Source organism: Mycoplasma sp. 3398 (assembly GCF_053851555.1).
The window spans coordinates 1-53,971 of sequence record NZ_JBSQAW010000005.1; the positions used below are offsets into that span (position 1 = coordinate 1).

The 53,971-nt window shown below is 28.1% G+C and carries 37 protein-coding genes, 2 tRNA genes and 1 riboswitch; of the genes, 8 read left to right on the top strand and 31 right to left on the bottom strand.

Features of this window, described 5'->3' with window-relative positions:
- The 12 genes from secA to ACWXVK_RS02075 form a co-directional block, all read right to left on the bottom strand.
- Positions 1–2,473: preprotein translocase subunit SecA (secA, locus tag ACWXVK_RS02020; protein WP_456017087.1), on the bottom strand; the 2,473-nt coding region annotated here is incomplete at its 3' end.
- A 95-nt stretch (positions 2,474–2,568) separates the two neighbouring features.
- A complete protein-coding gene (locus ACWXVK_RS02025) occupies positions 2,569–2,760 on the bottom strand; it encodes a hypothetical protein (RefSeq protein ID WP_438340334.1) in 192 nt (63 codons plus the stop codon).
- Between the two features lie 3 nt (positions 2,761–2,763).
- The gene (locus ACWXVK_RS02030) at positions 2,764–3,798 is read right to left on the bottom strand and encodes a carbohydrate ABC transporter permease (RefSeq protein ID WP_455993653.1); all 1,035 of its coding nucleotides are present in this window, start codon (positions 3,796–3,798) and stop codon (positions 2,764–2,766) included.
- Positions 3,740–4,750 (bottom strand): carbohydrate ABC transporter permease, encoded by a 1,011-nt coding sequence (locus ACWXVK_RS02035; RefSeq protein WP_438340336.1) that lies wholly within the window; start codon positions 4,748–4,750, stop codon positions 3,740–3,742. The genes ACWXVK_RS02030 and ACWXVK_RS02035 overlap by 59 nt, the downstream gene beginning before the upstream one ends.
- Complete coding sequence (locus ACWXVK_RS02040) at positions 4,750–6,705, bottom strand: ATP-binding cassette domain-containing protein (protein WP_455966358.1); 1,956 nt, start codon at positions 6,703–6,705, stop codon at positions 4,750–4,752. The genes ACWXVK_RS02035 and ACWXVK_RS02040 overlap by 1 nt, the downstream gene beginning before the upstream one ends.
- Entirely contained in the window at positions 6,706–7,674 is a 969-nt protein-coding gene (locus tag ACWXVK_RS02045; protein WP_455994917.1) for a thermonuclease family protein, read from the bottom strand.
- Positions 7,675–7,727: 53 nt separating this feature from the next.
- Complete coding sequence (locus ACWXVK_RS02050) at positions 7,728–9,854, bottom strand: P68 family surface lipoprotein (RefSeq protein ID WP_456017088.1); 2,127 nt, start codon at positions 9,852–9,854, stop codon at positions 7,728–7,730.
- Between the two features lie 249 nt (positions 9,855–10,103).
- Positions 10,104–10,958 carry a DNA-binding protein WhiA gene (whiA, locus tag ACWXVK_RS02055; RefSeq protein WP_456017089.1) on the bottom strand — a complete coding sequence of 285 codons (855 nt, stop codon included), beginning with the start codon at positions 10,956–10,958 and terminating at the stop codon, positions 10,104–10,106.
- 83 nt (positions 10,959–11,041) lie between these two features.
- A complete protein-coding gene (gene lysS, locus ACWXVK_RS02060) occupies positions 11,042–12,508 on the bottom strand; it encodes a lysine--tRNA ligase (protein WP_438340341.1) in 1,467 nt (488 codons plus the stop codon).
- A gap of 29 nt (positions 12,509–12,537) precedes the next feature.
- Positions 12,538–12,861, bottom strand: coding sequence for a histidine triad protein HinT (gene hinT, locus ACWXVK_RS02065; protein WP_438340342.1), 324 nt, complete (start codon positions 12,859–12,861; stop codon positions 12,538–12,540).
- 12 nt (positions 12,862–12,873) lie between these two features.
- A complete protein-coding gene (locus ACWXVK_RS02070) occupies positions 12,874–14,604 on the bottom strand; it encodes a HinT-interacting membrane complex lipoprotein P60 (RefSeq protein WP_456017091.1) in 1,731 nt (576 codons plus the stop codon).
- A 27-nt stretch (positions 14,605–14,631) separates the two neighbouring features.
- Positions 14,632–16,785: a HinT-interacting membrane complex protein P80 gene (locus tag ACWXVK_RS02075; protein ID WP_456017092.1), complete on the bottom strand. Its 2,154-nt coding sequence runs from the start codon at positions 16,783–16,785 to the stop codon at positions 14,632–14,634.
- Positions 16,786–16,994: 209 nt separating this feature from the next.
- Between ACWXVK_RS02075 and ACWXVK_RS02080 the strand changes: the two genes are divergently transcribed.
- Positions 16,995–17,756, top strand: a complete 762-nt coding sequence (locus ACWXVK_RS02080) for a hypothetical protein (RefSeq protein ID WP_456017093.1) — start codon at positions 16,995–16,997, stop codon at positions 17,754–17,756.
- A 375-nt stretch (positions 17,757–18,131) separates the two neighbouring features.
- Here ACWXVK_RS02080 and ACWXVK_RS02085 read toward each other — a convergent pair whose 3' ends face one another.
- From ACWXVK_RS02085 to ACWXVK_RS02125, 9 genes are all read right to left on the bottom strand, one after another.
- Positions 18,132–19,046: an ABC transporter ATP-binding protein gene (locus ACWXVK_RS02085; protein ID WP_444704803.1), complete on the bottom strand. Its 915-nt coding sequence runs from the start codon at positions 19,044–19,046 to the stop codon at positions 18,132–18,134.
- Positions 19,046–27,412 carry an ABC transporter permease gene (locus ACWXVK_RS02090; RefSeq protein WP_456017094.1) on the bottom strand — a complete coding sequence of 2,789 codons (8,367 nt, stop codon included), beginning with the start codon at positions 27,410–27,412 and terminating at the stop codon, positions 19,046–19,048. Before ACWXVK_RS02090 ends, ACWXVK_RS02085 begins: the two co-directional genes overlap by 1 nt.
- A 124-nt stretch (positions 27,413–27,536) precedes the next feature.
- Entirely contained in the window at positions 27,537–28,241 is a 705-nt protein-coding gene (gene rsmG, locus ACWXVK_RS02095; protein ID WP_456017096.1) for a 16S rRNA (guanine(527)-N(7))-methyltransferase RsmG, read from the bottom strand.
- Complete coding sequence (locus tag ACWXVK_RS02100; protein ID WP_438340349.1) at positions 28,228–29,199, bottom strand: ribose-phosphate diphosphokinase; 972 nt, start codon at positions 29,197–29,199, stop codon at positions 28,228–28,230. Before ACWXVK_RS02100 ends, rsmG begins: the two co-directional genes overlap by 14 nt.
- A gap of 124 nt (positions 29,200–29,323) precedes the next feature.
- Positions 29,324–32,116: a magnesium-translocating P-type ATPase gene (gene mgtA, locus ACWXVK_RS02105; RefSeq protein ID WP_438340350.1), complete on the bottom strand. Its 2,793-nt coding sequence runs from the start codon at positions 32,114–32,116 to the stop codon at positions 29,324–29,326.
- A gap of 208 nt (positions 32,117–32,324) precedes the next feature.
- Entirely contained in the window at positions 32,325–33,068 is a 744-nt protein-coding gene (locus ACWXVK_RS02110) for a phosphonate ABC transporter ATP-binding protein (protein WP_456001918.1), read from the bottom strand.
- 190 nt (positions 33,069–33,258) lie between these two features.
- Entirely contained in the window at positions 33,259–34,227 is a 969-nt protein-coding gene (locus ACWXVK_RS02115; RefSeq protein ID WP_438340352.1) for a lactate/malate family dehydrogenase, read from the bottom strand.
- A complete protein-coding gene (locus tag ACWXVK_RS02120) occupies positions 34,220–35,563 on the bottom strand; it encodes a hypothetical protein (RefSeq protein ID WP_456017097.1) in 1,344 nt (447 codons plus the stop codon). The genes ACWXVK_RS02115 and ACWXVK_RS02120 overlap by 8 nt, the downstream gene beginning before the upstream one ends.
- Positions 35,553–35,888, bottom strand: coding sequence for a hypothetical protein (locus tag ACWXVK_RS02125; RefSeq protein ID WP_456017098.1), 336 nt, complete (start codon positions 35,886–35,888; stop codon positions 35,553–35,555). The genes ACWXVK_RS02120 and ACWXVK_RS02125 overlap by 11 nt, the downstream gene beginning before the upstream one ends.
- A 207-nt stretch (positions 35,889–36,095) precedes the next feature.
- Positions 36,096–36,186: riboswitch (TPP riboswitch) on the top strand.
- A 39-nt stretch (positions 36,187–36,225) separates the two neighbouring features.
- Between ACWXVK_RS02125 and cypl the strand changes: the two genes are divergently transcribed.
- A complete protein-coding gene (cypl, locus tag ACWXVK_RS02130) occupies positions 36,226–37,359 on the top strand; it encodes an ABC transporter thiamine pyrophosphate-binding lipoprotein p37/Cypl (protein ID WP_456017100.1) in 1,134 nt (377 codons plus the stop codon).
- Positions 37,360–37,669: 310 nt separating this feature from the next.
- Entirely contained in the window at positions 37,670–39,010 is a 1,341-nt protein-coding gene (locus ACWXVK_RS02135) for an ABC transporter permease subunit (RefSeq protein ID WP_456017101.1), read from the top strand.
- 51 nt (positions 39,011–39,061) lie between these two features.
- Here the strand turns inward: ACWXVK_RS02135 and ACWXVK_RS02140 are convergent.
- Positions 39,062–39,137: transfer RNA gene (locus tag ACWXVK_RS02140), tRNA-Lys, on the bottom strand.
- A gap of 3 nt (positions 39,138–39,140) precedes the next feature.
- Positions 39,141–39,227, bottom strand: a tRNA-Leu gene (locus tag ACWXVK_RS02145).
- Positions 39,228–39,565: 338 nt separating this feature from the next.
- Between ACWXVK_RS02145 and ACWXVK_RS02150 the strand changes: the two genes are divergently transcribed.
- The 4 genes from ACWXVK_RS02150 (at position 39,566) to ACWXVK_RS02165 (ending at position 45,614) form a co-directional block, all read left to right on the top strand.
- Complete coding sequence (locus ACWXVK_RS02150) at positions 39,566–39,808, top strand: hypothetical protein (protein ID WP_456017102.1); 243 nt, start codon at positions 39,566–39,568, stop codon at positions 39,806–39,808.
- A complete protein-coding gene (locus tag ACWXVK_RS02155; protein WP_456017103.1) occupies positions 39,778–40,284 on the top strand; it encodes a hypothetical protein in 507 nt (168 codons plus the stop codon). The genes ACWXVK_RS02150 and ACWXVK_RS02155 overlap by 31 nt, the downstream gene beginning before the upstream one ends.
- 86 nt (positions 40,285–40,370) lie before the next feature.
- Positions 40,371–40,544 carry a hypothetical protein gene (locus tag ACWXVK_RS02160; protein ID WP_456017105.1) on the top strand — a complete coding sequence of 58 codons (174 nt, stop codon included), beginning with the start codon at positions 40,371–40,373 and terminating at the stop codon, positions 40,542–40,544.
- Positions 40,545–40,919: 375 nt separating this feature from the next.
- Positions 40,920–45,614, top strand: coding sequence for a DUF4011 domain-containing protein (locus tag ACWXVK_RS02165; RefSeq protein ID WP_456017106.1), 4,695 nt, complete (start codon positions 40,920–40,922; stop codon positions 45,612–45,614).
- 299 nt (positions 45,615–45,913) lie between these two features.
- On the opposite strand, the gene ACWXVK_RS02170 is transcribed toward ACWXVK_RS02165, so the two are convergent.
- The 6 genes from ACWXVK_RS02170 to lepA all read right to left on the bottom strand — a co-directional run bounded on the left by ACWXVK_RS02170 (position 45,914) and on the right by lepA (position 51,690).
- Positions 45,914–46,099, bottom strand: coding sequence for a hypothetical protein (locus tag ACWXVK_RS02170; RefSeq protein ID WP_456017107.1), 186 nt, complete (start codon positions 46,097–46,099; stop codon positions 45,914–45,916).
- A 186-nt stretch (positions 46,100–46,285) separates the two neighbouring features.
- Entirely contained in the window at positions 46,286–46,582 is a 297-nt protein-coding gene (locus tag ACWXVK_RS02175) for a hypothetical protein (protein WP_456017108.1), read from the bottom strand.
- A gap of 867 nt (positions 46,583–47,449) precedes the next feature.
- The gene (gene adhP, locus ACWXVK_RS02180; RefSeq protein ID WP_456017109.1) at positions 47,450–48,502 is read right to left on the bottom strand and encodes an alcohol dehydrogenase AdhP; all 1,053 of its coding nucleotides are present in this window, start codon (positions 48,500–48,502) and stop codon (positions 47,450–47,452) included.
- A gap of 231 nt (positions 48,503–48,733) precedes the next feature.
- Positions 48,734–48,958 (bottom strand): YneF family protein, encoded by a 225-nt coding sequence (locus ACWXVK_RS02185; RefSeq protein WP_438340363.1) that lies wholly within the window; start codon positions 48,956–48,958, stop codon positions 48,734–48,736.
- A gap of 6 nt (positions 48,959–48,964) precedes the next feature.
- On the bottom strand, positions 48,965–49,870 hold the full coding sequence (locus tag ACWXVK_RS02190) for an MSC_0882 family membrane protein (protein WP_456013587.1): 906 nt from the start codon (positions 49,868–49,870) through the stop codon (positions 48,965–48,967).
- 23 nt (positions 49,871–49,893) lie between these two features.
- Positions 49,894–51,690, bottom strand: a complete 1,797-nt coding sequence (gene lepA, locus ACWXVK_RS02195; protein ID WP_438340365.1) for a translation elongation factor 4 — start codon at positions 51,688–51,690, stop codon at positions 49,894–49,896.
- Positions 51,691–51,761: 71 nt separating this feature from the next.
- Here lepA and ACWXVK_RS02200 point away from each other — a divergent pair, with 71 nt between their 5' ends.
- The gene (locus ACWXVK_RS02200) at positions 51,762–52,625 is read left to right on the top strand and encodes a diacylglycerol kinase family protein (RefSeq protein WP_456017111.1); all 864 of its coding nucleotides are present in this window, start codon (positions 51,762–51,764) and stop codon (positions 52,623–52,625) included.
- Between the two features lie 122 nt (positions 52,626–52,747).
- Here ACWXVK_RS02200 and ACWXVK_RS02205 read toward each other — a convergent pair whose 3' ends face one another.
- The gene (locus ACWXVK_RS02205; protein ID WP_444704818.1) at positions 52,748–53,095 is read right to left on the bottom strand and encodes a hypothetical protein; all 348 of its coding nucleotides are present in this window, start codon (positions 53,093–53,095) and stop codon (positions 52,748–52,750) included.
- Between the two features lie 311 nt (positions 53,096–53,406).
- Positions 53,407–53,971: hypothetical protein (locus ACWXVK_RS02210; RefSeq protein ID WP_456017112.1), on the bottom strand; the 565-nt coding region annotated here is incomplete at its 5' end.

Genomic DNA, 53,971 nt, shown 5'->3' on the forward strand with positions numbered 1-53,971 from the left:
CAGAAACTAGCCGTTTTCTTTCTGATTCAAGTAAAAAGTTAATAAATTCATTTGCGGCATTAATGCTTTCTTGAATATTGTTTGGATTAATATTATTTGCCAATCAAGGAAAATCAATTTGGCTATTTGAGGAAGGCAACGCCTCATAGTTATTCAATAAGTTAATACTACATTCCATTGCTATTCTATCAGTAAGTTCCTTAAATTTTTTTGAACCTAATTTAGTGTAAATTTGATATGGATTTTTTTGAGCATACTGAACTAAATGAGTGCTACGACGCAATTTGTCCATAACATTAATATGGTCTTGCCATCCTGAATCAAAAACATTTAGGATAATATTTCTTTCTGATTTTACTAATGAAGTTAAACCATATTTTTCAATTATGTTTTGTCTTAAACGGTCATATTCTTTTTTTCAGATATTTGTTATATAATTTTTTAACTCTTCACGATCCATTTTTATAATTTCACTTGGTTCAAATTGATGCTGAGTTAATAGCATAAAATTACGATTTAGATATTCGGCAAAATTGTCAAAATCCATTGTGTCATTTTTCTTAACAAAATAAGGATTATTGACAATTTGCTTAACAGCCACATTAAACATCTTGTATATAATTGAACCCAAATCGTCTCGTTCCAAAATTAAGTCGCGTTGTTCGTATATTAGGTCACGTTGTTGTCTAATAACGTCGTCAAAATTTAAAACACTTTTACGACTATCATAGTTAAAACCTTCAATTTTCTTTTGCGCTTTTAAAAATGCTGAACGAATTAATTCACCAGGAATAGGATTTGAACCATATTCCTTAAATATTTCCTTTCATCTATCTTGAACAGAAAATCTCAAAATTAATTGGTCATCTAACGATAAAAAGAATTTAGTATAACCTATATCCCCTTGACGACCAGAACGGCCCTTAAGTTGATTATCAATACGACGTGATTCGGCTTTTTCTGTTCCTAGAACGTATAAACCGCCATGTTCAATAGCTTCTTTTGTTGGCTTAATATCCGTTCCACGTCCTGCCATATTAGTAGCAATAGTTACAGCACTTGCTTGGCCAGCCTTTGAAATAATTTCAGCTTCGCTAGCATCCTGTTTTGCGTTTAAAACAGTATGCGGTATGCCTTCTTGCAATAAATATTCATGCAGAACCTCAGAATCTTCAACTTGTGCTGTTCCAATTAAAATAGGTTGTTTACGCTGAAAGGCTCTTTTTACTTCTTTAACAACGGCCATTCATTTAGAATGCATATCAACATAAATTTCATCTTTTTCATCTTTTCTAATAACTGGTTTATTTGTTGGAACAACATTAACACGCATATTATAGATATCAATAAATTCCTTTTCTTCCGTTTTGGCAGTACCAGTCATACCGCTAATTTTTTTAAATAATCTAAAGAAATTTTGATATGTAATAGTAGCAAGTGTCTTTGTTTCTGATTCAATCTCAACTCTTTCCTTCGCTTGAATTGCTTGCTGCAAACCTTCAGAATAGGCGCGACCTTCCATAATACGACCAGTAAACGAATCTACGAGTTCGATCTTATCATTTCTAACAATATATTCAACGTCAAGCTTCATAACTTTATGAGCTCTTAATGAATTTTGAATTCTATGAACAAGCTCCGAATTTTCAAGATCATATAGATTCCTTAAATTAAAATATTTATTTGCTTTTTCAATTCCTTCATCAGTAAGATAAACAGATTTTGTTTCTTCGTCAATAAAGTAATCATTTTGGTTTAATGTTCTTACAAATAAATCTGCAATAGTATACATTGTACTTTCTTCATGATCACCACCGGATATAATCAATGGTGTTTTAGCTTCATCAATTAGAATAGAATCAACCTCATCCAATAAAATATAATCAAGTCCTCTTTGAACTTTTTCTTCTTTTGACATAACCATATTATCTCTTAGATAGTCAAAACCTAATTCTGAATGAACCGAATAAACAACATCACATGCATAAGCTTCTCTTTTTAAATTAGTATGCATTTGTGCTTTATTAATACCAACACTTAAACCGAGAAATTTAAAAACTTGTCCCATTTCCTCAGCATCACGTTCTGCTAAATACTCATTAACTGTCGAAACAATAACACTATTGCCGCCAATAGCATTTAAATAAACGGGGGCGATAGATGTAATAGTTTTTCCCTCACCTGTTTTCATTTCTGCAACAGAACCTAAATCAAGAATAATACCACCTATCATTTGCACATCATAAGGTCTTTTGCCTAAAATTCTTTTTGTTGCTTCACGTGAAACAGCAAAAACTTCAGGTCTAATATCATCCTGACTCTCGCCTAACCTAATTCTTTCGCGAAATTCAATTGTTTTATTTTTCAGTTCCTCATCGCTTAATTTGGCAATACTTTCTTCTAATTGATTAATTTTTTTTAATGTTTGCTCTGCAATACGCATTTCAGTTGATTTGAATTTAAAAAATTTCATAATTTAATATTTTATATTAAATTTAGCAAAAAATAGACAAATTAAAACAGACCTATTATAAAGATCTGTTTTAATTAGATTTTGTATATTCTATTTTAACTCAATAATCTTAATGTGTCTTGAGTGAATATATTAGTTACACCAACAATTAAACCATAGATTATGAATCCTAGTATAACTAAACCAGCAACAACAACTGTTAAAATTCCTACAAAACTCAAAACTCTTTTTCCAACTTTTTTTGTTTTTTGTTGATCATTTATAATACTGTAATTTTTATAATCCATAGTTTATCCTTTTGTTGCATTTCCTTGTCTAGAAATAGCAGCCATAATTCTCTTTCTTAAAACAAAGTACACAATCATCATAGGCAAAATAGCTAAAATTGTAGCAGCCATTCTTACCGATAAAATTATTTGTGCTTCGCCACCATCTACTTCAACTCTACCGGTTGTAAATAATCATAAGTTAATTGGTGCATAATAACCAGCAGTTTTACCAGGTGCTGCATCTCACAATAATGCAGGTCATGTATATGAATTCCATGAAGCAAGAGCGGTCAAAATAATAACTGTTCATGTTGTGGCTTTAACCATAGGTAAAGCTACATTAAAAAAGTACTTAATTCCACTTGCCCCGTCAAGCATTGATGATTCCTTAACTGAATTTGGAATAGCTTCAAAAGCGTTTTTATACATATATGCATTAAAAATTGATGTAGCAAATGGGACAACCATTGAAATAATAATTAATGGATTTTTAGTACCGATTCAACCGGCTTTAGAAACTAACGTATATTGTAAAGACAATAAAGTAATTTCAGGAATAACTAACAATGATAATAGCATTCCGAAAAATGCATTTTTTCCTCTTCAATTTCTAAGAGATAATGCATAACCAAGTGTAGTTGCAAAGAATAATCTGACAACAACAGATAAAGCTGTAAATCCAGCTGTGAATACTAGTGCTTGTAGATAACCTTCCTGTAGTGATTGTAGGAAATTACTAAAGTAAAAACTAGTTCCCAAATTGCCGCCAAACTCTTTACCATTTGACAAGAATTTTTCATAATCAAATGGTCATCAAGCAATCTTTGAACCTGGTTGGCCATAAAATCTTGGGTCAACAAGCGATTGCTCAATCATAAAGTAAAACGGAAGAACAACTAAGAAACTAAAGAATGTTAATATAGCAATTTTAAATGATCAAGAGAATATTTTGCCTCATACATTTGTTGTTGAATAAGGCTTGGACATTAATTCTTGTTTAGATTTTAAAGCTGATTTTTCTCTTTTGTATCTCAGCTTTAAGCTTGTTGATAACATTTCTTTCTCCCAATTTAGTTTTTAGTTTAAAAATTGATGATACTGATTTCTTCAATGTAAATGAAACTAAGGTACCTAGTATAAATAAGAACACTGAAGCAGCAGCGGTTCTTCCGAATTCTCCAGATTTTGTTGCTTGAAAAATGTAAAGCAATAACGTACTACCATTTTCTGTAATAGAAGCTGAGGCATCGTTATTATATAAGGCCAACGGAAAGACCTTAATACCATTAATAATTCCTATCGTAAATAAGAATGAAATTGTTTTTTGAATTGAAGGTAGGGTAATTTTAAAGAATTGAGACCCACTACTTGCGCCATCAATTGCTGACGATTTATATAAGTCAGGATTAACTGATAACATTGATGTGGTTAGAATTAACACTTGAAAGGCCAATCCTCCTCAAATCCCACGGATCAAGATCACTATAAAGGGATTTCATCTATTACCTGAACCATACAACAGTGGAAAGATAGCACCTTCACTTGTTTTACCAAAAATAGCTGAGAATGTTAGCGAAACAGCTACAGCACCAGTCATGTATGGTAAGAAGAAAACAGTTTGTCAAAAACTACGTGCATATCTTCTAATTACCGTTGTAATAGCAGAACTTATTAATATTGATATTGAAAGCCCTATTGGTAGAGCTACAACGGCATATAGCAATGAATTAACAACTGCTACATCAAATTTAGGATCATTAAAAACCCCTGCTTTTCCTTTTGTTTGATAATAATTTGCTATTGATCATCCGAATCCTCTAAATGATGTTGGGGCACGGAATGATACAATAATAACAAGAATAAATGGAATAATAATCATAAACGCCAAGGCAATTAAGGAAGGTAACATCAATAAAAATGGTTTTCAAAATGGTGTTTTAGTATTTAATATACTTAGAGCTTCCCCTGTCTTTTTGATACGATATTTTTTTCAAAAGTAAGTGTTCATTAAACTCTTTCCTTTGTATCAACATCAAACAAATGGTACAATTCTTTTCTTTTAATACTTAATCTAACGTTTTCACCAATTTCATATTTTGTTTTAGCTGAAAGGAAAACATTAGCAATCTTATCAATTGATTTTATATAAATTTGGGCTTGGATTTCTTTTCCTAGATATTCAACTAATTTAATATCACCAGTAATAATTCCGTTTTCGTCTTCAACCAACGATTCACCGCGAAATCCTAAGTCAATAGTTGCTTTTTTGTAATTTTCAGGGGCTTTAATTAATTTTTGTCCTTCGTAATATACATATCCATCTTTAATTGGTGTTTCAAAAATAGTCATTTCAGGAACACCAAGGAATTTAGCAACAAATTCATTTTTAGGCGTTAAATAAAGTTCCATTGGAGCGCCAATTTGTTGAACTTTGGCAGTAGACATGCAAATAATTTTGTCACTAATAGACATAGCTTCTTCCTGATCGTGGGTAACAAAGACTGTTGTAATTCCAAGTTCTTGTTGAATAGAACGTATCCATTTTCTTGTAGAAACACGTAGCTTAGCATCAAGGTTTGATAATGGTTCATCCAATAGAAGAATCTTTGGTTTCTTAACAATAGCTCTAGCAATAGCAACACGTTGTTGTTGCCCACCTGATAACTGCGTTGGTCTCTTACGCAAATTTTTAGTAATTTCAACTCTTTGAGCAACATCTAAAACATCTCTAATAATTGCTTCTTCTATTGTTAAAACATCTTTGCCTAAAATTCTAATTTCTTTTTGTAAATCATCTGGCAATAAAGCAATTAATTCATTTAATGACTTCTTTAAATTTCTCGTTTTTATATTATTGCTTTCTAAAATTGGAATAATTAAAGAACGAATAGCTTCTTTGTATACTGTTTCCGTCTCAATCTTCGTATGTTTTAAACGTTCCTTAATTTGCTTAATTTGCATTCCGATAGGATCGATCTTTTGAACAACAATTTTTTCTCTCAAAATTTGTTTTGCTTCATTGACCTTTTGAGTATATTCAAGTCTGCTTTCATTATATCTTTTAACATACTCATTTTTAAGATTCTTAATTTTTTCTTTAAGATGTTGTTTAATTTCTTTTCTTTTGTTAGAAAATTCAACTATAATACTCTTTTGCTTTTCAAATAAATCACCACACCCTGACTTATCTCTAACCATCATAATTTCAATTTGTTCTTTAATTTCACTTATTCTTGCAGCGCGTTCAATTTCTAAGTCATTAAGTAACTTATTTGTTTCTTCCCTAACATCTTTAATATCTTTTAAAACTTTTTTAGTTAAATTAGATAAGATAGCTGTTTTTTTAGTAACAATGAAATTATAGTTGTTTACTTCATTATCAATAATATTGTTATATTGTGTTTTTAACTCAGTTAAATAATTTCTTGTTTCGCGCGGATTATCAATAGTGTGGTATAGTTTTGTTCTTGTTTCAGAAATAAGTTCTTCAGAAACACCATAGAACTTAAATATTAGTTCAAATATTTTTTGTTGAGCTAATTTTGATTTTTCAATAATTTCTTCTTTTCAGTGTTTATCATTCAATAGTGGAAATGCTATATTATCATAAACAGTCATATGAGGGTATAAAGCGTAATTTTGGAACACTAACCCCAATTCTCTTTGCTGAGGTGAAAACTTTGTAACATCTACACCAGAGAAAAATAACTTTCCACTTGTAGGACGCAATAATCCAGAAATGGCATTCAGAGTAGTAGTTTTACCTGAACCTGAAGGGCCCAGTAATGTAACTAACTCTCCTTTTTCAATCGCAAAAGAAGCATTATCAACAGCTAGTGATTCACCAAAGTCAATGACTAAATCCTTGACTTCGATCGCAGGAACTAATTTTTTAGCCTGATAACGTTCTTGTGAAAAACCGTGAATATGGCTTTGCGTTATTTTTTTATTTTCCTTTTTCATTTATTTTACTTCTTTCTTTGATTGTTTAGTTCCTAAAAATTCAAAAATATTATTTTGTGGATTAACAAATTTTTGTTTATTTTTTTTCTCAATATTAAATGGATACATAAATTGATATGCATCATTAATCAAATCAGAGCCATGGGCTTGATATTCTTTTGACAAATCAACTGGCAATTTAAATTTTAGATTAAGGTCTTGACCGCCGACAGAAATATTAACACCTTCTTTAGCATAAAATCCTTTATTGTTGAAATATCCGTCATTAAAAGCCCTTGCAGCATAAGGTAATAAATAAGACAATACTGCGCTCTTTTCAGTTTTTTCATAATCATTAACAAATGTTTTAAAATCTAAAGCGTCAATTCTTGGTAATGTCCAACCATTAGCCAACATTTCAATACTAAAGTTTTTTTCAAATGAATCGCCAAAGAATACATACGCAACGTATCTACTATATGAATTATTAGACCAATTATCAGATACTAGTCTTACATTTTTACCTTGAAGAATACCCTCAACATAAGCACTATCAAGATTTGATAATTTTCTTTCACGCTCTGTTGTATCCTTAGTATTTTGCTCTAAAGTATCAATTAATGGAATTCTAATCTTAATTTTTTGTCCATTCTCAAAGGTTGTTTTTGAGGTCAGATTTTTTTTGATTGTAACTTCGATAGTATCACCATCAAATACTTGAGTTACTTGCCCCTCAACAGCCCCAAAGTTTTCTCATAATGATAAAGCGATTTTTTTAGTTGTTCCTTTTTCCACATCATCAATAATTTCAGTTTCAATAACATTATCTAATGTTTTCCCAACACTGTGATAATTGCTAGGTTCAAATAAAAAAGTAGCATTTAATTTTAAATTATCATAGTATTCTTTTGTTTTTTCATTTTGACAAGAAACGGACAATAGTGGAAAGGTAAAAATTGGTGCTAATAAAAATAATTTTATTTTTTTCATTTCTTCCCTTTTGTTAAAAAAACACAAAAATTTTGTATTTTTTTATTTTGATATTATGCAAATAATTTAAGAATTTCATTAATAAAATCTTCAAATTTAACTGGTTTTTTATTTAAAACCTTGTTAACAATAGCTCTACCAGCGGCACCAATTGATTCTCTTAGTTTATCAGAAGATGTTGAATAAACGTCTTCTGCTGGTTGATATTCTTTGCTGTTTGTTTGGATTTTTTTGAAGTTTTCAAATGCAATTTTTGATGCTCTATTTGAACCTTTAATTTCATTTACATCTTGATTAATGTAATCTGCAGTTGGCGAAATATAGCTACCTAAGTAATTAAATGCATCAATTGGCATAACATCTTTGTATTCAGTAGTTTTACCTTTATTTGTAAAACTTATTGATGCTATTTTTTCCTTAAACAATCATTGTACAAATAATTGAGTTGCCTTATCTTCTTTTTCATTAGCATGAATCAAAACAAGTGAAGGCCCTTGAATAAATACTGATTTCTTATCTTTAGAAGCATCTTTAACCAATGGAGTACTGATTCAGTCAGCATCTTCAAAATTCAATAATTTATCAGCGCTCAATAGTAATTGTGAAATTAAAGTCTTATCAACTAATACATATGAACTTCCATCATTAACAAATGTTGTACCTAATGAAACTACTTTCTTTATTTCTTCAGGACTAAGTGCAATTTTTAGTGTACTTGATAAAACTAGGTTATTGTTTTCAACGCTTCCGGCTAATAAGCGATAATTCTTATTTTTATTAAATTCATCAGCTAATTTTGTCCCGACTTCTTTAGATACTAATTGTTTATCATATTGGCCAACAGTAGTACCTTGAGATAAATTATATGCATAGATATTATTTGTATGGCTTCCTGATTTAAATTTTAGTACAACATCATTGCCATCTTTTGCACCTTTATTTTTAAGTTCATATAATTTTTCAACTGTATTTTTTTGATCCTTAATATAATTTATTGTTTGTGTTTTACCACTTATATATGTATGTGAGTACCCGGCTGTTGAACCAATACTTATTGCCATATTATGTTTAGTTAATAAGCTTGAACCAAAAGCTCCACCACCACCAATTCAAACTGCCCCGGATTTAATGCCATCAAAAATAGTTTTTGTTATTTTTTTAAATAATTCATTTTGGAATGTGCCATTTTGTTTAAACGATTCATAATCATATCCACCAGTAAGATCATGACCTGATGAAGGATTAATATATTGTGCGCTTGCATTGCCCTTAGTGATAGCAACATTCATAACATTAACAGCTGATGCTAATGAGTCAATGCCTAAAATAGGTTTATTTAAATCACTTGGATATAATTTTTTGGCAGCAATAGCAAAATTAATTAACTTATCATATTCTTGAAAAATTGAGTCATCAAGTGTTAAATTTAGTTCTAAGATACTTTTTTTAGCAGCTTGCATATCAGTAGCTTTGCTCTTTGCTCACTCAGTGTCTACATATTTAGCATCACTCTGCGATGTGTTTTTGTAATAATTAATGTATTCTTTAACTTTTTTGGTTGAAGCATCTTCGCCCATTTTTACACCAGCTTCTTCTAATAATTCTTTTAATAATTTACCTAAAAGAACCTTATTAACTGATTGCATTTCAGAAGATCTTGAAAATGGAACTACTCATTTTTCTTTTGATTCTAGATTACCACCAATTTCATCATTAACATGCTTAAATGCTTCGGCAATATTCAAATTTTCATAAACATCATTTGGTAAAGCCAAATTCATGTCCAACTTTGCCAATATAGATGCAGCAGTTGGGTAGTTAATCATTATATTTCAAAATTCTTTTGTTTCTTTTGCACTTAATTTAGTTTCTAAGGCATTTGTTGAATAACCATTTGGTGTAAAAACGATTTCAACAGGTAAATAACCATTTTCAGTCTTTTTAGCTTGTTCTTCAGCTGAACCAGATTTTAATCATTTGTTAAATTCACTAACAATAGTTTTTAATCCAATACCTTGAACATTATTTTCAGAAAAACCAGTAGCAATTTTTAATTTGCCATCATAAACTTGGTCATATCTAGCACTAGAATGTGAAGGACCACATGATGCTAAAAACATAGGGACTGCAAAAAGTGATAAACCACTTAATGAGAATAAAATTTTATTACTTCTTTTCATTATTTATCCTTTCATTTTTTTACTTAAAAACAAAAAACAATAACGATCAGAAAACTAATCGTTATTGTTCAGTTGTGAAATGTGAGTTTTGATTTGTGTAATTCACAATATAAATTTTACTACTTTTTAAATTTTATTAATTTAATAAAAGCGACGGATTTTTATCAATTCATTCGATTTTAGACCCAAAAATAGCATTTAAATTGCTAAGAAACTTATGCAAATTAATTTTAAAATATATTATTTTTTCTAGGTTTTGGCTAGTTTAACATTTTTTGAACTATATTTCTTTACAAATGTTCTTAATTTTATTAACGAATGATTTAATGATGATCTTGACTTATAAATTTTTTTACTAGCCAATAGTTCCACCAGGTTAGATAGACTACTATCAAGATTATTTTTTTTAATTTTAAAAAAAGCTAATTCCTGCTTAGTAAAAAGAAATGTTAGGTTATTTTTTTGTACAAAATCATAGTTTTCTAAAAACTGGATATTAGCATTAGCAATTCGTTGTTGATTATATATATCAAAGTTTGTAATGCGATTTATATTATTAAAATAATCTCGTTCAATTTTATATTCTTCAAGTTGATAATATGAATTAACCGCTTCAATGGCTTTTAAAAAATCACAAATATGTTCAATTTTTTTTAAATAAATTAAAAATTTATTTTCTCTTTTTAATAATTTAAATTCAAGATTATATTTATTTAGTATAGTCAAACATTGTAAAGCATTATCAAAATTATAAAACTTCAATTCAAGATGATTTGAAGAACTCTCAAAATTTGAGACTGAGCCCGATGCCAAAAAGATGCCAGAAAAATATTCACGTTCATATTTTAATTTTCCGTTATAAAAATCTGCAATTTCAATAACAAATTCATTTTTTCTCTCTAAAAAATAAGGAATTGATTGTTCTACTAAAAGCTGCTTAATAAATTCAAATATTATTTTATTATTAATAATTAATTTAAAAGCATTTTCTTCTATTTTTGACGTAGCAAAAACACCACTTAACAAGTTTAATTTATCTTGTTTTTTTAATGGTCTATTTATAATTTCTTCTTTGATTGTTTGAGTAAACGTTTTATTTCCCATAAGTTTATTTTAGTTATATTATATTAACACATTTTTAAATAAATAAAATATGTCCTTTATTATGGAACATATTTTATTTAAAATTATTTTATTTCTTTTAATTGTGGAAATAAGAGAATATCTCTAATTGAATCATTTTGAGTTAGAAGCATTACCAAACGGTCGATCCCAATTCCGCAGCCACCTGTTGGCGGAAGACCATATTCTAAAGCGTTAACAAAATCTCAATCAATTTCGTTTGCTTCTTCATTACCGTTTTCTCTTTCCTCAAGTTGGGACTCAAATCTTTCTAGCTGATCGATAGGATCTGAAAGCTCAGTAAACATATTAGCAAATTCTTTGGTTCCAATAAATAATTCTGCTCTTTGTGTAAAACGGTCATCATCTAATTCTTTAAATGCTAAGGGGCTAATCTCAATGGGATGGCCATAAACAAATGTAGGTTGTATTAATGTTTCTTCGATATATTTCTCAAATAGTTCATTAATAACGTGACCTAACTTATAATATTTTTGCGTCTTGATTCCATGTTGTTTAGCTAATTCAAGGGCCTGAGCATCACTTAAATTACGGACATTAATTCCTATTTTTTGTGAAACGGCATCAACCATATTAATCTTTGCAAAAGGGTATTTAAATTCTATTTCATAGCCGTTAAATTTAACATTTTTAATATTTAACTTTGTGGTTAAGTGTTTAAATACGCCTTCCGTTCTTTCCATCATTCCCCACATATCTGAATATGCTTCATAAAATTCAATTGAGGTAAATTCAGGATTGTGTGTACTATCAACTCCTTCGTTACGGAAAATACGTCCAATTTCATAAACTCTTTCCAGACCACCAACAATACATTTTTTTAATGGCAATTCTGTGGCTATTCTTAAATAGAATTCACGGTTTAAAGCATTATAAAATGTTTTAAAAGGTCTAGCTGCAGCTCCACCTAATATTGGTTGCAATACAGGAGTGTCAACTTCGAGATAATCTAAATTATCAAAAAATTCACGTACACCTTTAATAATTTTGGTTCTTAAGATAAAAGTATTTTTTGATTCTTCATTAACTATTGTATCAACATAACGATGTCTACGTCTTTCCTCTGCATCAACTAAACCATGGTATTTATCAGGTAATGGTTTTAATGACTTTGTTAATAAAACAAGTTTTGAGGCCTTGATCATTAATGCTTCAGTATGGGTTTTAGAGATAAATCCCTCAACACTAATAATGTCACCTAGATCTAATTGTTTTAAAACTTCTTGAGAAAATTCATCTAATATTTTTTTATCAATATAAATTTGCATTTTACCATTGCGGTCCTGTAATACTAAAAAAGGACCACGTTGAGCAACAACCCTACCATTGAAAACAACAAATTTATTTTCAGCATCAATTGCTTCTCTTGTTTTGCTTTCATACAATTTCATTATTTCTTGCGATGAAATTGTTGGTCTAATAGTTGAATTAAATGCTCTAATATTTTTTTGCGCTAAGATTGAAATTTTGTTTCTTCTTATTTGTTCTTGTTCTGAATATTTTCTTTCCATAAATTTATATAATCTTTCAAAATAATATCCTAATCGTAATAAGGAATGATGTGAATATGTGTTCTAAAAATTGCTTGTCCAGCAGCTTCATTATTATTTATAACTAATTTGAAACCAGAAGCATTAAGCTTATCTGTTTGTAATAAAGCTAATTTTCTAGCTTTTTTGACCAATTTAACCAAGTCTTCTTCTTCGATATCATATAAGTTTTGTGAAAACTCTTTTGGTACAACCAAGAAATGGCCTTTTTCTACTGGATCAATATCTAGAAAAGCAATAACATCAGCGTCCTCATAAATAATTGTTGCGGGTATTTCTCTATCAATAATTCTCTGGAATGTATCTTTTTCCATAATTTTCTTTTTTTAAATTAATCCTTCCACTTTAAATAATTCTAAAACAATTGGGTTTAGCTCTGTTAACTTAAATCCTAGATTGTCTATTATATATTTATTAGCCTCTCTAAACAAAGTGTTTCCTTTTGAGACAACAATATAGTTAGCAATAATACTTTGTTGCGTTGCATCATTTCATGGGGTATTTTCAAAAGTAAAAATTTTCTTATCAACAATTTCATTTTTTAGATTTTTTACTTTTTTAGATAAATATAATGGTGCTAATTTAATTACATATGAAGCATCAATTTTTTTATCATTAATAACATCAATAAATGTTGGATACTTATCTAGGTTATAATCATTTGCATTAGTTTGGTCTATAAATTTCTTATCCTTATATTCTAATTCAGCACTAAAATCATAATAATGTCTCGATCCAAGTTCCTTAATACTTAATCTCATTGGTGCTCTTAGAATTTGACCACTAAAAGTTATCGAGTCTTTTAATTCAAACATAAGGGTATATTTTTTGTTTTCTAAAGTTATTTCTTTAGTAAATACTTTTTCATTATCATTTTGTCTTGTAAGGCCTTCAAATTCAATATCCTTAGCATTAAATACTTTTAAATTTTCTTCCTTATCTTGTTTAGATTTAAGTGATGCTGTGGCCTTAATTTTTGGTAACTTCTTTTCTTGAGCAAGAATTTTTGCTAATTTAAAATAGTCCTGGTCTAATACTTTTTTAGTTTTTGGATCTACAAAACCAAAAACAGGTGAAGTAAACTTTTTGGCTGTGTAAAATGAGTTTGATAAATCGCCTGTTGTTTCTGAATTAGCAACAATTCCGTTAAATGCTCTTAATGTTTTAAGTTCAAATCCTTCTGAAGCACCAGTTTTTAAAATATATTCGGGATATTTGGCAACCGGATTGTAATCATACTGTTGAGTTTTTTTAGGATTATATGATGCTAGATTGTTAAAATCGTTAAAAGTTGAAATATTTGCCTTACCAATTCTTAAATTCATATCTTTTGTATCAGTAAATGATCATCTTTGGATAAGTGGGTTTTCAAGAAGATACTTAATTAAATAAAGATTATTACTTGAAAAATCAAGGGCATCATAAATATCTTTTTTTAACAATGTAGTTGAATCTTTCTTTATTTCCTCTTCGAGACTTACTTGATATTTATCTAGGCCATTTTGATTAACGGATAGTTTTTTAAACTCATCTCTTGATTTTAATAGATAAATTTTAGAAACTAGCATTTTTTCTAACTCTAATCTAAGATTTTCCTGCAAGAACTTAGAATTCTTCATTAAAAATATAAATTCATCTTCGCTAGGAATATTTTCGGGGGCTGGATTATAGGTGCTAGTATCAATATTTAATCGAATAAAATCATGTTTTAAATTTCAAAACTTTTGAGCATCAGTATTTAGTGAAACAGAAGCATAATATTTAAATAAGTCATATAAATCTTTATGAAGCTGATTATTTTTATTTTCAATCGCAGAAGCAATTTTGTCTTTTTGATTAATATTTTTTAAATCATTAACATAAAATTTTTCAAGATATGTATCAACAACTGATAAAATCATTTGATTCTTTGATGTTTGCTGTTTTAAAAAACCTGATTGATAACCCGGGGTTTCAGCATTATTTTGTGATTTATTATTTGCACATGATACTAGTAATGGAACACCAGAAAATATTAGAGGTGATAAACTAAGCAATACTTTTGAAAGTTTTTTCATTTTTTTCCTTTCCTTATAAAAATTTTTCTATTCTAAAACATATTTAACTATGATGTCAAATAAATAAGAAATAATATCTTTATTATCATGTGGTTTAATTATAAATTTATTTGTATTTGTATCATATTCGAAGTCAGCTACAAGATTATCATTAATTTGTTTCTTAATAAAATCTTTTATTTGACCATATTTTTTATTTACAATAGTTGCCTTATTTGTTTGTTCTAGTGTTGAAATATAGTTTAAAGCTCCTTTAATATCTGCATCATCAAAGTTTTTTTCTTTATCCGAATCAATAGGAGTAAATTTTTGTTGTTTTAAATATTCTTTGAATGTATCTTGTGAAAGAAGATCGTTAATTTGATATGTAGTATCCAATATATCGGCAAAAATAGTATTTAAATTGAATAATTCACTAGTAAATGTATTTTTGTAATTTGCTTTTGATTTAATTGCTAAATCTTTAACAATTAATTTTTGAACAGCTTCCACTGTATCAAACTTGTGTAAATTTTGAATTAATATCCCTTTTGGAGATACTGAAACAAAATTTTCCCCGACCTTGTAAATAGCGTTAATTTTATTGTCCTTATTACCATTCACAAATACATCTTTAAATGCATTACCAAATAATTTGTTAAATTCTTTATCTTCAAGGTTATTAATTATTTTCTCAACTTCGTTATTATATTTAGCATATTCCTCAACGTAATCAGCATTTTTTTCTTTTAAAGTAGGATCTGCATTCAATGCACTCTCAAGTTTTTTCTTAAAATCTGTTTCAAGATTATTATAACCACTAAGCGATTTTAAAACCTCAATTAGTTTTTTCTTTAAATCCTTAAACAAATTATTCTTTTCAGTATATTTATAAATACCTTTATCAGTTTGTGCGTCACCTAGTAAAATTGATAGTAGTCCAAAGTATGAAGATGGTTCACTTGAAGAAATTGCTTGTTTTAAATTAACAAAACCCTTTGATCCAAATTTTGAAGCATTTGCCTTATCGGCTGATAAATATTCAATTAATGTCTGGTCATTTTTTGCATGTCTTTCATCATCTGAAGTAATGTTATCGTTTTTTATTAATGTGCTAAATCCTCTAAAATCATTTAATGCATCAATTGCAAGTTTTAATTTATTGTGAGTATCATTTTCCGGATATGCTGAAAACTTAAGAAGATTAATTATTTCAGCCTTTGTTACAATCCATGGTTTTTCAGCACCAGTTGTATCTTGATGAGCAGATAATGAAAATTCTGATAAAATGGCTTGTTTTCTGTCGATTCATGGCTTGATAAATCTTTCAGGATTTCTAAATTCCTTAACAAATGATGTTGTAACAAACATCGGAATTTTAATTGAAGCTTGTGAATTTGTTTGTGACTCAATTGAATCCTCTGCTGGTAATACATAATTTTTGTTTTCATGAGCAAAAGGCAAAAATATTTTTTGGCCTTTTTTAGCTATTTCAACTTTTTTGCCATTGTATTCATAAAAAACATCTTTATTGGCTAGGATACCATTTTTTAATTCATTATATGTTCAATCAGTATTAACTTCGGTTTTATATCTACGATAAGCATTTTTGTTGATTTCTAAATTAACTCGGTATTCCAAAGCTTGTTTCTCATTTTTTGATGATCCTCATGATGGCTTCGAAATCTCTTCTAAGAATTTTTCTTCTCATTTTTGTTCAAGGCCATATTGCTTTTGATACTGTCTTTTTAAATCATCAATTTCTTTTTGCACTTTTTCTTTAATTTTATCAATCGAATCTAGGGCAAAAGATTTTTCATCTGTTTTTGCTTTGTCGGCATTATAAACTGCTTGATATCATAAAGAAGCCTCATACTCTTTCTCATAAAGATATTTGGCAATGTTTTTTTCAATAGAATCAAAAATATTTTTGTTTTTATTTGTTAGAGTAGGATTTTTGTCTAGCTCGCCATATGTTAAAGTTTTAATAGAACCATCTGGTTGAATGATTTTAATAATTGAGCTTTTTTCATCCAATATCGGAGTTGGAGCAGGTAGGGCCTTCGAAGCTTGAACAAGTGGAATAGAAATACCAGCTGCTAAAACAGCTGAAATGGCGGTTGCTCAAAAAGTTCCTCAAATGACCTTTTTTCTCTTAGCTTTTTGTTCAGTGGTTATTTGTTTTTTAAATTTTTCTGACATATTTGCCTTTCATTCTGAATATAGTAATGTACAAATAAAAATATTCATATTTAATTAATTAAATAAGATAACAAAATTTTACCACTTTTTACATATATTTTGCTAACAACAAAACCAAGTTAACACAGGCAGCTTAAGCAATATTTAGTAGAGAATTAGCAAATTAAATAAATTAAGGTAAAAATAAATTTAAATTATAATTTTAAAATATGACTAAAATTTTTAACCATAAACTTGACATCTTGAAAGAATTTATTAATATTTGTAGTAAGCATGAGCTCTGATATAGTCTTGATTTTAATAGTCTTTTAGCAGTGGTTAATAACCTGGAATATTGAAATGAAACTGATCATTATGAAGTAATGATGACTTTTGAATCATATGAAAAACTAAGACAATTATATCCACACAAGGTAATTGATTCGGTCAAACACTCTGACTATTATTCGTTACAAAATAAATTTGTTGAAGATAGTGAAAATATATACAATGATTGCCCTTTTGTTGATATTAATTTAATCATTCCCACAACGATTAAAAAAATAAAAAAGATGTATAAATTTTCTAATAAAAGTAAAAGCTTTATACAATATTATGCTACTATGAATTATTCAAATATTCCTAAAATTAAAAACAAAATTATTATTTCTAAATTCCTAAAGGCTTTAAAAAAATCGATAAACTATAAGGATTTAGTAAATGATCTAAACGATGATATGTATGAAGGTTTTGTTATAACATCACCAATAATTAATCATTTTTTTCTAACAAAATGATTAACAAATACTAACTATAACATTCGCATTTTTGAAAAAGATGGGCTAAAACTTCATGTTATAAATGAATATCAAAATTATTTAAGAAACATCTTTGGAAGCGATTGAAAAAACATTAAAGAAATTGCAGTTCCATATCACTTTGGCTCATGTATCGACATTATAAAAAGTGTTTCTAACAACGATGATAAATAATTAAGATTTTCTTAAATTAAAATAAAAAACCAGTTTATTACTGGCTTTTTTTCTTCAACTAATTACGCTCTTTTTTCAGCTATTCTTCTTTTTTTGGTTTGAGTAGCAACTTTTATTCTAGCAATACCAAATACAATTGCTGAAACAATTATTAATATTAGTGTAATACATATGAATACAAGTAATACTATTTTCGTCAATGTGAATGCAGAGATAAATAAAGCGATCCATATTGGTAAGCAAGATGATAACATGCAATATGAGGATACTATGTAAGATTTTTTAATTTTCTTTGATAGCAAAAATGCTGATAGAGTAATAATAGCAGTTGATAGTATTAACCCAAATATAATAAATAATATAGTTATAATCATTTTAATTTTCTTTTTCCTTTTTTATTAATCATTTTCGTTCTTGATGTTTTATATCCTTAATATGTCCTAATTCAAGATAAATAACTTTATCCGCAATTTGTGCAACATCAGCATCATGTGAAACAATAATTATCGTAGTTCCATAATCGCGGTTGATTTCTTGAAGAATTTTTAAAACAATTCATCCCGTTTTTTCATCAAGAGCACCGGTTGGCTCATCAGCAACAAGAATATCAGAATTTTTAGCTATTGCTCTTAGGATAGAAACACGTTGTTGTTGACCACCCGACATTTGTGAAGGGTATTTAAACATACATTCTTCAAGGTCGAAATCCTTAAATAATTTCTTAATATCCAAATGTTTTGACTTGTCCTTCTGTAAATAAGCGCCGGTCTCAACATTATCATAGCTATTTAAATTTTGCAATAAATTATAGTTTTGAAAAATAAATGAAATATTATCGCGTCTAAATAGCGTTTGTCTGGATTCATTTAGATAAGGCAAATTTATATTATTAACAATAACCTTACCACTAGTTGGTCTATCTAGTGCACTTATTATATTTAAAAGCGTCGATTTTCCTGACCCTGATTTACCATACAATATTGCAATTTCGCCCTTTTTTATGGTTAAAGAAACACCTTTTAGAACATCGGTTGCAACGTTTCCTGATAAATAAGTTTTCTTAACATCAAAGACTTCGACAATATTGCCATCGCTATTCTTTTCCTTTTCTAATCCATCTTTTTTTCGAGGTTTATTATTTGCTAATTTATATTTTTTTAGCGTTGCACTATCTAATGGATGCCCTGATATTCCGTCAGCATTCGAAGCTATTGATGTCTCTTTTTTATTATTCATGGAAACATTTAAATCTTCATTTTTAGATTCAACTTTTTTATTTCTTCTTCACATTATTTTCCTTTCAAGGTGTCAATGGCCTTAATTTTATTTAAACTCTTTCAAGTAGCCATCGAGGTCAGAATAAACACTGTTAAGCAAATTGCTGCTGAGATAATAATTGTTGAATAGTGTAAAACAAGTGGCAAGACAATTTGAGATGTAGCCATCATAAATGCATTAAATACCGAAATCAATAGTAATGTTGCAGGTATCATTAATAAACAAGCAAATATTATAGTCGGAACAAAGTTAGCAAAGAATAGTGAAATCTTTTCGCGATTAGTATAACCTAAAACTGAAAACGTAGCTATTGCTCTTTGATTTGAGGCAATCATAATATTAGTAATAACAATTAATATTATAATGGAAATCAATAGCGACATAACAATAAAGGCTATTAGAATAACATTTACAGTTTCAGAAATATCAGCTATAAAACCTGCTTCAATATCTTTACTATTAACGTTAAATGAAGCACCATACATAATATTTTTACCATAAATAGTATCGGGTTGTATTCCATAAAATTTCGTAAGAATACTGCGTGCTAAACCTTTAAATTCTTCATTTGAATTAGCTTGTTTTACAATCTTTTCATATTGAGATTCATTTATATTAAGAAGTCTAAATAATACGTCTTTATATCTTAATTTAGCTCCAGGGTGTGCTTCATTATAGGAATCAATATTGTGTTCATAAACAGATATATAATTGAGATCTTTATTAGATATAAATATGCGTTTAAAGAATTCTCAAACAGTTTGATCGCTTGCACCTTCAACTTCAAATGAAGAGGTCGCACCTCAAAAACCGGTTGATGAATAAGTAGTTAAGGTATCGATCGTTTGGACTGGTGTTGTATCACTAGATAAAATACCATTAAATGCTTCATATTTTCGTCTAAAGTCTCTAGTAATTTTTTGTTTATTTTGTGGGTTTAAGAATATAGCATTTTCTAGTTCTTGTTTACGTGCGTTTTGCAAACGAGTAGTCAATGTGTCATAACCCAAAATTTTGTCTAAGATGTCCTTTCTTGTAATAAATTCACTATTAATGTATGTTTCGGATATATCAATAACTTCAAAGGTATATTTAGTTCTTGGTGGCTTTTGATTTAACGCACGATAACTAAAGCGATCAACATGGTTTAATAAATCAAATTCAATTTTCGAACCAATAGAAAGATTGTATCTTTTTTGGGCAACAGTATTGACAATCAAGGGGATTGTAGTATTTTCATTATATTGATAATTAGCTAATTTTTGTTGTAAATCTTCATTATTAGAATTGTGCATTGAAATGAATCTACTATCACCATAATATCCATAAATCTTTATTTCTTTATTATTATATAGTGTTTTAGCATAAGTATATTTTTCATTAGTTACATCATTTCAATAAATACCACCAAATGATACAAAGAAATCAAGACCCTCAATACGACGGTAGGCATTAACCAAGAAATTACGATATTCCTGTCTATATCTCGATGTTGAAACAGATTTTGGTTTAAAGTATGTTTCATTAATGGGATCTCATTCAATAAATTTAAACTGTTCGCTAATTCTTCCGTTGGATTGATTGTTTTGATATAAAGACGACGAAGTGAAATAAAAGAAGCTCGTACGATTTTTTATATCTTCTGGCTTATTGTTGGCGAGATCTTTTTGAAATTTTTCCAAATCAGTAACGGCAATAATATTTGATATGTCACTATCTTCAACATTTAAATAATCCTTACCAGTTTTTAACTTAGAAATATCAATTAAATATTGGGTAGCTTGCATTTCTTTTGATACACGCTTAAATATTTGCGCGACTCTAGCTCTTTGCGTTTCAGGCAAACTAGCATAAGTAATATCTCAAGGGCTTAATTCAACAGATAAATCAATCAAGATATCAAGTGATGATTTAGTCAACACTGTTGGTGCATACGGAATATGTGGGACATCAGTATTAAATGAACTGCCTGGTCTTAAGAAATTCGGGTTGGCATAATCAAGTTGACTACCATTTGATGAAGATGATCCAGCTAAATCATTAGGAACATATAATAATGAATTTATATCAGATTTATTATAAGTAACATAAGGCCCACCTTCAGTTGTCGGGCTTTCAAGATCAAGCTTAAATTTATAGAGTCTATCTTTATACGTTTTTGTTATAGCCTTATTAAAAATGTTGTTTGACGATAAAAAGAACATAGAAATCAACGATGTGGTTGAAAATGCTAAGAATAGCGAGAACATTTTTCAGAAATTATTTAGTGCCATAGAGGCGATAAATCTTGCTTTAACTGGCAGTTTTCTAAACATTGCTGAAATTCTTTGAGCAAAATTCCCAACCTTAACCTCAACAAGACCACTCATTAACTCAATAGGTTTTTTTCTAACAGAAATTGCTGTTATTATAAAAATTAAGAAACTAACGAATAACAACGGTGCAATTATCGTGCCAAGGATGGCGGAGGTGTGAATAGGAATTATATTATTTTCAAGTGTCCAGTATGAAGATAAAACATTCATTGCTGTTCCCTGCAAGGCAAAACCAACAATATAGCCAAGTAAACCACCAACAAAAGCAGGGATTCAACCAAAAGCACAAAATGCAAATGCTATTTTTGAGGTTTTATAACCCTGAGCACGCAATATTCCAACAACTTTATTTCTCGCTTCAATATATCTCTTCATAATAAAGTATATGATGAATGCAACTAAGATAGTTAAAACGGAAATTAAATAGAATGTGGCATTTTTGATTGAATTAACAATAGTTCTAATGGTTACAATTCTTATCTTTCTTTCAGGATTTATATTGTCTAATTCATCTTTTAAATAAACCTTTTTGTTAAATGAATTAGGATTAATAAGATTAATATCATTATTAAATTGCTCCTGCAATTCCTTCGGCGATTTATTATGTAAATATTTTCCATTCTCATCAACAGGTGCTTTAACTAATGCATAAGTCTTAACAGCAAAAGTTGGATATGCTGAATTTATACGGTCAAAACCCTTTGAATTAACATAAATAATTGCTTGGGTATTAGTATCTACTTGAATATTTTCTTCATTAATAACAGGATATAAATAATCAACAGTTGAATCAATGCCAATGATTAAATACTCCTGCGTATTAACTTTAACCTTGTACTTTTCATCTAATGAAGAAATAAATAATTGCATAGCATAAGGGTTCGATAGATATTTGCTTATATCACCTTTATAGACTTCCTTACCGTTTTTAGATGCATAACCATAATTAACTTTAGCAACATATGAGCCTGAATCTGAATAAGAAATTAAATTTGATATTTTAATAGGTTCTATGATTTTATATACTGATTTTTCTAAAGATGAGGTAATATTAATACCAAATAAATCAAGTCCCTTACCATTACTATTTCTTAATTTTTGATTAAAAATATAATTAAATCTAGATAGGTCTAAATCAATAGAAGTATCGTTTTTCGATTCAACATAATAAGCAGAATTTTCAAAATTTTGTGTAATTGCTTCGATTTGATAAAATATATCCTTAACATTCGAAGACTTAAGATTATTTAAAACTTTTTTAACAATATAAGCAATATTACCTTCGTTTGGATTTGGACTTAAAATATAATATAAAGGAATTTGAGGAAAGCTTAGTAGTGTCAAAGGATTTAATAGATTATTAGGAATATTTAATAATGATAAATGATTATTAAGTCTTGAATTTTCAATAACCTTTTTGAATGCCAAATCTAGTTCATAATCATCTTTAATTAACGGTTTTATAGGAGTTTTGTCATTAGTTTCAAGGAATGAATCAAGAAACATTTTTAACGAATTATTGTAATAAGTTGGAATTTGCGAGGCTGTTGCAATGTAACCAAAGTTATAAGTAAGTTCATTTGAATTCTTAATTAAAAGGTCAATTATTTTATCAATAGTTTTGGTGTCAATTCTAGCATTAATTAAATTAGATTTAAATAAATTGATACCCTGCGATTTTTTCAATAAAGAAATAAGTTCACGATTTGCTAAATTAGTATGTGCATGAGCATAAGGAATTTTTAAAAGTGTTGCTTGATACTTATTATCGCTTCCTAATATTCCTAAACTAGGAATTGGATTAATAACTTTATCGAAGTTTTGCATTGCCTTAACAAATTCAGGATTTAGCGCTAGTTTATAGATTTCATTTAGAACAAGTTTAATTTGTGCATAAGAAAGTTTTTTAGCATATTGCTTTTCAATAATCTTTTGTCCAGTATTTTGATCAATAGATATTTTATCCTCAATACGCTCAATTCTATTCAAAAAATAAGCCATCTTAATTCATATGCTATATAAAACAAACATATTTTTAATAATTGATTCCTCACCATTTGCAAGAAATGATGAACCTAGATATTTAGCAAGAAAATTATGCAAGGTTTTTAGGATTTCTATTTGTGATTTTTTATCTTTAGCATTTGAATCAATAATTGCTGATAAATAGGCTAAATCAGCATATGATTCGGGCTTTTGATTTTTGCCTTCTAATATAAAGTCGAACTTATTATCCCTTGGTTTAAGAGATTTAAGTTTTAAAAGAGATACAAAATTAAAATATTTTTCAAGTTTAGCAAGTAATTTTGATAGATTATTTAGCTCAATATCATTAACAAGTGCTTGTTGTTTAACAAAATCAAACTCAGATTTAGTCAATTTTAATAAAGTTTTAGAATTTATTGCTTGTTTTACCTTTGCAATAATCTTTTTGATATCAACTAAATCAAATTCATTAATAGGAACATTATATGATGAAGGAATAGAAAAACTGCTAGACAAATTATTTGGCAATGCTAATTTAGGCAAAATAGCCAAATCTAGTAATGAAATTTTTCCTTCTTCTTTGGTTGGAATAGAAATATTTAATTCTTTAACCAAACTTTCTGTTTTGTTTGAAAAGTTAAAAATTTTAATAATCGCATTTTGAATTTGAATAATTTTGCTTGCTGAAATTTCATTTTCGCCAACAAGGTTTAGAGAGGACATAAATGCTGCCAAATAATCAGATTGATTTAAATATTCAGTATTGTAATCGTTATAAATTTTATTATTAGCTGTAATTGGATATTTATTAATCTTAATTAATTTATTAAGTGAATTAGTGAATTGTTCAATATTTATATTTGAAAAAATACTAAATAGTCCTTCGTTAATATTCTTATATGAGCCATCTTTATTAGCGTCTAAGGCTTTGAAGAATTTTTTAGCCTCATCCTTCGTATTTTTATCTAAGTCTTGATTTATATTTTTGTATGCTTGAACTCATTTTTGGTAGTAGCTGCTTTTTTGCTCTGGATCAAGTATTTTGCTAAAATCTACTAAATTAAAAAGGTTCTTAATGGATTTTTTGAATTTTTCTTCATTCAACGAACCTAATAAAGAAATAATCATCCGTTCATGAGACATTGTTCAATATGTATCATTTACCGCAGTAAACGGTTTATATGGATGGCGATCGTATCAATCGTTTATTATTGCTGAAAATTTAACAAAATCAATTGATGAAAATATTTCGGTTAAAATATCGAAAATTTTTTCTTTATCTCTTATATAAACAAATAGATCTTTTAATGAAATCTTGAGTTGTGGAATAATGTATAAATTAGAAAAATTTAAAATTCCGCTTAGATTATTTATTTGTGAAACAAGATAGTTTTCCCTTTCTTCATTAGTTTTAGCCGATAGTAAATATTGTTTTTTAAAATATAAAAATATCTTTGCAAAGAAATTATGAATGAAAGCATTTGCATTTATATTTATGTATTCAAGATTTTGGTTATTATCTTGCGGCAGAGGTTTAACTAAAAATTTAATAATATCTAAAATTGTTTTTTCTAAAATAAAACGGTTAGTTTTTCCGATGGCAAGCAATGTATGTAACCCATTGCTTTCAACAGAATCGGTGACAGCTTTGAAAATACGATATACATCACGGCGATCAAATAATTTTCCAAAATCTGTATCTAAAAGAACTGAACGTAATCTATCAACTAAGGTTTTAATTGTATTTTTTTGTGTAATTTCAAGAGTTAAATCTGGTGAAATTGATCCGAATGATATTGGTAAACTTATTGCGTTTCTAAATTGAGGATTAACAACGGCTCAACCGTTTGCACCTATTTCACCACGAACAGTATAATCTTGTTGAACAAGGTAATTATAAACTTCATCCAAGCTTAAATATTCCTTGCCATTAACTAAAACCTTATTTCACACGATATCGTCTGTAAAACCATCAATATTGCTTTGAACTAAAAATATATATTTATTTGGTCTAGGCATTGCAATTGCCCCAACGACAGTAGATCCTCCGGGGCGCTTTATTTCTGGCGTAGCAGTAGTTAAAACCAATATTTTTCCATCAACTAGGGTTGGAATTTTTGTGTTTTCAAGAAAATCATAGTACTTTTCAAATCTTATATCCGCATTAAAATATTCATTATTTGGCGTAAAATTACGAAAAATAGTTTCAACTAACGACCTAGTATAAACAGCAGGAATTTTAGTTATAAGATTGCTATTTTTATCTGGCTTTAATAAGAATTTATCAACATTTTCATTTGAAATACTTGAATGCAAAATAGATGGATTAAGACTTTCGTTATATAACTTACCAACATTATTTTCAAATCCTAGTATTTTTTTATCCTTATCACCAATATTAACAAAATGAAATACATTCTTTTTTGCATTGCCTTCATTAACTGTTTCAACAGTGATGGTTTTTCTAATACCTAAATTATCTTTACCAACAGTTTTTTTAATATCTTCCAGTATTGAAGAACGAGCAAAACTTAAAGCATTATTACGAATAAAATTTTGAGCTACATTAAGCTTGCTAACATTTGATACATCTTGAAATTCTTCATCACTTAATGGCTGCGATCCTAATTTATTAAATTCTACTTGCTTAATATTTCATAAATTAAAGGCATCAAGGTTTTGCTTATTTTTAGGAATTCGTGTATTTTCTTTCCCTCCACTTCACGGCTGTTTAAAGGTAACATCAATATCATTTTTATCAATTGGAACCGTTTGCACAAAGGTTTGTTTATATTTATTTCCAATACTATAGGTAGTGGTTATGGTCTTATCTCAATAAGAGAAATATAAATGTTGCTCATATTCTTTAGGTTGATTTTTGCTAAATTGCTCAATAAATTTAAAGTACGATCCTTTTCAATTGGACTTATCTTCTTGATTGCTTTCATTTCAATTTAAAATGTAACGATATCAATTATATGAAACCATTCGCTCAGCTCTTCTTATTCATCCTTCCGGAATTTTATAAGTACTATTAGAAGCTAGTTCGATATATAGAGGAGAATTAGAAACTATTTTATTTACATTTGCAAATGTCCCGAGTTTAAAATCATCAACAAGGATATCATCATTAATAATATTTCATTGTGTTGTTTTTTGATTGCCAGCGATTTTAATTTTTGCATTTTTAGCTTTTTCTTCATTAAAATATCACTTTTGATCATTTGATTTTTTTTCAAATCCCATTAATTCAAGGACTTTATTAGATTCAATAACATATAAAACACCTTCTGCTTTTCATTCATCATAATCTTGGGTCAAAAATGATGCTTGTTTAGTTACGGTATTGATATAAAGAGGCGAGGATTCTACAACGCTATCCTTAATTGTTTGTTGATTAAAAGGTCCTTTAGGACCATATGATATAGTTAAAATATCACCTAATTTTACTTTTGTTTTAAATCTTATTAAGTCATCAGTATTAACTCTGTTTACTTTAGTTACCAAAGAATATTTATTTCCCTCTTTTTGATAAACTTTAAATTTTCTATTTTCACCTGAAAAAGTAAATTCTCTAATCTTTTTGGGATTAGGGTTTTCTTTATTAATCTCGAATCTAACACTTGAAACTTGACCTGAAAGTTGTTCATAATATAATTTTAAAAAGTCTTCAGTCTTCAAATAATATTTAGGATTGGTGTTTCAATTTTCGATAGTATCTTTTATGTTAATAAAATTGTGCTCGCTTCCCGGCAAATTAATCGTATAAGAAACATCCGAACCATTTTTAGATGATTCGAATTTTATTGGCGAAGTAATAACGCTATGATTATCCTTATCAATTTGATTATATCCATGGCTAGGGATGACTCCTGAAGGATTAATATCTAAATCAACAGTTAAATCATGCAATTTAGAAACCTTATCATATGCATTTATTGTTCGTGAATATGAAGTCTTAACATCATTTAACAAAGTAAATAAAAATGTTGTTAAGAAAATTAAGATTGTTAAACAAATTAATGTAACTTTGTTTTTAGCAAGTGACCTAAAAACTTCTTTAAATAATCTCTTCATCTCTCACCCCTTCCCAAACTTTGTAATGTTAATTATATAGTTTATTAAATTATTATTTAATAAATTTTTTTAAATATGCAACAAAAAATTCTGCTCATGTACATAATGAACAGAAAATTTAAATTTATTTTTTGGAATTTTCTTTAATAATTATCGACCATTTTCTTGGGATAAAATTAGGGGTAGGAATTTTTTTTTCATAATAAACCAAGACATTATCGATAGTAAAAAATTTATTTAAACATAAAGTATTAAATTTAATTTTTAATATATTCTTAATATTTCTAGAATTATCAATTTCCTTTTGAAAATTAGTTGATTTTAAAAAACAAAAAATTGAGCCTATTTTTCCAACATGATGAGATATTTCAACAAGATTCTTTAATTCTGAAACTGCTCTTGCACTTATAAAATCAAATCTTTCCTTTTCTAATGATTCTTCTGATCTTATTTTAAGAATCCTTACATTTTTTAAATTACATTTTTTGACTACAAGCCATAAAAAATTTACCCTTTTTTGCATCGGCTCATAAATTGTAAGATTAAAATTTTGACTATATATTAAATAAGGGATAATAGGAAAACCTGCTCCTGAACCAATGTCAAGAACCTCCTTATTACATAGATTTGCAATATTTTTATTTATATTTTTAAAAATAAGAATTGATTCTATAATGGCCTCTTTAATTAATTTTTCACCGTAGAAACCAGTTAAATTATACTTCTTATTTTCTTCTTCAATTAACTGATAATATAAATAAAGTTTAGCAATTATGTCTTCATCTTCAATGCAAAGATATTGAGTTATAATTCTTCTAAATTCTTCCATTACTATATTCTTTATAAATTTCACTTATTGATGTGCTATTAGTATTAGCCTCAATAACTAAACCAAGAAATTCGGCCATTGATAATTCTTTTAGCTTCTTAAAATGTGATAAATGCGAGTGATCTACTGAATTAGTTATTATAACTTCATCAATGATAGGATTGCTTTCGAACATTTCAAAACCTCTTGAAAATAACCCGTGTGTTGCAGCGATAATAACTTTGTTAGCACCTTGCGCCTTTAGTGTTTCTGCTGCATGTATAATAGTTCCACCAGTATCAATAATATCATCGTAGATGATTACATTCTTACCATTAACATTACCTAAAACGCCCATAATTTCAGATACATTTGGGCCAGTTCTTCTTTTATCAATAATTGCAATTGGTTCATCGGAATTTAGGCATTCTGATAATTGACGTGCTCTAACTGCGCCGCCATGATCAGGAGAGACAATAACAAATTTATCTTTTCTTTTTCTTAATTCCTTAGCAAAAATAAATTGACCTCTTAGATCATCAACAGGAATATTAAAAAAGCCTTGAATTGATGCATTGTGCAAATCAACAACAATAATTTTATCAGCACCAGCAGTTTCTAATAAATCAGCAACAAGTTTGGCTGAAATTGGATGTCTGCCGCTTGTTTTTCTATCTTGTCTTGCATAACCATAATAAGTAGTAACACAAATAATTCTTTTTGCGCTAGCACGCTTCAGTGCATCAATAAATATCAAAAGACTCATCAAATTATCATTGACTGGTTTTCCTGTATTGTTGATAACAAAAACAGTTTTATTTCGAACAGTTTCGTCGGGATAAACTAAATTCTCGCCGTCAGCAAAAACAACTTTATTAACCTTTTTAACATCAGTGTCTAAATATTTAGCAATTTCATTAGCTAGTTTTTCAGAATTATCCATCCCAAAAATAATTACATTTTCATCTAATTTTTTCATTTTTTTTAGCTTAAATTTTCCTTCCCTAATTTTTAATATTAATTTTAATATATTAATGTGTTAATATTTAACTTTTTCTTAGATTATTACAAAATTAAAAAAATAAGCCAAGTTGACTTATTAATTATAAGAAATGCTTATAGATCTTACGATAAATAATTTTGGTTATTATCACAAGAAATGTATAGGTAGAAAGCAACAGTGCAAGCCAAGCATAAAATATCGAGGGTAGCGGTGCTAGTTGCAAGGAAGTATTTAGCTTTGGAATATAAGGAAGAGCAGTTACCAATGCAACTCCGGTCAAGGTTGAAATAATCACCGGAGTAGAAGCGTTAGATTTAATTAGTGGCACTTTATCAGTTCTTAATAGATGAATAACAAAAGTTTGTGTTCACATTGAGATAACTAATCACCCAGCTCAAAACATCAATCTAAATTCTTTTTGTTGTTCAAGAGATAAATTACTATAATCACTAATTTTGGTAAATGTTGTTTGTTTAATTGCTTGTGGAATGATAACAAAAAATAATAAACAAAACGACATAACATCAACAATTGAACTAGCAGGGCCAAATCATAGCATAAATCGCCAAATAGACTTATGTCCCCATTGCCGCGGAGATTGAATAAATTCTTTATCTACATTATCTCACGGAATTGTTCCACAACAAAAATCATAAATTAAATTTAAAAAAATAATTTGCACAGGTGCTAAAGGAATAAATGGAAGCATAATTGAGGCTATAACTACGCTAAAAATGTTTCCAAAGTTTGATGACACAGTCATTTTTATATATTTATTAATATTGGCATGAGTTTTTCTTCCCTCAACTATCCCTGTAGCCAAAACATTTAAATCTTTTTCAAGAAGAATGATATTAGCTGACTCTTTTGCAATATCAACTGCTGTATCTACAGATATTGATACGTCAGCAACCTTCATTGCTGGTGCATCATTAATACCATCACCCATGTAGCCGACAACATGACCATTATTACGCAAAATGGTAATTATTCTAGCTTTTTGATCGGGGCTAAGTTTAGCAAAAATTTGTGTCTTTTCAACTTCGATTGCTAGCTCGACATCACTAAGTTTAGTAATGTCTTTTCCTAGCAATATTTTTTCATAAGGAATGCCGACTTTTGAACAAACTGCCTTTGTAACCAGTGGATTATCACCAGTTAGTATTTTTACTTCTACGCCCAAATTATGTAACTTCTTAATAGCATCTTCAGCAGAATCTTTCGGTGGGTCTAAAAATGTTAGATAGCCTATTAAAGTCATATCTTTTTCATCGTTTACACTCAGCTTTCCGACAGCATCAATATTAGACTTTTTGGAAGCGACAGCAACAACTCTCATTCCTTCTTCACTAAATTCCTCAACCTTATTCAAAACTTTACGGATTACCTTTTTATCAAGAGGAATTACTTTTCCATCTAAATAAATTGTGCTACATACATTAATAATTTCTTCAACAGCTCCTTTAGTAATCAACGTAACCTTATTATTTTTAAGAGACTTTACAAGCACTGACATACGCTTTCTATTGAAATCGAAAGGAACCTCATCAATTTTCAAATAATGCAATTCAAGATTATCTAATGATTTTTGTTCATCAGCTAAATCAAGGGTACGATTAATAATCGATTTATCTAGTAGGTTTTTTAATCCTGTTTGATAATAAGAATTTAAAAAAGCATACTTTAAAACATGATAATCCTCTTTCCCATTAACATCAAGGTGCCTTTCAAGAATAATTTCATCTTGAGTTATTGTTCCAGTCTTATCAGTACATAAAATATCCATAGCACCAAAATTTTGGATGGAGTTAATATTTTTAACGATAGTTTTTGCCTTCCCCATTGCGATTGAACCTTTTGATAAACAAGCAGTTACAATCATTGGCAACATTTCAGGGATTAATCCGATAGCAATAGATATACCAAATAATAAAGCATTAAATCATGCATTGTTTCCTTCAATCTTTTGATGGGTTAATCCAACAATTAAAAAAATGATAGGAATAACAAAAGCAATGATGCAGGTTAACATTACAGAAATTTTTTTAATACCTTTTTCAAAGTTAGTAGGAACTTGTTTTTCATTTAATTTTGAAGCCACCTTACCAATGACAGTATCATTTCCGACTACTAGCACCAATGCCTTTGCTGAACCAGAAATAATGTTTGAACCCATAAAAGCAAGATTGGGTCTATCTGTCAGATTATCATAATTAGTTTGCGCATCAATAATACTATATTTTTCAATTGCATCGCTTTCGCCAGATAACGAGGATTGCGAAACAAATAAGTCTTTTGCCGCAATAATTCTAACATCACCAGGAATAATATCGCCAGCTGCTAAATGAACAATATCACCAACAACTATTTCGTCCATCGGTATTTCCTTTAGAACCCCATCACGCTCAACCAAACAAGTTGTCTCAATAATTTCAATAAGTTTATTGGCACTAGAAGCAGATTTTTGTTCTTGAATAAAGTGAATAATACTGCTGGCAAAAACTATTACCAGAATAATAATGACAGTTATATAATTAACTTCATTATACTTACCACTGCTTATTGGCAATATAATATCGACTACAGCAGTAATAATTGTAAGTATAAAAAGAATAATATTAAACAAATTAAAGAAAGAGCGGATTAATCTTTTTCCAGCAGTGTCAGCCCCTTTTTTGGAAATTTTATTTACACCATATTCATCGCGGTTTTGCTCAACTTGTTTTTCAATCTTGATGCCATTTTTAGAAGATTTATATTTTTCAAATAAAAGTTCTACATCACTAATAGATGCTTCAACTAGTCGCTTATTTATCGGATTATTTTTTGCCAAATCTTGCTTAGATAATTTAATATTTTGACTCTCAATATTATTAACCTTTGCTTTCTTCATTATTCACCTCCTTTATATTTAAAATATGTTTAAGGAAGCAGTAATTCTACATAATTAACAAAATGTGCTTAGTGAAAACACAATATTTGCACTACTTCGATCACTACTTTGTACTTCCATTAAGTCACCTTTCCATTTTATATTTACTTAATTTTACATTAAACAACAATTTAAAAAATAAAAAAGTAATAAACATACCTCTTAATATCTAACTTTCATATAACTGTTCTAATTCTTTTTCAGAAAGATTATAAAGGTCTCCGTTTTTAACTATTTGACCATTATTAATAAAAATATATTTAGAAAAATTATTTCTAAGGACATTTAAATCATGAATATTAACTAAAACTGTTGTGTTATATTTCGTGTTGATATTTTTTAAAATTGACATTATATCCTTTGATGTTTTAATATCTAGTGAACTAGTTGGTTCATCAGCTAAAATAATATCAACGTCTCTTAGCAAAATTTTTGCTATTTCAACACGTTGTTTTTGGCCGCCTGATAAATCAGAAATTTTTGTAAAGATCTTATCTAAAATTCCTAAGGAGTCGAGAACATTATAAATTTCTTGTTTTTGTGATTTAGTTATTATTTTTAACAAGGAAAATAACACATTTTTATATTTTGAATAAAAATGCAAAATATTTTCATACACATTTAACGACTCAATAAGATTTGTTTCTTGCGAAAGATAACCAACTCTCTTTACTATTTTTTTTCATTGTCGTTTTGAAATGTTCTCTATATCATATTCATTAATAAAAAGTTTGCCTTGACTAGTTTTTAGTTGTTTTAGAATGGCATTAAACAATGTAGTTTTTCCTGAACCAGATCTTCCTATAATAGCAATCATTTCACCTTGATTAATTAACAAATTTATATCATTTAATATATTCATCTTTGATCTTGGATATGCGGCATAGTAATGCTCAAATTGAATTTTCTTCATATTTTAATATTATATTGTAATTTTTAACATATTAATGTAACGCAATTATGCAAAAAATAAATTTACATCATATTAATATTAACAAATAGGCCTGACATTATAAATTCTCAATAAATTAAACTTAAAAGAAATAAATAAAAAAACTCCCAATTAAAGAGAGATTTCCATGTTTAAACAATAGCTTTAATCATTACTTAAAATCTGGTTCTATACCTAAATTTTTAAGAATTTCAACAACAGTTTCCTTCATTTCCTTTGAAAATGAATCAAATATGGATTGTTCATCGTCTGTTAATCTAATTTTTGGTAAATGACGATAACCATTTCTTCCTAAAATTACAGGTAATCCAAAATAAACACCACTATTTTCATACTCTTGTGGAAGTTTAACTCCTAATGAATAAATTGCTTGACGATCTGTTAAAATTGATTGCGTAATTTCGGCTAGGTTTTCACCAATTCCAAAATTTGTAATTCCTTTTCCAGTAATAATTTCAAATGCTTCATCCTTAACTTTTTGATTTAATTTTTGTAATCATTCTTCAGAAATTGTATTATTTGCTAATCAATCCTTTAATGAACCAAGTCCTATTCTTATTTTTGAAAACGGAATTAAGCATCTTGCTCCGTGTTCTCCAATAACGAATCCAGTGATCGATCCTGCCTTAACATTAATTTTTTCAGACAGGAATTTTTTCATTCTAGCGGTTTCAAGAATTGTTCCAGATGATATAACTCTTTCAGGAGCAAATTTTGTGATTTGTTGATATATTGAAGCCATAATATCAACCGGGTTTGAAGCAATAATAGTAATACCATTGAAACCTGATTGCTTTATTTTTGTTCCTATTTCAGCAATTAATTTAGCATTATCTGTTAATAATTCAAGTCGATCTTTTAAAACTCCATCCTTCGGTTTTACCGATGCAGTAATAACAATGATCTCAGCATCTGCTAAATCTTGATAAGTTCCAGCCACAAATGTTGAACCGCTTTGTAACATCGAACATGCAGCATCATTCAGATCTTTAGCTTGTGCTTTTGCATATTCAACAAAGGCATCAACCAATACATAATCAGCCTCAATCGATTTATTCAATGAAGCATATAAATAGGCCGAACCAACGGCCCCAACGCCAATAATTCCTATTTTAGTCATTTTTTTGTCCCCCCATTAATTCGTTAATTTTTTTAGCCATAACGATATTAAACGTTTTTAATCCGGTTTCTTCAAATGGATCTATCTTCATAAGATGTGCACTCATTATTGATGCACGATGAATAAAGGAAACAATTCAACCCAATGTTTTGTCCTCTAAATCACTAATAACTATATCTATAAAAGGTATTTGAATACCTAGATAATAATACTTAGTTGCTTGCAATAATGCCTTATTTACATTGTTAAATGTTTTCTTCATTAAAAAATTAAGTTCATCGCCATCATTGTCATTAACAATAGCTATATTGAAGTCAAACATGGGATTTTGAACCAAAATATGAGTATTAAACATTCTTCTTTGCTTATTATAAAACAAATTAGCAAACGTTTTAGTATCAGAAGGATGAATAAATGTGTTAACTTGTATCCCTTTATAACTTCGATATGAAGACGAAACCAGATACATAGCAAATAAATCATTTAAACATTTATAAATTTTAGATCCCGAAACAATATTCTCAATTGCAAAAATGTCTTTCTCTTCATGATTGCGATCTTGTTTATTAAATATATATCTAACTAGAGCGTAACGATATGCACTATTATTTTCTAAATTTGTGTTACTAAAATATTCATTTGCTTCCTTTGCTCCTTCAATATAATCATCAATGTCAATATTAGCACAAGCAAGAGGTAATAAAACTGCTGCTGAATAGTTTAAATATCTTTCAGGGGTATTATCTAATAAAACTAAATGATTATAATTTTTTGTTTGAACAAGATTGAATAATTTTCCATAGTTGTTATTAGTTGTTATAAAAATATAATTGGTTGCATTATTTCTGCCAACCTGTATATTAAGTAATGTAACCAATTCTCTAAAAACAATTAAGCTCTCAATATCCTCTCCATTTTTTGATATAACATTAATTGCAAATGACCTATTTTCTAAATATTGAATTAGGTTTAAGATATCTATTCCTTCATAACTTTCATCAACATACATAATCTCAATTCCACAATTGTTTCTTAAGCGGGAATTCGCTAGGCCTATTATACTCTTTGATTGAATACATATATGTTGTGGAGCAATGACAACAAAGGTTTGAATTTTTTCATCATTAAAAAATTTGACAATTTTTTTTATCTTTGAATAATCACTCCTTTGGATATTTCTATCAATTTCAAAAAAACCAAAATTTTTATATCCTTCAATTTCTTTGGATTTTATTTTATCATTAATATCGTTAATAATATCCTTATATTTACCACTAAATAATTTAGAGTCAATAACCTGGTCAGATAAAAAATCTATCTTACTTCTAATCGCCATAATGTATTCCTTTATTTGTAAAATCAAGCAATTTATCAAACTTAGCGCCATTTTTATCAAGTTTAAAACTAAAAGGATTTCTTAATTCCTTTGGATGAATTTGCTTAAATGAAAAAATAAGTTCACCATTTGCCGCTATATCAATAATTATTAGTTCTTTAATGTCATTAATCTTAAAAAATGAATTCAAATTACTTATATAATAATCACTAACTTCAGAAACGCCTAAATAACCAACATGGTTGGTTTTGGTTATAAGAGTTATAAATTTGCTTGAAATTTTGTAAACTTTTGCCTTTATTATTTGACCGACTGAATAACTCATCTTTTTCCCTTTTAAATGTACTTAGTAGCATATAAATTATATGCTAAATAACAAAAAATAATTATGATATCCAAAGTATATTTTATATTTTCAAAGCAAAATAGCATATCTATAAAACTTACTCTTAAATCCAATATTAATTACAACATAAGTAAAAAGAGATTTTTTCCTTTTTGCAAACTAAAAAGTACTATAATTGAATCATAAATTTATGAACAGGGGTGCCCATTAAGGCTGAGAAATACCCTCGTTAGCTGATCCAGATAATACTGGCGTAGTGAGTTCTTATTTTTTGGTCATCATCCCTTTTTAATTAAATTGAAGGGATTTTTGTTTTATGAAAAATAAAAAAATAGCGTTTATACTAAGCCTAAGCACTCTAATGTCCACATTTGCCTTTATTTCTATTGCGTGCAGCGCAAAGCAGGATGCTAATTTAACATTAAAATTTGTTATAAATGAGCCTTTTTTTGGTAATAAAAAACATCTATTTTTTAGCAAAATTTTATCTGAATTTAAAAAGAAAATAAATAAGGATGCAACAATTAAAGTAAGATACGTTTCAGCAAATAATGATATAGCTGGTATTGTTAGAAAAAAAACAAGCAACATTGCTATCATTACGACTCCTTTATTCATCAGAAACAATGACCAAAATATTATTCCTATCTTACAAACTATGACTAGGGCATTTAAATTTGATAAAAATTTTAATGATAGCTACTCAGATGGATCAAATACTGACAAATTAAGAATTATTGCTGCTAAATTACAAAAATTGTTTAATAAAAAATCATATACCGCATGAACCGATGAGGAATATAGTTGGAATGGAAATATATACGAATATTTCTATGCAAAAAATAATGAATTAGTTGAATACTATCGTGGCATTATAATGATTCAAGGCACAAATGAAGAAAGAGAACAAATTAAAAAAGCATGAGACAATAAAGATTGAAATACTTTTAGAAATTTTGGTATTGTGACCGGTAAGGAAAGCAGCGGTTCAAAATATATTCTACAAGAAGCATTATTCAAAAAGCATTTTAATCTAGAAAACAATAAATTTAATTCTTTTGCTGAAGATAAAATAAAAAATATCGAAAAATATACACAAGGAGAAGCAAAAAATATAGCGAATGGTTCACTTAAAAAATATCATATTGTTTTCGATGAAATGGCCTCGTTTGCCTATCGCAATAATAAAAGGGGCAAGTTCTACACCCCTGATGATGAGAATGTTAAAATTGAATTTTTAACGGCCACTGATCCACTAAAGTATAATGTTGTAGTGGTTAATAAAGATGATTTCAATATGGAACAAATAAACTATTTAAAAAATATAATAATAGACTTATGAAGAAATAACGAAGATGATTATGGTCCTACCGTAGGATTTAATGGCTACAAAATAATTAATGATGTTGATAAGGAAGCAATACAACCTTATAATAAAATATTTAGTTAATATGTGATTAAAAAGAAACATTTTTAAAGAACAGTTAAAATTAGGCAATACTATTTTAAAAAACGGACCATATCGGCTAGTTTGAAAAATAGCATTTTTTGTTTTTATTATTTTACTAATTATAGCTTCAATCTATATTGTTAATTTTAGTTTTGCACCATCAGGTATTAATCTCTTTATTAAAAATTTAAGGGATTTTTTTTCTCCAAGTAGTTTTAGTAATATATATAAACAAAATCTCTTTTATATTTCTTTTTTGTTTTTATGAAATAGTATAAAAATAATTTTCCTAAGTACAATTATTGGATTCATGCTCGCATTTCTCACTTCGTATTTTTCTAATATTAAAACCAATAGCAAATATATAGCTATTCCATCTAAAGTTATAGTAATTGCTTTAAGAATTTTTCCAGAATTGTTTTTTGTATATTTATTTAAAATTTCTTTTGATAAAAAACTAGCGATAGCATTAATTTTTTGTTGATTTACATGGCTTTGATTGCATGAGTATTTTTCACAAATAATTGAGAATGCTAATTTTAGTATTTTTTATCATTTGGTAAAATCACAGCACTCAAGACAAAAGGCTTTTTGAACAGAAATATGACCTCAACTTAGAAAAAAATTCATAAGTTACTTCATCTATGCATTTGAAACAAATTTACGTTGGTCAGCAATACTAGCTAATATTGGTTTTTTAGGGATAGGAATTTTAATAAATCCTCAAATTCAGCCAATAAATTATACAGAACTAATAATACCTTTGTTAATACTAGTTTCCTTCTTGTTTTTAGTGGAAATTATTAGTGAAAATATAAACAAATTTCTATTTGAATCTCGAAAACAAGATAATATCAATTTTAAGAAATATCAAACTAATAATATAATCAAAAAAACTTTTATTTCACTATTTATTTTACTTACCTTTGCGCTAATTTGCGTAGCTATAAAAGATTTAGCTCATGAAAAATTTTATGAGACCGAAGCTACTGGCTTTTTAAATAATATGTTTAAGGGGAGTTGAAAAGATATAATTTTTAGCTTTAGCGAAGATGGGATTTTTTGGATTATCATTCAATTTGCATCACTTGTATTCTTAACCTTCATTTTAACATATTTTATTTCATATTTTAGAATGCTATTAATGTCTAAATCAATAGTAGGAAAACATTTAAGTATCTTCTATAAGTATTTAAATATATTAATAAGAGCAATACCTGCTGTTATTATATTTCTAATGCTTTCTAATCTTTTTGAAGAATTGTCAGCATCATTTGTTTTTGCTTTTGGTATCCATAGTGCATCTTCAATATCAAGAAACTTATATCAGACAATTAATAACATTAGTATAGAAAAAATAAAAGAATTAAAAAAACTAGGCTTCTCTAATTTTTTGATATATAGAAATTTTATTCGCCCAAAAATTAGACTAGATTTCATTAGCTTTGCAAGCCTAGAACTAGAAAAAATAGCTAGAAATTTTATAATTTATGGTTCTTTGTCTTCTTCATTATTAGGCCAAAAAACAAATCTAACAAGAGCAAAAGATATAGCTGACGTTTCGCCTTATTTGTGAATAGGTTTTATTATCATTGCGCTAATCAGTTTCACTTCATATTTCATAAGATTTAGTATTAAACAAAGAAATTAAAATAAAAGACAGATTATCTGTCTTTTATTTGTTTATGTCAGTCACCTGAAATGGTACGCCCTAGAGGATTCGAACCTCTGACCCAATGGTTAAAAGCCATTTGCTCTACCTTCTGAGCTAAGGGCGCTTCTGGTGCCCAGAACTGGACTTGAACCAGCACGGCCATTACAGCCAACGGATTTTAAGTCCGTAGCGTCTACCATTCCGCCACCTGGGCATTAATTGATTAATGCTTAAATATTATAATATATTTTTTAAAAAATAAAAAAAATTAATTTTATTACCATTAATTATGTGGATTCTCAATTATTTTGCTACATTGCAATTCTCAATTATTTTGCAACATCCTATAGTTTAAAATAATTATAAGAGGTAATGTGAAATATAAAAAAATAGAAATCCAAAATTTGACAGATTTTGAGAAAAAAAGAAAAGGTATTTATATCGATATAACTAATGAAAAAAATAAAAATAAACTAAATTGCCATAAAACACGAAGTTAGCCGTTTTACAGTTTTTAAAATTAAAAATCTATAAATTTTGACGGGACATTTAATGTCTCACACAAAAAAGGGAAATAAATATAGACAAAAATTTAGTGCTGATCTTGTAGATTCTGAAATTGAAAAAATCAGAGATTTTAGTTCTTTTATTTTTGATCAACCTAGAGATAGAACTAGAAATGTTACTATGGCAATTTATTATAGAACAAAAGGTTCAATAATCTCTTTAAAAAACTCTTTACAGACGCACTTTAAAAAGGGGCTATGCAACAGAGCACTCGCACAAAGGGGCTAGAAAAGAAGCTAAAAGAAATGTTAAAAAATATTTTAAATAACACAATTCCAGAAACAATATTTTATTATGCAATAAATAGTAGTCTTGAAAGGTCTTTTAAAACTGCTCAATCAAATTATCCTATATGCTTTAAAATAAAGAATATAAAACATTGAACAAAAATTAGTAAAATTGAAGACCAATTAATAGATTACTTTAATTTTATATCTCCAAAATTAAAAAGAAATAGCAATAAAAACTGTTTTAGAAAAATAACTGAAGGCGATCCTGGTTGGTATGTTGATTATCATTTTAAAAACAAAACTCATTCAGGCGCAGTTAAGTACCCAAACGAATATTATGGCCCAGTTGATACTAACGGCAATAGAGTTAATTTTTCAAAGAAAATAAGAGTTTTATTTCGTATGAACTCAAGTGGTGAATATTTTTTTAAAAACTCCAGAAAACCGTTACAAAGCAAGCAGTGATTTATCTAACTTTTAACTCACAAGAGATTTTTTTAATAGGTAAAAATCTTGACGTTTGAGACGATTTGGCTTATAAATTGAGTTTGATAGTCGTAATGCATAAGTCAGTAGTTTCGACATTTATGGACAAGTTTAATTACTTGATTAGAAATTTAGAAAGATTTAAATTAAATACATCAGGTTTAAAAGAAGAAATGAACCACTTAAAATCAATGTTTAAAAACGAAATTAAAGAGGTGGATAATAACCTATCTGAATACTTTAAGTAGATTTTTAATTCTATTCTATTGTCCGCAAAAGTGGGTTTAAAAAATTTTGTTTACCAACCAATCAAAATATGAATAAAGCTTAAAAAATAAATTTAATATCATAAGTTTAATAAACATTTTTAAACTATAAAAATGTTGCGATTTGATTAAGAATTAACATGCAATTTAACGCATAAAAGTAAAAAAAAGTGCCGTTTTTTTAAGCAAATCAGCACTTTTTGTATATTTTTATAATTAGTTATAAAATTATAAAAATCATTAAAAGTTTAAGCTGTATAAAAAAATCGTTATTGAAAGTATTTTAAACATAAAACCAGCAATAACAATCTAAATTTAATACAGTATTAAATGTACATAGAAATGGGATTAAGAGACATGATCGATAATATCAAAAAAGAAAAACTAATAAAAAATATTAATCATTGAAAAACGAAATTACTTGACTTAACTTTAAGAAACAAATCCTTAAATATTGGTATCTCTTTAAAAAAGACCATTCCCAATAAATTAAAAATAGTTTATCCTGACTTTTATTCATTACTAGAATTGTTCAATAACACTGAAAAAGAAGTATTCCCATTGGCGATTTATGACCAAGTTAGAAAATATACAGAAAGCCAATACGGATATGAAGCTTTATATTCACATAATTTAGAAGATATTGAGCAACAAACAACTATCAAGAAAAATCAACTTTATCCAGAATTTGGTGAGTCTATATTTTTAGAAACAATTAAGAAAATTGAGAAAAAGGCAAGAACTTTTAGAGAGGAATATTCAATTGATATTGCTTATATGACATTTGGTTTAGTGAAGTGATACGAGTCAACAACTTCATATGAGCCAAATTACGCTCCTTTATTATTCTATCCAGTAGAAATTAAAAAAGATAGCAATACATCAGGTTGAAGAATTACAAGAAAAGCGGAAAATGATTTTATTCAAAATGAAACATTAGTACGTAAAATGAAAAATAGTTTTAATGCTGACTTTACATTTGAACCTTCAAATAATAATGCCAATGAAATGTTTGATGAATATGCTGAAAAAATTCTAGGCCAAATTAGCGATAAAAGATGAGAAATTACAAAAGATATTTTTTTATCTACATTTGATTTTAGTAATATATACATCTACAAAGATATTGAACAAAATATTGAGAAAATATCTGAGAGTGAATTTTTCAAAAGAATGATCAGCGCTGAAATTGACGATGCAACAGATATATCTAATATTAATGAAACAAATATAAACCAAAAGATTGATATTCAAAATCAATATAAAATTCTTAACTCAGATTCTTCACAAGAAATCGCCATTCAAAATGCCATTGAAGGAAAAAGTTTCATCTTACAAGGACCTCCCGGAACAGGTAAATCCCAAACAATTACAAATATTATTACCGAACTTATAACAAGAGGTAAAAAGATTCTTTTTGTTGCTGAAAAAAATGCTGCTCTTCAAGTCGTTTTCAACAACCTTAAAAAAATTAAATTGGAAAAGTATGCAATGCCTATTCACGACACAAAAGTCGATAAAAAAGAAATATTAAGAGATATTAATAAATCAATCGAAGAGGCAAGATTATATGAAATCGATGACAACAATATTCAAACATTGATTTCTAACTATCAAAGAAGCAAAGATTTTTTAGAAAAATATGGAGAAATCTTATTAAGAAAAAGAGAACCTCAATACAAAAATCTTTACGAATATATTGGTAAATATTTTTCATTAAATGACTTCCCAAACATAAGATTCAGTATTAATAATATAATGTCTATTAATGGTGAAGATTTTGAAAATATTAAGAATACAATTCAGTCATTTGAACATTCACTGAAGAACATAGATTTTAATTTTAAACAACATCCATGGTACGGTTTATTAAAGGATACAATTAAATTTAAAGAAAAAGATGAGATTGAGGAAAAACTATTTTTCTTAAAAGATCATTCAAAAAATATTGCTACTTGAATCAAAAACTTGAATATTTTTGCACAACCAAACGACTTTTATAATGAATTTTCTAAACATACTTTAAATATAAAATTTGTTGCAAACTTCATTGAAAATAATAACTTCAAGGATATTTCAAACTATTTAAATGGCGGTGTTGATTTAGAAATAATAAATTTAAAAGAAATTATTAGTGTGTTCAATGACAAAACCACTAAATACGAAACCCAATCTAAAATTTGAAAGAATTTAGAATTTTTTGAAACTAATGATGCTATAGAAGTTTATTCAACACTTAACAAAAACAAATTTAACCCTTTTAGGGTTTTTTCAAAAATGTGAAGACAATACAGAAGTTATTTCAAAAAACAAAATGTATATGAACCTGAAAATCTGTGAAAATTAAGAATCCTTGATGAGGCTAAAAAATTCGCTGAAATAAAAGAATTGGACACAAAATTTAATGAACTAATAAACAAAATAAATCTAAATTTAGACAACTTCAATATTGATAAAGTTAATGAAGTTTTAACCAGTCTTGAGTTTATTAAACAAAATAATAATGATATCCTAACAATATTCAATGCGTATGTAAAAACTTATAATCAAAACAAAGAATCAATAAAGACAAATATAAATAATTTAAACACACTATGTGAAAATATTGAATTTCTTGGTTCCTTATTCGACAATAATATTGTAAATTTTAAAACAGTATCACTAGATGATTTTCTATCTAAAACAATAACATTATTGACAAATATGGATTCAATAACTAGCTACATAAGTTTCATTAGCGCAAAAAATAGGCTTGCCAATTTAGGTCAAAGTTCTTTCATTGAAGCCATTATTTCAAACAATATAGATAGCAATTTTGAAAACATTTATCTTAGAAAATTCTATGAAAAACTAACAGAAACTATTATTCAAACTGAAATTTCAAATGCAGATACAGTTTTACTAAATCAATGTGTAAATGTATTTAAAGAAAAAGACAAAGAAGCTAATACTTTGGCAAGAGATAAAATTATTTTAGAAAATGATAAAAGAATTAAATCTAGTTTATTCTTCGCCGCTGCTAATAGTCAGTATATGTTGCTTAAAAAAGAAAGCAGTAAAACTCGTGCCATTATGCCTTTTAAGAAGTTTTTTGAAAAAGCGCTTGAACTTATTTTAAATATAAAACCTTGTTTAATGCTTTCTCCTCTAACAGTAAGTAACTTCTTTAAAGATGTTGACTATACATTCGATACAGTTATATTTGACGAGGCATCTCAAATTAGACCAGAAAGTGCTATAAGTTCATTATTTAGAGCTAAACAAGTTATAGTCGTTGGGGATAAGGAACAAATGCCTCCATCAAACTTCTTTTCATCAGCAGAAAATGAAGAAGGTTTTCTTGAAGTCGAGGATTCAACAGATAACTTTTCAGATGGCTATGATTCACTTTTAAATTTAGCTGAAGCTAGCCTTAACTCAATTAGACTAAAATGACACTACCGTTCAAAATTTGAAGAATTAATTTATACATCAAATAAAGAAATTTATAAAGACTTAATAACATTCCCTAACTCTAAACAACCTAATGATATCGAAGGATTAAGATTCCTTTACGCAAAACCAAATAAATATATTGACGAAACAAACACATTATTTGAAGAAGCAAAGAAAACAATAAAGGACATTATTGAAAAGTATCAAAACAAATATTCAATCGGTGTTGTTGTATTTAACGCCGAAATCTTAAATCAATTTGAAAGAGAAATGGATAAATTCATTCATGATAATCCACATTTAAAATTTTATTTTGATGAAGATAGAGAAGATGCATTTTTTGTTAAAAACATTGAAACAGTTCAAGGTGATGAAAGAGATATCATATTATTCTTGCTAGATAATAAAAGGAACGCAAACGGTGAAGTTAGTGTAAACTTTGGAGCAATAAATAACAGCGAATCCGGATATAAAAGACTTAATGTTGCAATATCTCGTGCCAAAAAAGGTTTAATTCTTATATCATCATTCAAAAGTCACGAAGTTAATTGATTCAGAAGTGAACAAAGAGGGGTTAAACTTCTTGAAAAATTCATTAAAAACGCTGAATTCGGAATAAACGCCTTAGAAGATTTAAAAGAAACGAGCGGAGGTGTTGAATCACTTTTCGAACAACAAGTTTATGATAAACTTACTGAACAAGGTTTGACTTTAAAAACACAAGTCGGATCATCAGGATTTAGAATTGATTTAGCAGTAGTTCATAAAAATAATCCAAACAAATATATTCTAGGAATAGAATGCGATGGAGCAACCTATCACTCTTCAAAAACAACACGTGATCGTGATAGATTAAGACAGGAAGTGTTAGAAGCAAGAGGTTGAAATATTCACAGAATTTGATCAACCGACTGATTCAAAAACCCCGATGCACAAGTTAACATTATTTTAAATAAATTGCAAGAATTATATAACAACACTAATTCGGCTGACGAATCAGAAGACAACGAAGAAATGACAAAATCATTCACAATAGAACTAAATGAACACGAAAATGAACAAGCAACTTTCCCAGCATTCCCTGATCTAGATAAATTTATTGAAATGAATAGTTTAAAATTTTTAAAATCATATCAAGGAGAAAGAAGTCTTATTATTGCTCAACTATTTTCAGTTGCAGGTGCATTGCCTTATAAAACTTATGAAGGTATCGTTAAAAAATTGCTACGCGAAGATCGTTTAACAAATGGTGTTAAAATGTTAGCAAGCAAATTAGCATATGGACTGGGTAGCAAAGATGAATACCTATTCATAGTTCCTTCTTTCCCTGATTTCAATTTTAAATTTAGGGAAAGCTTTTCAAAAGAAACAAAAAGATCAATTTTTGATATCCATCCATATGAATTGCGTAATCTATTTATAACAATATTAGAAAATTCTTATATTACAATTAGCTTAGATGATTTCTGTAGAGAATTATCAAATAGAATTAAAACACAAGTTTCAAACCTACAACAAAAAAATTACGTTCTTGATATTTTAAACAAAATGGCAAAAGAAAGAAAAATTCAAAAATTAGATGATGAATTATTCAAAGCCAATGATAAACTCGACTAATAACTAATCAAATAAATTCAATATAAATATTCAAAATTATTTCCCAGTTTAAGTATAAAAAAATACAAATACATCTTAAATTAAGGCGTATTTGTATTTTTATTATTATTTTTTAACTACAATTATTAACCGCAATATACAGATATTAAACAATCTAAGCACCTACTCCTTTAAAATAAATGAAACAAATTATTAAAAATAGAAGAAAAATTAAAATTTCTTTTTTATCATAATCGTACTGGTTCTTTTTATTTTTTCAATATTTAATATTGACACCAAAACATTTATATGGAGCTCTCTTATCTCATTATAAAAAAGATAACAAATATTTTTGTTGCCTTATCGGGGTTTTTAGGAGTTATTTCAATATATTGATTTGCAAAGAAAAAAACAACGGTATATTTAACCGAAATACTCAATGCAATTTTATACGCATTCTTTTCATTTGCAAATGGCTTAGTCATTGATGGAATTCTATAATTCATTTATATAGCAATATTGATATCGATATTAATTAATAAAAAAATCAAGAAAAATTTCAAAATAAGTGAGCCAAGAAGTTCATTATATTCGTCACTATTATTTGCGTTATATTTTTTAATTTTCTTTGTAATATTTTACTTTTCAAACCCATTTACCAACAATATATTAGGAAAAATATTCAATATAAATTATTTAGAATTTGGTTCAAATTTTAAATATAAATTAGTGTCTGCTATACTGTTAGCAACATTCAATCCAATATCAGCAGTCGCTTCAACAATGATGGCGTTAGGTTTTAAAGATTCGTAAATTGTATGATGTTTAAAAAGCATAATATGCTTTGCGTTTTTCTCTGGTGTTGCCTTTCCAAATTTCGATGCTTTGATCATAAACATTATCCATTTTTCAATTTCATTATATCTATATTTTGCAACTTCAAGGAGAACAACATTAAGAATTACATTTTCAGGAATGGGAGCAAGCAAAAAATCTACTGTTATAAAAAATATTGCCCTTTTCTAAATGAGCACGGTATTAAAATTATTGACAAAAGACTGACTGATACAAGCATTTTTCTAAACTATATGAATGATTTGAAAAATAATGGGTATAAAACCAAAAAATATTTTTCAAGTATAGACTAAAACAAATTAAAAATATGCAACAATTTGACAAGTGTTTAATTGATAGACATATGATTGATGACTTTTTATTTCTAAGGTTTTGATCAATATGAATTTTTTTACAAAATCACAAAAAATTAAATGAAATTTATTTTATAAAACCAAATACAAATTCCTTTTATTAATACAACTAAAAATTGATATATGCTTTGCAATTCTAAGAGATTACGAATTCATACAGAATAATAGAAAAAACGCCAGCTTAAGTCGCAAAGTAGAGTTCGAAAGATGAAGAAGATCGGTCAAGCTAAAAAATGATTTATTTTTTAAAAATGTAAATAATATTTACAAGATAACGGAGTACTGGGAAAAATATTGGCTAAAAATCTTAATTACTTCTCTAAAAAACATTTTGTATTTATAAATACAGAATATCAAATTTTCAGCGAATACATCAATAAAATAATAGAAGAAAAAATGAATAAAATTTATATAGTTTAATGAGGTAAAAATATTCAGGGTCCGAATTTTTTTATGAAAGGATTTAAGTGAAAATAGTTTAATTCTATTTCGCACATAATAAAATCACCGATAACATTTTACTATATATAATAGATGGATCATTTTTGTTACAATTTAACATTTATATTCATTTTTTAAAAATACTACTCATATTAATTGAGTAGTATTAGAGACTTATATTATTCTACTTGGTATATTTTTAAAAAATTATTTTGTTCTAAAATCAATAACTGCTCTTCCGAGAAATTCGCCTTTTTCAAGTTTTTCAAAAATTTCTTCAACATCTTCAAGTTTAACAATTTTTGTAACTTCTGATTTTACCTTTCCCTCAGCTGCATATTCAATGGCTTCTTTAAGATCTTGTCTAGTTCCTACAATTGAACCAACCAATTCTTTTTCTAACAGAACAGTTCAAAAAATAGAAACATTAATATCAACCTTTCCCATAGCATCCTTGGCCGGCAATCCCACCAAAACTTGACGCCCACCACGCCGTAATATTGCCATTCCTTGTTCGGCTGCTGTCGGATGTACTGAAGTGTTGATAACAGCATGGACTCCACCGCTTGTTAACTGCATAATTTTGCTTATAAAATCAGGATCTTTTCGTGAATTAAAGGCAGCAACCGCCTTACTCTTCAATGCTAAGTCAACCTTATCATCGCTAATATCTATTCCAATAGCCTTATATCCCATCGCATTTGCATATTGAATCGCAAGTTGGCCTAATCCTCCAACACCAATAACCGCTACATAATTATTAGGTTTAATGTTAGTTCTCTTTAAAGCCTTATATGTTGTAACACCAGCACAAATAATTGGCGCGCCAGAAACAATATCAAATTTTTCAGGAATAATTGCTACATAATCCTCATGACCAATAGCATATTCAGCAAATGTGCCATCTTTTGTATAAGCAGTCATATTTTGGTTAGGACATAGAGTTTCTCTTCCAGTTAAACAAAACTCACAATGACCGCATGTGTCATGAAGTCAAGCCAAACCAACACGATCACCAACTTTAAGTCTTGTGCATCCTTCTCCAAGTTCACTAACAATTCCGATCCCTTCATGTCCAGGAATGAGTGGATATTTTGGATCTACTAATCAATCAGCATTAGCTGCATGCAAATCAGTATGGCATATTCCACTTGTTTCCATTTTTATTAATACTTCCTTATATTTGGGTTTAGGAATAGCCACTTCTGTTATCGATCAATCCTTTGGCCCCCTCACAACAAATGCTTTCATTTTTGTCATTCTAATATACCTCCAAAGTTATTTACATTTAACTTAAATTATATCAATAATATTCTAACTTATCATATTTTAAAAATGTCGGTTTGATATTGAGCTTGTTGTTAGTAACTATACTCATAGCATTCAAAAAAAATATTTAATAATAAATATCGATAATGCATATTAAACACAAAAATTTCATAACGCATGAATAAATAATAAAAATAGAATGTGCTCATTATTTGGCACACTCTATTTTGCTTGTTTCATCGAACGCATTACGCTTCTAATTTGCGCTTCAGAAGCCTTGCGACCCATTTGTTGAAACATAACTCTAATCATCTTTTCATTGATTGGTGGGTTTTCTTTTAATTGCTTTTCAAATTTTTTCTTTGTTATAAAAATAGCTAAAATAGCACCAGCAATTCCAAATATGATAGGTAAAATTACTAATAAAACGATTCCTCATACAGGCATAATATTTTATCTTCCTCTCTTCATAATTCTTTTAACAATTAATAAAATTATAATAGGTATAACTAAAAGCACTAACACACTTATAAAAAAAATTTTAGCTCAAAACTTATGTGCTTCTGCTCTTATTTTTGATAGTTCTGTATTGCTCATCACGTCACTACCAAAAAAAACTTGAATATCAACCATTCTTTTTTTTCTTTGGATTGTTCCAATAATAAATAAAAGTAAAACCCCAAGCATTATTCCACAAAGAATATAAATAACTAAATTTGGGTCAGAAAAAGCCTTGTGTATTCAATCTTTAAAGTTCAAAATTCATCACTGAGCATCCTTAAGGCCTCAAAAGGCAAGAGTAAATAAACCCACATAAAATAAAATCGCAACAACAAATCATGTAATTCTAACTTGTCTTCTCATAAGTTTTTCATACAATGAGGCAATAAAAGGTGGAGCAAAACTAATTCCTTGTTTTATTTTTTCACGATAATCATCGACAGACTTAGATAGTGCATTCAGGTCTATTACATCCAAAATAAGTAAGACTAACGATATTAATCCAAATAGGATTGGAGAAACATATCACCCTCATGGGACTAATTTAATATCTTGGCTTAGATAACTAGAAAATAATGAGGGCGCAAATGCAAATAATAAGCAAGATATTAATGCCAAAAAAAATACAAATAAATAAGCTGATATGCTAAACTTTTTTAATGATTTTTCAGCTCTGAAAACCTTATATATTCCATTTGGTATTAATCCTTCTGGGTCGAGAGTTTTTTTAATGTTAGAACTTAATGATTTTGTCTTGATTTCTGCACCTGACATATTATTAACAGTTAACATTTCAGAATATTTTGCAACTACATCGCTACTTTGAGAACTATTGGTTATAATTGGTTTTAATTCCATAAAGCGTAGTCCTTTCTCATGACCTATTTTTTATTGTTATCTGTTTTTAAGATTGCTAAAAAAGCTTCTTGTGGCACCTCAACACTACCAATCTGTTTCATTCTTTTTTTACCCTCTTTTTGCTTCTTTAGCAATTTTTGGCGTCTTGTAACATCTCCACCATAAAGTTTAGCAGTTACGTCCTTACGATAAGCCTTAATTGTTTCTCTTGCGATAATTTTACCACCAATCGCCGCCTGAATCGGAATTTCAAAATTTTTTCTTGGTACTACCTCCTTAAGTTTTTCGGCTAATTCACGACTTTTATTGTATGCGAAATCACGATGAGCAATTAGCGCTAAAGCGTCAATTTTTTCCCCATTCAACATTATATCTACCTTAACAAGATCACTTTCTCTTAAGCCAATATGTTCATAATCAAAAGAAGCATAACCTTTTGAGTAGCTTTTCATTAGATCAAAAAAATCGAATATAGTTTCATTTAGTGGAAGTTCATATATTAAACGTCTTCTTTTTTCATCTAAATACTCAATATTAATATACTTCCCTCTTTTTGATTGACAAAGTTCCATAATAGATCCAATATATTCCTCAGTTAACATAATTGATGCTCGGATATATGGTTCCTCAATAGTTTTAATATAACTACGATCAGGAAATAATGAAGGATTGGTAATATATTCAACCTCACCATTTGTTAGAGTAACAACAAATTCCACAGAAGGGGCAGTTGCTAATATATCAATATTAAATTCTCTTTCAAGTCTTTCTTGTAAAACGTCCATATGTAATAGACCAAGAAAACCAATTCTAAAGCCAAATCCAAGGGCCTTTGAGGTTTCGGGTTCTCATATTATTGAAGAATCAGAAAGACTAATTTTTTCTAAAGCGTCCTTTAAGGCGTTATAATCCCTGTTATCAACGGGAAAGAATCCAGTATAAACAACAGGCTTCATTTTTTTATATCCAGCAAGAGGATAATCGACAGGATTATCTAACAAAGTTATAGTGTCACCAACAGCGACATCCTTAACATCCCTAATTGATGCAGTGATCCAACCAACTTCACCGGCAGAAAGTTTATCTCTTTTTTCTTCATAAGGATTCTTAACACCTAATTCTGTAACCATATATGATTTTTTGGTTTGCATAAAGTAAATGGTATCACCCGGTTTTACTTCGCCATTAAAAATACGCGTATAGATAACAACCCCTCGATAATTATCAAAATAACTATCAAATATCAAACCTTTAAGAGGCTTGTTGGGATCAGCTTCTTTGGGGGCAGGTATTCTTTCAATAATTGCTTCAATAACATTATCGATATTCTTTCCTGTTTTAGCTGAAATTAAAATCGCATCACTTGCATCAATGCCAATTATACTTTCAATTTCTTTCTTAACTCTTTCTGGTTCTGAACTAATTAAGTCAATCTTGTTTATAACCGGTATTATCTCAAGATTATTTTCAATGGCTAAATAAACGTTAGCTAATGTTTGTGCTTGAATACCTTGTGTTGCATCAACCAATAAAATAGCCCCCTCACAGGCTGCTAGACTCCTACTTACTTCATAGGTAAAATCAACATGACCAGGTGTATCGATCAAATGAAAAATATAATCCTTATATTTAATCTGAACAGCATTTAATTTAATAGTAATCCCTCTTTCCTGCTCCAGATCCATCGAATCTAGAATTTGAGGTTTTGATTCACGCATTGTAATTGTATTAGTTTGTTCCAAAATACGATCTGCTAATGTACTTTTTCCATGGTCAATATGTGCAATTATTGCAAAGTTTCTAATTTTAGGATTCGTCATATTTTTATAATTATAAGTTTAAAATGGATTTTTAATACTTTTTTCTAATGATATTATTATATAATACTTCCATGCTATACGTTTTATATAACTCATTATCAAAAACAGGTAGAAATCAATCAAAAATATTCAATATTGTTTCCAAAATCGTCAAAATAATGAACGAGGATTCCTTAAAAATTATCAATGTAGCAAGTAGCAATAATAACAATTCCCTGCTAGATTGCCTTACTAACGAGGATAAAATTATAATCATTGGTGGTGATGGTACCCTAACACACATTATTAACACTTTAAAACAATCGTGCGCTAAACCAGAAATATATGCATATAAGGCGGGTACGGGAAATGATTTTGTGCGAAATGTTAAGATCCACCATAAACCAGAAAAAAAATCGCGACATCTTTACAAAATTAATGAGTTTATTGAAAAATTGCCAATAATTAAGTCAGGAAATACATATAGATATTTCTTGAATGGAACTGGTTTTGGAATTGATGCTCTAATTGCTAAAACTGTTAATGAAAAAAAGAAGTCAGGTGCAAGGGGTTCTTTTTTTCGAACAACAATTGAATGTTTAAAAAAATATAAGAGATTAAACAACATAAAGATTACTGTTGATAAAAAAGAGTATTTTTTTAATAACATAAATCTTGTTTCAGTAATGAATGGGCCTTATTATGGCGGAGGAATGAAAATTGCTCCAAATGCTGATATACTATCTGATAAATTATGTGTTATTGTCGTGCATGATTTAGCAATTACAAAACTTCTCGGTGCTTTTATGCTAGTCTACTCAGGAATGCATACTGCAATAAAAAACGTTGAGCAAATATTTGGCAATGAAATCAAAATCGAAAATATAACCAATGATTTTTCGCAAATTGATGGCGAAATATTTGAAACTGGATCTATTATAGAATTTAAAAAATAATTTTTTTTTTTTTTTTTGCTACAACTTAAGCTTTTAGAAGTTTTTATAACCAAAACAAGTTTAAACTACAAAACAATAATTAAAAATATTTGGACAAATATCCAAATATTTTAAAATTTTCATTAAATATTATAAAAAGGCAGAGTAGCAGCAGCAGCTGCGTGTGAGGCGAGACCAAAAATTAATGAAATAATTAAAATTGGTAATATTAATGAAACAACAATACCACCTATCGCCAATCCTTTACCAGATCCTCCAAGATTCTTAGATTGTACAAGACCAACAATACTAAAAGCCAAACCTAATAAAGGAATAAAAAACGCAAAAACCAATCCAAGAATCGCAAAAATATTGTTTTGTGTATTATTCTTTACTTGCTTATTAGAATTGTTAGAAAGATTTGCGCTGCAAATTGGACAAAACTTAACATATTCATCAAAATGCTTATTACATTTTCCACAGAATTTCATATTTTTAATATCCTTTCAATATATAAATAAATATAACATTATTAAATGTTCCATATAAATAATACTATATATATATATATATATGAACGAATATCGTCTAAAACAGGGCGCTTTTTAGCTTTTTCTAGTGATTTTACTATCAAGAAGGCAGTTGTTTATTGAAAGCATTCTATTGATTTATTTCCTATGTTTATCATAATTTTTTTATGTTTTAGAAAACAAAAAAAACATCTTGAAATATAACAAGATATTTTTTTGTTAAAACATTTTTTGTTTTCATTTTGATAAACTTCATTAATTATTATAGAGTTTTAAATAACTGATAGCTTATTTTTTATTTGTTCTAATTCCTTAATTTTATGCTCTAATATTTTTGCTTTTGATAATACATCCGTCGCCAAAAATGAAATTGCCTTATCCGTATTTTCAACACTTGCTTGAATATCTATAATTTGCTGTTTAAACGACTCTTTTTGCTTAAACAACGAAGCTAATTCATTTTTAGCATTTTGATATTTTTGTATTAACATTTCTTTTTGTTTATTTAAATCTTTATATTCACTGTCAATCTTATTAAGATTTTCTGAGTTCATAATTTGTTCTTTTTTATTTGTAATTTCTAGAACTTCTTCAAGTTTCGCTTTGTTAGATTCTAATGTTTCTTTTTCTTTAAATAGGTCTATATATTCTTGTTTTACTTGATTAAATTTTTGGGTTCTGCTCTCTACTAAAATGTTTGCGGCTTGAAAGTTATTTAAGGCATAATTGTAATTTTCTCTAGCCTTTGTTAGCTCTTTATAAGTTTCACTAACCTTTTTTTGATTATTTATGTTTTTAGTACCAATCTTATTATTATATTCATCAAACGAAGCTCGA